This is a genomic window from Paracoccus caeni (assembly GCF_016629665.1).
Taxonomy (GTDB): domain Bacteria; phylum Pseudomonadota; class Alphaproteobacteria; order Rhodobacterales; family Rhodobacteraceae; genus Paracoccus; species Paracoccus caeni.
The window spans coordinates 1-56,393 of record NZ_JAEPRQ010000003.1; the positions used below are offsets into that span (position 1 = coordinate 1).

Sequence of the window (56,393 nt, forward strand, 5' to 3'; positions counted from 1 at the left end):
AAATTCCGCACCGCAATCCACGCGATGCATTGGCGCGGGGTAGAGCAGCCCGGTAGCTCGTCAGGCTCATAACCTGAAGGCCGCAGGTTCAAATCCTGCCCCCGCAACCATCGTTACTTGCGATCCACCTCGCTCTCCGGCGGGGTTTTTGCGTTGCGCGGAAATCATAAGGATTCCGTTTGTCAGTAAGCGTTGCATCTGACCCTTTATCGGCGTCCAATATTGACTCCCCTTATGCAGTTTGCGCCGGGGCCTGAGCAGACGGAACTGATCAGTGGTGGAGGCGGGTCATGCGCGGTTCTTGAAGCGCCAGGACTCATTGCCGGTCTCGATGATCTCGCAATGATGGGTCAGCCGATCGAGGAGCGCCGTTGTCATTTTTGCATCGCCGAAGACAGTCGGCCATTCCCCCGAAGGCGAGGTTCGTGGTGACGATGATCGAGGTGCGCTCGTAGAGGCGGCTGATGAGGTGGAACAGCAGATGACCGCCGGATTGAGCGAAGGACAGATAACCCAGTTCGTCCAGAATGGCGAAGTCGAGGCGCGTCAGATAGTCGACCATGCGACCCTGCTTGCCACTGCGCGTCTCGGTCTCCAGGCGGTTCACAAGGTCGACGACATTGAGGAAGCGTCCCCGGGTGCCGCCGTATCGATCGACGCCCGGCCCTCCATGCGCAGTCGGTTCATCTCACGGGCTTCCAGCCGGTCGCGGTGGATGTTCTGGCGGTTGTCGCAGGTGTCTTCTGGCCCGACGTGGTGAGCATCCCGGTGCAGGGCTCGCATTTCTGCTATCACTGGAACGGTGAGCAGGTGGATTTCGTCAAGCGCCACGACACCGGAGAGATTCTGGAAGTCAGCTGATGGGGTAAATGTTCTGCATTCCCCTTCTTGTTGAAATTCCCCCTCCGGCCGCTAGGGTCGTGTCTGCCGATATCAACGCGGCGAGGATCATGCGGATTATCAACAATACGGTCTTTCCCGCGATCGCCTTCGATCATTGGGACGGCGTGGGGCAGGAACAGACCGTCGTCGTTATCAAGGCAACATTCCGTCGCGACGGTGAGCTCTGGTCTTGGACAGGTGACCAGTCGGACTTTCTGTTCGAGGATCGGTTCGACGGCGATCCGGCGTTTGATCCGCTGCTTGCCGAGCAGGATATCGCCCCGGAAAAACCTGGGACCGACCTGATCCTGCATGCAGTTGCTTACGTGCCGGCTGATGGACCGAGGCCGGACTGGCCAGTGGAAGTCGTTGTTCCCGGTCGTCTGAAATACGGCTTTCACGTGCGTGGGCCCAGTTGTTGGTACAGATCTTTTTTTCGTGGCTGGCGATTGGCCGAGCCTGAGCCTGTACACCAGGTGGCCATCGACTATCGTCTCGCCTACGGAGGCAGTGCGACGCTGGCGGATGGTTCATCCATCCTGAACGAGTTCAATCCGGCAGGCTGCGGCTTCGTGTCCGAAGACCTTCGGCGTGACAAGGATCCGATAGCTGCGCCACAGATCGGCAAGCTCGAGGATTTCTGGCGCGGTGACGTTTATGCGCCGATGGAAGTCCACGGCTTCGGCCCTGTCGCCAGAACCTGGCTGCCGCGGCGTGGCCTGGCTGGAACCTATGACGACGATTGGCTGTCGAGACGCCATCCGCAGCTGCCCGAAGATTTCGATCAGAGATACTGGAATGCGGCACCGAAGCCATTGCAGATATCGCAATACCTTTCTGGGAACGAGGAGTTGCATCTGCGTAACCTGCACCCAACCAGACCTCTCTATCGCCTCGGTTTGCCGGGGGTGGTCCCGCATGGGACAGTTGGGCCATCAGGCATATCGGCCAACTTCAGACTGGATACGGTAATATTGGACATATCGTCGCCAGACGACGCTATGCATGTCCTCACATTGGTCTGGCGGGCTCGCTTTCCGTCTTCGGACTTGCACGATGCACTGGAGATCGGAATAATTGAATCGCCCGGGTAGATTTAAGGCAGATAGCAACATGGCGAAGAGTGCGGCGCGTCACAGCGGCAAGGAGGCAATGATCGTTTGCCTCGCTCCGGACGTTTGCCTCACTCCCATCGGATCGGCCATGGTTCCGGTTCCCTACATGATCGTCTCTCGGCTGGACTGGTCGCAGCGAACGGCGCCGCACACGACATTCGGAGGCCAGGAAGCCTTCACGATGGCCAGCCGAACCGACAAGGTAGTCGGAAACGAGCCGGGCACCGTAAGCGTTGCATCTGGCCCCCGCCAGACCATCTGAAACCTGCAGCCTAGGCATGATACGATCCCGTCAACCAACGAGGATCGCATGTCTGAAAAGAACAATCCGCCGCTTCAGGCCTTCGGCTTTTCCATTCCAGTGACCCCGGCCGGACGCCGAGTCTGGCCGCCGAAGTTCAAACGATTTGTTCTGGATAAGATGAGTTCGGGAGAACTGACACTTGATGAGATCGTGGAGACATGCGGAGTATCCAAGTCTTATGTCTATCAATGGCGCATGCAGGCTCAGGGCAAGCCGGTCACGGCGGCGGAATGGCGCGCAAAAGCTCAATTCGCGGAGATTGTCGTTCAACAGGACGAGGGGTCCGGCACCGAGCCTGTCTCGCTACCTGCCCGGATTATCCTCTCCGGCTTGGTTACCGAGATTACGTTGCCCCATGACTATCCTATTGACGATCTCGTTCGAATCATTCGGGCCATGGAGACCCCAGACAACGTCGGAGTTGGTCCGTGATTTCGCCGTCAGGAAACTTCAGGATTTATCTGGCGGCCCAACCCGTGGACTTTCGCAAAGGAATGGACGGCCTGGCAGCAATCGTACAGACGGAATTCGATCTCGATCCGTTTTCTGGTACCATCTTCGTGTTTCGCGCCAAACGAGCGGATCGGCTGAAGATCATCGTGTGGGACGGGACGGGGCTCGTGCTGGTTCACAAACGTATCGAGGGCGTTGGTTTCGTATGGCCTCGGACCCGTGATGGCGTAATCTCCCTCACCCGGTCACAATTCGAGGCGCTGTTCGATGGCCTAGACTGGACCAAGGTCAGAGCCCGCACGCAACGAAGACCTGTATGTGCGTAATCGCGGGGAGCTAAGGGCGGAAAGCGGAAGTTCGCTGCATAGCAACGGTAATCACAGGGGCGGTGCGGAAGCGGACCTTCGTAATAAGGCTCCATAGCGTCAGTGGTGAGCGCACTTAGATGCAAAGGCAGGACTTTGGAAGACAAGTTTGCAGTTCATTCTCGCCCGCAAGGGAGTGCTGCTTTTTCAGCTTCTGACCAACACGAATTCTGAAAAATACATGCCCGGCAGCATGTCCTCATATCGATAGGGGCTATCTTACAACGACGCTGCCTCCGATCTTGAACCGCTTGGTGCGCGCAATGATATATTTGTTCATCTGTGAAAAACGCTCTGGGTCCTTTTGTTACCCGAGAACTGATTGCTGTGTCGCCGATTTGGCAACCAGCATTTCGGCAGGTGGACCAGGAGTGAAAACTGCATTGTGTTGTCGGCCGATCAAATAAGAAGTGTGGATGGTCGCCGGTTACAACCTGCCATTGATCAGCTCTTGACCGTAGTGGCTTGATATAATCAGGTCCAACATCTTCAGAAAGTGGTGCTTTACCCTCGTTTGGCTTTGGAAAACCCGCAAAATCTTCAAGTGGAGCGGTGGCAAGCTCAGCACCAAGTTCATCTGAGCATCGGCGAAGCAGTTCAGAAGATACCATCTCAACATTCGAAATATGAAGATTAACTGTGTGTTCCCCCTGCCGATTCTCCTCCAAAGTGAGTTCGAGAGGGTCTTCGTTATCAATAACAGTTAAAATTGCACCATCACTCCTCAGGAGCACCAAGGCGGGGTAGACTTGGATGCGGGGACGTGGTGAAAAAACATCAATTCCAGACTCCTCGTAGTTCACAAAAACGGAATAATGCGCGGACGCAACATTTTCCGCCGTAACGTAATTGTTCAACTGTGTAGATCGGATCTTCAGTGGTGTACTCGCCCCAATCGATCTACGGGACAGCAGTCTGAAGATGTGATCCGCGTCTTCAACATATTCTTCTTGCTTGAATATACGGAAGCTCTGCTCATCGAAATTACCATCGCAGAAAATAGCAGTAGGGTCGATAAAAACAATCAGCCAATCTCCACTCGACAGAACAGCTCTCGTAACTCTATGACCATAGAGGTCAGTTGAAGTCTGAACGTAGCCCGCCAGCTGTTGCAGGTACTCGTGCCAATCCCCGATGACTGGAGCCTCTTCCTTCTTTCCGCCTTGGGTCACATGTTTGATAGCTTCGATTAGAAGGAAATGCGAGGACGTGTTTTTTCTTGCCGCACCCTTTCCTTTGATAAATGCCTTGCCCCAAGCTTTAGCCTCAAAAATCATAACAGGTGCGCCCGTTTCATCGTTGAGACCAAGATAATCGATGAATTTAGTAGTATCCGCCTTGATGCGAACTTCTTCTGTAACATCCCCGTTCGGGCCGAGCGACCAACCCAAAAGACTTAGGAAGCCGTCGAAGAAATAAGAGCGCGTATCGTGCTCATGCAATGTGTACTCGCCAACGCCCTGATAAGGGTTTGGCGCAATCTGCTCCTGAACTCTTCTACTCCCTTCAAGCAGCCGCTGAATGCCTCTCCGGAAATCATTTTCGTCAGCTGCTAAATTCATTGGAGCAGTTCGGGCAACCGATAGAGCAGTCGACGCGCTGCAGGCCAGCCTGCTTCCATGAAAATTTCCAAACAGTCAATAAGTGCCGACCGTCTGTCCTCAGCATCGAACAGCTCCTTATGATCCGCAAGAAAAATGCCAAGCAGCTTGACAAGAAGCTCCGCGCCCATGGACTCGTATTGGTAACCTGTGCGTCGGCCACCTTCCTTTAACGCAAGTGCCAGAAGGTCGAATGAACGAGGCGGATCAATCGGGAGCAGGAACTGTAGAAGCTGTGACAAATAGTAAATTGTGTGTGGTGTACCGCACTTCCCAATTGTTTCAAGCTGAGGCGTGATTTCTTCAAAAAACTTGCGCAAGTCTACTTCATTGAAGACACTATTCTCAGCTTTCTTGCAGTCCGAAGCCCCAACAGCGAAGTAGATTTGCATGCACGCAGTATCGACTAGCTTTGCATCATTACGGGCAGTCGAGAGTTGCTCTTCGTATGTCACGCCTTGTGCAAAGTGGGCCTCCAGCCCCCCACACGCTTTTGCTAAAATATGAGATGTGAGGTCGATAGCGCGGCGACGTGTATCATCGTCTCCCGGTCGAACGGAATCGCCAAATCCTAATACAAGGGCTCCCCTCATTGTCTGAAGCACGTCGATCAACTCATCAGTTCGACTTCTTCGGTTGTCGATCCAATCAGAAATGACCTCCCAAGCGGATTCTTTTTCATAGGTAATCCAAAGAACCGTTAGAACGCTTGCCAATGCTTCATCCAGCTTGGCCTGACGCTCTGGATCTTCCGAAAACCGCCTAGTTAGGCAAACAGCGAGCGTGCTTGCTCGATCGGGATCTGAGTGAATAAGGCGGCCAATTACGCTGCTTACGAGACTATTGAGGACACTCAGATTGCGCTCTTTCTGGAGCCGGTCTTCTAATCGGCTCCAGAAACCTGATCGATCCAAATCCCATAGACGCACGAGATGAAGCCCAGACTGCAATCTCACTGCAGGATGTGGGTCCGCGATTAATTCGTCTATGGCCGTTGTAACCTCCGGGTAAAGGTCCGGCCGCTGTAGCATCAGATCCAAAATGCCGCTGGCAATCTCTACACGAGCGGCAGGAGAACCCCACGAAGCAAAACGCTCAAAATCGGCTTCCGTTTCTTCCTCAACACTTGGACTGGCAGACCGCACTGTCGTTAAAACTAAATCGAGAAATCTCTCCGTATTAACAACATCATCCTTGCCAGGAACAGTCTTGCTTTTAATTAAGTTTCTTATTCCCAGACCGATAACACCCTCGGCATGGGAAACTAGTCCTTCATTTCGATCAGGTCCACCAACGACAGTTCTTAGTGCGACCAACGCATCAAGGCTGGTATCTAAACTAGGTGGATTTTCGCTTTCGTCGGAAGCCTCGAGACCAAGGGCCTCTTTGGCTGCGCTAATCTCCTGCATCAACTCTTGATCGCTTTCAGAATGACGATCGAGGTCTCCGATCCAATGATAGGGTTCTGCCTCCCCAGTACCAACAGTTACACTGAATAGGCGTCTATTGTTTCCCGTGTCGACATCATTATCAACAGACGCAATCCATCTTTTTGCAACTTCTGTAGCAAGCAGGTCGTCTCCTATTGCGGTATATAGTCTTTGAACGAAGTGCTCACGCGCTGCTGGAGGATCGAGGTATCGGCTGAAGTCCAACCGATCTACGCCTTTCTCGAATGAGATTTTGTCCTCGAGCTTCAATCGGGCATATCCAGCTGCCACCAAATCAATAGCATCTTTTCTTGTATCTGCAGCTAGCAGAAACGGCCCAGACATTGCTATTGGCATCAACAAATCTACCAGGCTGTCCTTCCGCTCACTCGCCGCAAGAAAGATACGTGACCACAGCAAAGCAATACGACTTTGATCAGCTACTAGCTCAACTATGTCGGTTGCCGTTTCTTGTGATGCACTGCGAAGAAGTTCCAGTAACTTGACAACCAGTGCATCAGCATCATGCCCATAGGCTGTTTCAGGATCGTACGCCCAAATGTGACTGTAGTCCTCCTGCAAAAAGATCTGGCGGCCATCAACATCCATTTGAAATGTTGAGAGATCCGAAGACGGTGGATGCTCACGTAAAATGAAGCCTTCCGTTGCTTTGACGATGGCCATTGTCGCTTCTCGTGGGAACCTCGCCAAGAATGTTGGCGCATATTCTGTGAGAGAGTATCTGGCCATGTCATAGTCTTGCCGGGCATTTGAAGTCAGTGACAATATTTTACTGTCACCCAAGCGGGTTTGGTGCTCTTCGGTCACCGAAAACCCATAGGTTCTCTCATAAATCGTGGTCGCAAATTCGGGATCGATTGGAGCGATTTTTTCAATCTTTCGACATACAGCGGGCACCTCCTCCCAGCCATGAGAGTCAAATCTGGCGGGTTCGAAGACTTTCAACAACAGACTGCGTGCAGTGCTGGGATCGGTTTCGAAAGTTGTGGCTACGAGATCGATTGCGGATATAACCAGATTGTTCGGTTCCGATAGTGCAAACGAGTGATGGAGTAGAGCGCGCGCGCAAGCCCCTATTTGAGTCAACTCAGCTTCGTTCAGCTCCAGCCTGAGAAGAGTGAATGCAAGGAAGCGAACAGAACCCGCGACCTGGCTGAGATCAATAGATACACCCTCTAGCAGAGCTGCCCAAGGAGCCACGGGAGCGTTAGGATCGTCCTCCAGACGCACTGCAACCGCGCCGCAAATATGAGATAACGATGCAGAAGCTTTCGTATCCGCGGCTGCAATGCGTTGGGCTAAAATACTGGTATCGTTCGATAATTCCGGGTACTCGGCAGCAATTCGACCGACTGCACTTCGAAGCACGGGATCCGCGTCATTGTCTGCCAATGTGTTGGTTGCCGCACTCCAAAAGCGGGCACGGCTATCGTCATTATCCCATATTTCCCTCAAAACAAACGAAAGAGCAGGCGCCAACATCAGGCCTTGGGTTTGTGCCTTTGGAAAGTGAAGGGTTCCGTCAATCAGATCTGAAGGATCGATCAGCACTTTCGCGGCGGAAAAATCAAAAAGCAGATGATGTCGGAACTGTATCCAGCGTCCGTTATCCACTGAAATGATAACACCTTCTCTCGCAAGAACATCTACTATTTCAGGGTCAGAGCCTGCCGCATCGTCGACACGTGCTCTTAGGGTGCGTGCAGAAACCATCGCGTTTGCAATGCGTGCGATACATGTGCGCCCTCTGATCCCATGGCGTTCAATACGGTGTTCCCAATAAAGCTGAAGCAGTTGTGCTTGTGAGGACACGTGGAAAAAGTCGTTGCCAACCAAGCCATCTTTGGTGAGTTCGCTTAGCAGGCGCGTGTTGAAGGGTACGACTGCTAGGTCTTTTAGTGTCTGGGATGCGTTGCGAAGTGCTGTTTCCAATGCAGGTGCGGCTTCCATGAGCTGTTGGAACTCTGCATCGGACCATTCAGGGACCCGAACATGTCGCACATTTGGAAAGCCGCTTTCTTTCAAGTCCTCTATGGGAGGGGACCCACGAAAGAGCGAACGAAACTGCTGTCCCATTCGCAGATCAAAGGTTCGTATTGATGCTACGACGCGCCATCTGCCATTTCGCTGCAAAACCCTCTCGATCAGATGTCTGAATACACTCTCACCCGCACCTCCTCTTGTGGCGTCTAGGGCGTCCACAATCAGCCATGCTGTTCCGCTGCCGTCCCAAGCATTGAGAACTTCTAATACCGAATGTTCTAAATCCAGCTCGCGACTCAGCCCTTCTAGGGACTCAACGGAAAATCGATCGACGGCGAGTTCCAAAACATCATGCCCATCTCCCCGCAACTTTCTGGCGAGAGCGTTGAGAACTCCACTTTTTCCAGAACCAGGCTCCCCCACGACCAACAAAGATCCATCTTTGGTGGCCGCTTCAATTAAAGGCTGACAATCGCGCTGTATGGTAACGCGGTTTCCATCCGTCGCTTCGATCACTTCGTAGCGATCGAGAGCTTTGGCGGTCTCGAGGCTATGCTTTTTTAACTTTTCGACGTCATGGATGTAGTTTGGAGGCGCGGCCAGCCTTGCTCCGTAGCCAATCAACTCTTTTCTGAGTTTTTTCGAGTCCGCGCCGCCTCGAGACATCATCAAATCCGCTATGAACGAGTCGAGGGAGTTCATAACCGTTTCGGCGCTGAAATCTTTTGCAGCGGCTTTCTGCAATCGATGAATTGCTAACTGCCGGTCCGTGCCCTCTGTATCAAAGACAGCTATCACGATGAACTGTGCAATCTTTTGCGGGAACGAGTCGTTAAACGGCTTTGTTGTAGACGCGATCCAAGCGCTCTTGACACATTCAAAGAAAATATCAAACGCTTCGGTCTGAGCTTGATTTAATTCGCCACCGCCAGGCTGTGATATGAGACGTAAGGCATTGGACAAGTCTATACGAATTCTAGCGGAACTTTCGGGACCTACGGCCAAGACGAGGCGGTCAAGTTCAGAAGAGAGAGATCGATTCCAGTACTTCGCGCCATCACCGTCTTCGCATGCCAACCAATGTCTGACGAACTGAGAAACCGATTTTCCAAATGGACTATTGAGACCTCTTGACAGCGATGCCGTAGTCTTAGCCTGGATCGCGACGAAACCTCCGAGATTGGTGGCAACTAGAATATCGTCAACTGGCGCTTCCGTCTCGAAACGGATCCAAGATGGTTTGGCCTCTCCAAGGTTGAATACCGGATCGAATGGATCATCGGACAGGATCTGAGTTGCAATAAATGATCCCAATCTTTGCTGGAAAATCACTCCTGCACTTGTGGCTGCGCCACCTCCGCCTACTCGAGAATTTTTTTGTGGATCTTGAGTCACGTGTTATTCGCTAATCCAATTGAATTCCATACCGAAGTGCCAGCTTAGGAAACATGCCAACAGCTTGCCCCGTCTTCCGTGCAGTCCGTAATCTAACCTCGTGATTTCTTTCCTTTAGCACAAGCCTTGAATGGCTAGAAACCCAAGCTTAGACACTAGCTTTGCTAGGTTGATGAACGTCGGCTTCGAGGAGGCCGCACTGCCGCAGCGAACGTTGTTGCAGAGGTCTGCTGCGGGCCGGCCTCGTCGGTCTGAGTGGGGGTCGGCCTGCAGCCGACGAAGGTGGCGGTTGCTGTGTCGCGGAACGCTGCTTCGAGGCCATACCGGACCTTCACACTGTGCCTGTGCGCAACCCGCAAAGCTCGGCGCCAGACCCCGTTGCCCACCCGCCCAAATGGGCCCAACTCAAATTCGGAATCTCGCTCACGCTGGATAAAAATTGGGGGCAATGGCACGCTTGCACGAGGATACCGTCACTAAGGGGAAAGATTTTCACACGCCCTGCCGTTTGTTTTGATTGTTTCAATCAGTGCCCGCAGTCCGGACGAGACGTGTCGGCGGCCCGGATAATAGAGGCACAGGCCGGGAAATTCCGGGCACCATTCGTCCAGAACCTGCTCAAGTTTACGTTCCTGTAGGGGCTCTGCGACGAGGAAGTCTGGAACAAAAGCGATTCCGATCCCGTCGATGGCGGCTTCAACCATCAGGACCTGGTCCGTCAGCGTGAGCGGCCCAGCGACGTTGATCGTCTCCGCGATGCCATGGCGCTCGAATTCCCAGCGATAAATCGCACCGCTCTCGAAGCGAAAGCGGATGCAATCATGCTGATAGAGGTCTTGGGGAACGATTGGCCGACCATGGGCCCCGAGATAGTCGGGTGAGGCAACTGCTGCAAACCGTACGTTATCAATAATGCGGACCGCGATCATGTCCTGCGGTACCGCTTCGGCAAGCCGGATGCCGGCATCGAAGCCTTCGGCGACGATGTCCCCTAGCCGCCCATCCGTTACGATATCGAGATGAACCTCGGGGTACGCCTTGTGAAACCGGGCGAGTAGTGGTCGCAAAACCATGCGGACCGCCACATCGCTGGCGTTGATCCGGACGGTGCCGCTCGGCGTGCCGCGAAAGTCATCAACCTCCTGCAACGCTTCCGTGATCGACGACATGGCCGGACGAAGCTTTCCCGCGAGCCGCTCTCCTGCCTCGGTCAACGAGACGCTACGCGTCGTTCGATTGAACAAGCGCACACCGAGACGCTGCTCAAGGCTCTTTATTGAGTGGCTGACTGCCGACCTAGTGACATTGAGTTCGACGGATGCCGCACGAAAGCTGCGATGGTTCGCAACGGCAAGGAACACGCTCAGTGTGAGCAGGTCGCCTGATCTAGACTGGTGAATTGTTTTCATCTCGCCATCAAGAATTGGCGAGATAGTTGCGACAGTCAAGCTGGCCTAGATTTGAACGACAGCAAAAAGGAGAAATGCACGATGGCCAAGCATGGCAACTACATCCCCGAGAAGGTTACGTTCCCCTCACATGGCGAAGACGTCGTCGGCGTCATCTATCGTCCCAAGGGAGACGGGCCGTTTCCCGCCGTCGTTCTGCTTGGACCCTATTCCTTCGAGAAGGAACAGGCCCCGACGCATTATGCAACGCGGATGGCCGACGAGGGCTTTCTGGCGCTGGTCTTCGATCCGCGCACGGTCGGCGAGAGCGGCGGGACGCCGCGACGGCTGGAAAATCCCAAGATGAAGAACGAGGACGCCGTATCGGCGCTTGACTATCTGCTTACCCGGCCGGATGTCGATTCCGGACGCATCTTCGGCCTAGGCATCTGCCAGGGCGGTCCCGAGATGCTCGACATCGCTTCCTACGACGATCGCATCAAGGCAGTCACCTCCATAACTGGCTACTATCGCGACCGCGAGACCGACCTGTTCATGATTGCGGCCGGCGTTACGGAAAATCCGTTCGACAAGGCGAACGCCCCCACAACCGAAGAATTGGAGGCTCTGCTTGCAGCGCGTCTCGAACGCGCACGCGACGCGAAGGCCCGCTACGAGGCAACGGGCGAAGTTGTTTATCGCCCGCTCGTCGCTCCGGAGCTCGGCGATCGCAAGACAGGCTCGGAAGCGGGATTGCCGGGACCACTGGTCTGGAGCTGGTACGGACCCTGGACGCTGAAGGGTTGGGAGAACCGTTACGCAGTCATGAGCGATCTCGACCATTTCGACTATACGACCGTGCCCAGTGTGGCGAAGCTCGACAAGCCCGCCCTCATCGTTCACTCCGACATGTGCATGAACCCGGCGGCGGCGCGTCGGCATTTCGAATCGATCCCAACGAAGGACAAGAGGCTGATCTGGGAGAACGGCACCGACCACTTCCAGTATTACGAGCAGCCCGACGTCGTCGATCGCACGGCCGGCCATGCCGCAGACTGGTTCCGCGAACACATGGCTTGAGGGCGCAGGTGGCAATAGGGCGCGGCGCGGGTAACCCGCCGCGCCAGGATGAATTCATGGGGGCAGCCGATCCCGGAGTGACGGCTGAATCCGCAATCACCACCATACCTGCCCGAGTTTTGCTGCGACAGTCGTCGAAGGGCGGCTTAGGAGGCGGCGACCGGGCAGAGGCTATAGTGGCTGAGCGGCCGCTATGGGCCGGTTTGTACAACTCTAGCTCGTTTCGTTTTGGCGCGTGGCGCCAAAATAACCCTTACGTTCCTCAGCGGAAGACAGATTCTGCGGGGTCGACCTGCAGCGCTTACGAAGTTTCAGCCCTGGGATGATGAGCCGGTGACCAAAAGACCGCCATGATCCGTCCTTGAACCGACGGTCGCGACGGGGCGGCCATCAACTCTGACGACAGATGTTCCCGAAATGATGGTTGCGCCACATCCCGTTCGGTCGCCTACCGTTGCAATTGGCCGGTTATCGCAGGTGGAGGCTGTGGCCACCTGCGTGATCTTGTTTTTCCCGTGTATCGGGCAGAGATGCGTGTCACCCAGCCTACTAATCTTCTTCACGACGATCCCCCGCTCAGCATCATTAAAGGCCGGTGTTAACGTCCGCGATATGCCATTCCCCGGATGCGTTCTGATAAAAAACTACTGGAAAGGAATCGGTCCCGTTCTCATCACCGTTTGGAGGTAATCCCCAGAAGATCGGATCGGGACGAAACCGTACCAGCCGGCCGCCTGCCATGAATTGAATCGACGCACTTTCAAGTGGACCAATTAAACTTAACGGCTGTAATTCGCTGCCGTCAGGCTGCGTCCTTTGAAAACGGTCTAGGCCAAGCTCTGTGTTTTCGACAAACTCTTCTGCATTTTTACTGCTCGATGTTAGCATATAGGCCGTCGTGTCCCAAATCGGTCGAGCCTCACGGAAGATCGCCGGGCCATCTCCGCGCGCGATTTGATCATGCAATCGCTGATAAGCCTGCATCAAGCCGCGCCGGGTTTCGGGGGTATCGGTCATCACAACAGCATCCCGGCTCCAGTGGAACGGGCGCAGATCATCATCATTCAGGACCAGATCGAAATCCAGTCGATAGCCACCGATTCTTTCGCCCGTATCAAACACGATCGACTGGGGCGGTAGGTCAGTGATGGTAAAGTTGCCGTCACTGGACATGTCCGGTTGCGCCATGACTCGATCAAGCCCGGCGGTGGTTTTGTCTTCATTCACGAAGGCGCCCTCTGCCGCATTATAGCGCAATTTGATCGGGTTGATCTCAAAGGAATCCTGCGTGCCAAAATTTCGTCTCTCGATGGAAATCGAGATCATCACCCCATCGCGCAGCTCAAACAGAAAGTCGCCATCAGGGGATTTCTCTCCGGTCAACGGTGAGAATAATAAGGATATCTGATTCTTGCCCGGCTGAAGACCCAATCCTATATTGCCGTTGGATGTGGCGTATCCCCTGTCGCCATTCTCACGCATGAACAGGTCGTTTACGTGCAATGCCCATGCCAAGCCTTCGGTTTGAATAATAGCATAGTAGCCATGATCGATATTGGAGCTTTGCGCCATGACCGGTCCTTTCAAAAAGCTGGTTGCAACAAGAAATACGGCCATCAGCCTTAGTATTTTTCCCATCCTGAATCCTCTGGTTGGAGAATGGTGTATGTGCTCCCGCGCGAAGCACCGGCAATGCCGGAGCGTGCAATTCGTTCGGCCTCGGACTTGGACTGTTCCAGATGCTGAAGGACAGCTTCTTGTGAACTGCTGAGGATAGGTTCATCTAATGTATCGCTGTCAAAGGCGGAACGGCTCCTATCGCTCGGTTGACGACGCCACCCCACTTCGGCATGAGCTTTCAACTCAATGACAACCCCCTCGAACTTATAGTTCTTCTGCCGTTCCTCTCCATGCTTACGTACCGCCCAAGCCCAGGACGTGTTGACTGTGCCGCTAGCCCCCGCCTTGCCGGCAAAGACCCAGACCTCGGCTTCGATCTGGATCCCGACGACAAGAATACCCCGGATCTTGATCTCACCCCTAAAAACCTCCGGGATGCTGGTAGATTCAGGAGCGGGAAGATTTGCGGGAATGGTCATCGTGACGCCGCTGGTTATGGCATGCGTCAGCGTTCCTTCAGCGCCAACCTCCAGATAGGCGTCTAACTTGCCCGCGAATGCCTTACCGGCGGCCATTTCAGCGCGAGCCTTGCGGATAGCGGCGGCGCCGGGACCTGTAAAATAGGTGGCGAGCGCGTCGATGACATCCAGCCGGCCGGTGACGCCGATCTTCAGCTCGAGCAACAGTTCACCAAGTTTCAATTCCAGATCCGGGCAACCGCCTTTTTCTTTGATCTCGAGGCCCTTCGGTTTCAGTGCCAGTGACTTACTCAAAGTGATCGAAGAGGCGTATTTCGATACATCGCGCGTACTGTTGGACGTGTTTCCCTTATGCACATACTCGTTCAAAGTGCCGATCATGCTGGCCATGGTGCCGATCATGCCGGGCGCTTTCGTCGAGTTGCTTCGCGCCAGCCCGTTTCCACTTACGCTTTTTGCCTCAGCGGTAGCACTGATCTCGTGATTTCCGAATACTCCATTGAGCGATCCGCTGGCTCCAGCGCTTCCGTTTACACCAGCTGTGCTAAATCTGAGCATCGTCGATAGCGTCGCGTCACCATCGATTTTAAGATAAGGAATTGGCGTTACTGTCAGCGTCGCGCCCATTGCCTCATCGCTCAGGCATTGCGATGGCGTGAAGCTTGCTCTGTTATCGCCATCCGCGCTGTTGGCAACGGTAAGCAGTGTATCTAGCACGATCAGGACGAGGATGATTTCGCGTGGGAAATACTGCTCCAACGCGACGGCAAAGCTCGGGAGGGTTGGTATGCCGACGGTCACTTCCTGCGACTTCTCCGAAATCATTTCCGGGCCAGAGCGCAGGTTTCTGGTTTGCAGATGCGGTGTTTCCGATCTGCCCGCGGGGCAGTTACGCCCCGACCAGCGGGTTTTCACCTTCGAGGTTAAGTGACTGCCCGACATTTCTCTGGCGATTACCAGCAGGTTCTTTTCGATTCGAAAAGGAATCGATGCCGTTGGCCAGACGATCTTGCGTGATTCATCCGTACTGTCGGCCACCTCTCCGTCCTCGAAGCAACAGGGTTCGCCGGGCGCGCAATCGCAAGCCGCCATTCCTATAATCGGATCTACCCCAGCATTCTCAAAGGCGCTTTCCTTTGCGAGAGCTTCTACTTTTCTGATCTCCTCATCAAGAATTTGTTGATGAGCTCGATAGGCCTCGCTGTGGGCAGGATATTCTTTTAAGGCTCTCTGCGAGGTCATAATGTTATTAAGGGATGTTCCGGCACTGCTATTGTTTGATAGCAAAAAATGCATTGCCTCGTCAGGGGACATCATGGTGTGTTTGTCCTTAGCTTAAGTGTGCGGTGGATTCGCGCTGCCAAGCGCTTATGAACCAATCAATAAGCTGATTCTTTTTTTGCCAAGGCAACAGTTTCGAATCATTCAATATCCGCGCGGCATCCTGATCGCGGGTTTCGAAGCCCTCGCCAAAAACAAGCATAGCTCGCGCGAAGATCGTAATTTGCTTAACAGTATTCATTCCATATTTTTTCGCTTCCGCCTGCGCTTTAATCGCGGTGGAAAGGCATAAATTCTGATCTGCCAGTGGACTATGCTCTTCGTGCAGCGTGCGCGCGAGTTTGATCGTGGCACGGCGCTGCATACGCTTTGTAAAATCCCTGAACTCTTGTGTTGAAACACTCAGATCGATCGAGCGGGACTCTTTGAACTCGGGCACCACCCAACTTAACAGCCGACCTTGGCAGGCCGAATTTTCGGCGAAGGCCGTAATCGGGTCGCCCATGAACTCAACGTTGGTAGGATTAAGACATAGCGGGCTTATGGGTGCAATCAGCATGCCAATCTGTTCGGTGAATCGGGCCAAGAAAGACGAACGCATCGCCTCCACCATATCAATCAGCACACGAGGATCATAAAACCGAAAGTAGACTGCAGCCTGCTCGTTTTCTGGCGTCCTCAGCATGGTGAACTTCCGCAGGTGCTTGCGAAGATCATCCATCTCTAAGTTGGTGCAGATCAAGATATAGGAATTGTCCGCGTGCGGACGCGACTGCAGGGCCTGCGCGAATTTCGATCCAGGCTCCACTAACGCTAACCAAGGTGCAAGGCTTCTACTTTCCGGATTCAACGTACTATAGAGGCATGCGTGGGTAGCGCCTGTGCTAAATAAGACTTTTTGCGCGTCTGGCCAGCTCACGCCGTCGATGATAGCCCAGACACCGTAACCGGACGTAAGTACCTCTTCCCAGTTTGTTTCGAGCCATGAATTTGTTCGATCAATTTGGTGAAAGCCTCCGAACGGAAGAGGCCTGTTTCGGCTTACTCGAGGGATCAGCTCTGCAAGACCATCTTTGTCATTTATTAGCTGCTTCGCATCTTCGACGGGGCTGGCTTGAAAGACCGATAGAAGATCATATCCAAGTCGTAAAAGCGTCGTACTAAGGCCGGCTTCATAATCCTCTCGTGAAGCTGCCGACAATAGCAACAGTCCGCGGGCCTCCTCATGACCGCCAATCCATCGTTGTCGCTCGGCGCTACGAGCGCGCAGATGGCAATCCCCGATCCAAGTGCGTATCATTGCTCCGCACCGGCAATGTTGGGACAATGGCTGACAAAAGGCGAGCCCTCGCCTGCGGCCGCCCGTAGCACGGCAGGAACCGCCGGAATTGCAGCCGCGCCCGGTGACGCGGAGCCCACATTCAGAACTGGCGCGACATCAACCCTGCCACCTTGCAGCACAACGGCTGCGCCCCCTGCGACAAGCGTGATCTTGGTTGCATCTATGACTAACTCACCCTCGGCCTTAAGCGTAAAGTTTCCGCCCGTTCGCGTAGCAAAGGTCCCAGCCACGTCAATACTGCGATCACCGCCAGTCTTCTCGCGGAACGCGCCTTCCACCGTCAGGTCTTGCATACCGTCAACGGTCTCGACGCGATCGGCCGCGATTGCAACCAGCGAGTTGTTCCCGATGCTGACGTTGTCATCATATTCGACCCGGAGCTGGCGCGAATTGCTAACGTGCAAATCAAAGTTCTTTTGGGCATGGAGGTAAATAAACTCCTCGCCGGACTTGTCTTCGAAGGTTAGCTCATTGAATCCCTGACCTTGATAGCTGTTCGTCTTGAAGACTGAGCGTGATTTGTTCGCAGGCAGCGCTGTTGGGGGTGGGTTCCGTCCATTATAGACACACCCCGTGACCAACGGCTTATCTGGATCGCCTTCCAGGAACTCGACCACGACCTCCATGCCGATCCTTGGGATGACCATGCCGCCCCAGCCTGCGCCGGCCCAGTTCTGGCTGACCCGGCAGCGCATTGAGTGGACGGCGTCAAGGTCCCAGTGGAATCGAACCAAAATCCGGCCATATTCGTCGCAGTCGATCTCAGCATCGCCGACGACCACCGCGGTCTGTGGCCCCTGTACTATCGGCACATGCGTCTTGCGGGGCGGCGCCATTGGCGTAGTGTCTGGCATCAACGTGTAACTGCTGGTGAAAGAATAGCCGTCGCTGCCTTGCCCGCCAGTGCCATAGGCCTCGCTGACGAAGTGCTGTCTGGCCGAGAGACACAGATAACTTTCGCCGGTGCCGGGGATCTTGTCGCCCGCTAGCGTGACCCGCTTGCCAGCCCGCAGGCTGAGGCAGTCGCCGACCGCGCGATTGCGTCGGTCTCCCCCGCGCTCCTGATGGGTGCGCAGCCCTGCCACAATCTTGCCCACGTCCTGCACCAGGTAATCGCCCGGATAATCGAAGCTCTCGATCTGGCCTTGCGCATAGGCCGCATCACCCAAACGATCAACTTCCATCGCCTGATTAGGCTTCTTGAAGTCATAGTCGGTGAGACGGATCGCCCCGGTGGTGATGTTGCGCTCTGGCGTCCAGTCCCAGAAATGCTCGCCTTCCGCCTGATGGTGCCCATCATAGCTTTTGTAGGGGCGCGTACCGATCGTCTCATGGGCGAGCACATCGTCGGTCAGCACCAGAGTGTGGCTTCCCATAGTGTGGCGAAAATGGAAGCTGACCCCGTGCCGCTCCAGCTGGCGACGAGCGAAGTCCAGATCGCTTTCGCGATACTGCACGGTGTATTCAATGACCGGATAGTCATGCGAAAGCTGCACATCCAATGCCGGATCACCGAGTTGGGCATAGTCCTTCAGCAGTTCCTCAAGGATCTGTACTACGGTTTTGTTGTGGAAAATGCGCTGATTGCGCCGCCGCCCCGCCAGCCAGAACCACGGACGCAGCACCAGATCGTAGCGGTGGCCGTTCTCACCAACACCGGCCCAACGGGCCTGTGTCACAATGCCGTCGAAATGCTGCGCACCCTCGCGGCCTTCGATCTCAACCGTCGCATGGGTGCCGATCAGCGCGTCGAAATCCAAGTCATCGCAGACTGCCAGTGCCTCGACCTGATATTCAAACAGATCGTTGAGGTGGTCCGTGCCGTCAAAGCGCAGCAGCGACAAAACGTTAGGCCCAAGCTCGGTAGTCAGGCGGCCAAGGCGTTCGGACTGGCGAAGGGGCGCATTCATAAAGGCAGCTCCAAGGAAATGTAGGTATACAATTGGTCAGTGAATAAACTCCGTCTGCAACTTGGTAAACCTTGACTTTCCGTAACCCTATCAAAAAATACGAACACAATTGTACATTTTTCGGTCGCGGCGTCGGTTAAGCTTGTCCATCGGTTCTATTGCGAACTTGAGCTGAATCAGCAGGTTGATGGCTTCACACAACAAGAAAATTTAAGAATCAAAGCGACCTCTGACCGCCCTCCTTTGCATCTGGATAGGGCGGCCCGTTTCTTCTTCCACTCGCAAAGTCAGCCGTGTAGATAATTTCACATTCAGCCGTTTACTGGTTGCAACTTTCATGGCGGAGGTATACTATCGCGCTGCAAGCGTGTGCGCGATTCGATCTTGACAGGCCGAATCGCTCCCGCCATGATTCGCGTGTGATATCGCAACATGGGAACACACGCGTGAAAACGAGCCCCCAGGTCGAATTCCTGAAAGCGAGCCTTCGTGTCTCAGGCTCTTCCTTTGCCGCCATTGCCAAAGAGGTCGGCCTATCTCGCTCAGGCGTCTCCCGTGCGGTTAGATCACGTTCTCACACATCCCGATGCAATATTGCGATCGCAGAGAAGCTAGGTGTCGATGTAGCTGACCTCTGGAGCTTTCACCAAGGAGGCGGCCATGACCTGAGCAAAAGGTAAGGGCTGAAAAGGTTGAAGCCTCAGGCTCCACACCCGAGGCTTCGTGAAAATCGTTTTACACCGCGATTTTCCTTATCATCCCATCGATCAAGCAAATTGTCAACGTCGGCGTGCTGCTGAAGTGCGCTGACCGATCTTGCATAAATTTCAATGGAATGAGGCGCACCGCGATCCGCGGGCGAACAATGATGCATGACGTAATAGATACAATGCGTGCCGACCTTGAAGCGGCACTGGGGCAGCCAGTGACCAAAGACCTGATTGATCAGGTGCTGGTGTTGGTAACGAAGCTTGGCGCGGAGATCAGGCGCCTCTCGGCGAGGGCGACACACCTTTCAGCCGAGTTGAAGGCAGCAAAGAAGGCTCTGGGCAAAGCAAAGCGCATGCTCTTCAGCCCTTCGGCTGATCGCGACCCCACAGATGACGAGCCTCCAAATCAGACTCCAGACGAGGGTGAGACAACGCCTGACACATCTGAAAAGCCTGTTCCAGGTGACAATCCGGCATCAGAGGTGCCCAAGCGCAAGCCCAGCTATACTGGAGGTCGAGGTAAAAAGAATTGGGGCGACGGCGTGGAGTATCGCGAGGTTCTCCATGAGACGCCAGACAAACGTTGCCCCTGTCGCTGCGGCGGTGACTTTCGCGGATACGATGATCACGAGGTGGCCGAAGTCGAGCCAGCGCGATACTATGTTGTGGTTCACAGGTATGCCAAATATCGGTGCAGATTACAGAACCGTATCGTTGGCACACCGTTCGAGCAAAAGATCATTCGGAACACGGGGATGAGCACGAGCTTTCTGGCACAGCTGATCACCCTGAGGTTCAGCTGGTACCTCCCCTGGCACCGCCAGCAGGAAATCATGCGTCAGCAAGGGATGCGGTTTCACAGATCGACGATGGCCCGCTGGACGGGACGCGTCGCTCACTCAAAGCTGCGTCCGATCTACGATCTGCTGATGGAAAACCTGCTTTCTGTCTCTCTGCGACTGTTCATGGATGAAACGCCCGTTGATCAGCTATCGCCGGGCTCAGGGAAGACCAAAAAGATCCAGATGTTTGCGCTGCATCGTGACGACAGGAGCTTCTCAGGAAATCTGCCGCCCGGCACCGCATATCTTTATCGGCAGACGCGCGAGATGACACATGTTCATGATGCCCTCAAAGACCGCCAACTCATTGTCCATCACGATGGCCATCGGATCTACGGCCACCTCGGGGAAGTTGGTACCCCATTCGAACAGATTGTCTCGGTCGATTGCTGGGCGCATGTCAGACGGCTCTTTATGGATGAGATCAAGGCGGAGAAGGCGCCGCATGCCAAGGAGATCGTCACACTGATCCGTGAGCTTTATGCAATCGAATCCGCCATCAATGGCAAAGCACCTTTGGTCCGGGCCTCAGTTCGGCGGAAAGAAAGTCGGCCTGTGCTCGATCGTATCCGCAACCGACTGATGGAACTTGAGAAACACTACCTCGGAAAAAGCGACATGCGGAAGGCAATCCGCTATACCCTCACCCGCTGGATTGGTCTGACCCGTTTCGTCGATCATGGCAGGATCGAGCTGGACAACAATCCAGTCGAGCGGCAGTTCAAGCATACCATTCTTCTGCGCAATAACGTGTTGTTCATCGGCAGCGAGGAGGGCGGCGAAGCATGGGCCATCCTCGCGAGCCTCGCCCAGACCTGCAACCTCAACAATATCGACTTCTACCGCTACCTGATGTGGGTCTTCGACGAAATCATCGAGAAAGGCGAGGCTGTTGACTATGAGGCGCTCCTTCCCTGGAACGCCCCGAACAGTTGCCGCAACGACCTGCCCAAAGGCACATAGCGGCCAGCCAGACGTGCAGAATATATGTTCACCCCGCGCCCACGGGAAGGGCGCGGGGCACGAACGGCTGCGCGGTTCTCAGAATATGTTTCTGCCGGATGCGGCGATGAGCTAAGTTGCCCTCCGATCCAGCCGCCAAGGTGCTCGATGCAGACTTCGAGACCGGCGGTGCCGCTTGCTGTCGCATGGCCGTGAATCTGCAATTGCGCTAGTCGTGCGCGCCAATTTGTGGCAGAAAACAGTACTATCGGAAGGAGAAGCAGCTTCCCGAAAACCCTGTCGCCTGACCTTGGAATCGCCTTGATGAACCTACATCTGCATGGTTGCGTCGATGTAGGTTCGGCCAACGAGCTCTGCGATCTGGGCGTGACCACGCCGTTTACATTACGCGTAAGCGCCTCCGACGATGCCGAGTTGCAGTTTGATGCGCTCATGCTGGAGCTTTCAGGTCATATCGAGATCGGCCGCATGACATATGGTGCAGCAATCAAACATCGATTTGTACAGGACGCATTTGAGCGGATGCGAACCGATCAGTATCGAGATCAGAGCAAGGTCGTTTTTGAACAGACCTATCTCGAAAATTGTTCCCAGGCCGTGCTGCTAAGCAATTACTCACGTGCAGCTGTTTCCTGGCGACAGTCATCGAAGTCAATGTAGGTGCCGCGAATGGGCTGGATGCCGTGCGGCGTATGATCTCGTTGCGAAGTGGCGCCGTGCCATCGCCTGGCGCGGGGTTTTTCCTTCCTGATATCGGTTCACTGCTGGCATTCTGGTTGAGCTTGGACGTAAATTATCAGTCATGATGGAATTTCGTGTCCTGCCGGATGATCACGCTGATCTCAGCCTCTCTCCCCTCTTGCGCGCGGCGCGACTGACCATTGGCTATGCCGATGCGCATGGCGGCATTGGGCTTACAGCAACAAAGGCGTTCAGGCGTGACTTCGTGCATTGGGCTGTCGAGCATTTTGACTGGCCAGGCCAATCGGCGGCTGAGGTCTTTCGGTACCGGAGATTGATAAACGAGGCGGATTTCCAGCCGCTGGAACTCCTGCATTTCTTATTGATCCGCCTGCGGCTCGGACGCCACCACAAAGGCAGCTTCAAGGTGAACAATGATGGTCGCATGTTCGCCGCACAACCGGGCGCGTTGTTTGACCGGCTGATCCCGTCTTTCCTTCTTGCGATGGACCATGCTGCTTATTCCCGGATCGGAGAGCCCGCTCCGGGCAATTGGAACACTTGGCTGAACGTTATGAACGTCGAAATTGAGAGCGGGATCAGCGAGCGACAGCTTTACGGGGTGTTTTACGGAGACGGTCCAGATTGGGATAACGACGGTTGGCGCCAGATTGCCGCGTTCAGCGCATGTGTCCTGAAACCCCTCGAATGGTCTGGACTGATCGCCATGCAGGAAGCGCGTGAGCCGAACGGGCGGCCCGCCCATATGATCTTCAAGACCCCGCTTTGGCAATCCGTGCTCAGGCTTGACACCGATGACATGGTTCGGCCCGCAATACGTCATTAACCGTGAGCGTGCGTATGTGGTGGCCGTGGGGGGCCATCTGCGACCATTGAAGCTAAATGCGGCATGGACATTCGCTATGTGTGGCAGCAATCAGGAGATTGGTTATAGGCTGGGTCAACAAGCTGGACGGCGCAATTTACGGGCTCCTGGTCGCGCCCAATACAGCATAAGCGAAGAGGCCTTAGCGGACGGTCGGGCACCGCCTAAAGTGGAATAAGCGAGACGCAAGGATCGAGCGTCAGCCTGTGGAAAAGTCCGGCAGGCGACACCGGGGCCTCCGAACGCACTGTTCCGATTGGGTATTTGGACTTGCACCCAACACACCCCTGTCAGAAAACCGATTTAGATTATCCAGAGGTGACATATGAACAAATCCATTTCAGCCGCACTCATAATTTCGTCCTTGCTGCTTTCCGGCTGCAAGTCTGCTCTCTCCGAGACAACTGACGCGCAGCTTCTACAACTGGTTGGGATGACGAGATCGGAGGGGCAACCAGCCCAGATCACACCACGCATGATCGAATGCGTCGAGCTTCTCTCGAACGCGAGGGCAGAGGTATACAAGGACATGCCGGAAGAGATTTCAGGAGTGATCAAGACCGAATGCCGCAAAGACCTCCAAGCGCGCCTCGACGATACTTCCCTGAATCCGACCGGCCTATCCCTGTCTGATTTTGAGAGCGAAGAAATGCTCCAGCGAGTCGAAGCTCTGCGCGATACGCAAGCCAATGCTTTAGAAACCTATCGCGAGGAACGGGAGGCCGCACGTAGAGAAGCCGAAGAGCAGGAGCGGAAGGCGCGACAGGATCTGGTTACAGCTCAGATTGCTGAGGCCAAGCAGGCTATTCCTGTTCTAAAGGCTGGCCTGCAGGAACGAATTGATCGCCTTGCACCTGCCTGCGCCTTATTGCTTAAAACGCGGGGCGAGCTCGAGATGCAAAATTGGGAACACAGGCTTCTTCTGGATCAACCGCACTGGTTCTGTTTCCAAGATCCAGTTCTGGGGTCGGAATCCTATGAGATCGCTAATTTTGCAGACCATCTAGCACAAGTCGAGGAGATGATCGCGCAGGATCAGGTGCAGCGTGCGTCGATCTGGGAAATACCGAGCTTCGACTTTGATACGATAGATGAACAGATTGACGTCATCATAGCTGATGAAAAGAAAATCAGGGCGGCACTATCCGCAGAATAGCCATCGTGCGAAGAAAAGATGGGATGATCGGGGGGCGCCCCGCTGCTTCTGCGGTGGGTCACAGGTCGGCGGTTATCCCGTTATTTGCATCGAGACGCGGCATATGAAGGTAGCGCTCTCCGCACATGGGCAGGCAATTCCGAGGCGGGCTTGAACGCGCCTCTCGACGCAGTTCGCAAAAAAGATTGGGATGCCTCTCCTTCCGAACCCATCATGAAGCGGCCTGAGGCCGACTTCGAAGAGAAGCAAGACACCTGCCGTGATTGACCGCGAGGCGCGGGAGATAGTCATCGATCAAAAAAACCAACCCGCGAACCGGGCTGATGCTTGATGTGAGCCCATAGCTGCCACTCAGCCATGTGTGCTATTACGTTGCCATGAAGAAATATGGCCGCACCTTTCATCTGCCAATCTCACCCGGTGCTACCAGCGACGACAAGATCATGCCTTCGCTGGACGGGCTGATGGTGGAAGACCTCATTGTCACCGAGAAGATGGACGGTGAGAATACGACCATTCACGCTGGCGGTTCTCATGCGCGCAGCCCAGACAGCCGTTACCATCCTTCCCGAGACTGGCTCAAAGCGTTCGCGGCAGGGATTTCACCCTATCTGACAGAGGGCGAACGCATTGTTGGTGAGAACCTTTATGCTCGTCATTCAGTCGCCTATGAGGCGCTGCCCTCATATTTTCTCGGCTTCGCCTGGATCGTCGGCGATGAAATCCAGTCGTGGGATCTAACGCAGGCTCGTTTCGAGGAACTGGGTATCCAACCTGTTCCAACGCTCTATCGAGGCCCTTATCGCCAAAGTTTGTTCGATGACTTGGCGCAAGCGCTCGACCTGACGAAGCAAGAAGGTTTTGTAGCAAGGATCGCTGCCTCGTTCGTTGAAAGCGACATGCCGAGACGGGTGGGGAAATACGTCAGAGAAGGGCACGTTCAGTCAGAAACCCATTGGATGAAGGCTGAACTCATCCCCAATCGCCTCGACGAAGCTTAACGTCCGCTCCGTCCGCATAGCGGGCGTGCTGGTCATGACCAGTTTCATATACTGCTGGTCAGCCTTCTGACTATCGCCGGCCATATGCTTGTCCTGAAATAAAAAAGGCGACCGGTATCGGGGAGTTCCATCGCGTTTCAATCAGTCCAGACAACAAGGAGGGAGTGATTCGATTTTTCTTTTCGGTGGCGCGTAGCGCCACTCTATCGCTTAGCGGATGTTCAAAATAGTGGTCAATTTGGGGGCCTCTTGCAGCGCTTACCGGGCACCGGCGGTGGCGTCAAGTCCGGCGTCAACAGGGGCTGGTGTCGGCCAATTTCGAACAAGTCATCCTTCACCGTGGGTGGGGACAAGGTTCTTCAGCATGGCTGCGTTTACGACATGAACTGTAATGGCCCCGAGGGGCCGGGAAACACTGTCGGCAAGCTCAGATTTGTCGAATGAGCCTATAGGGGAAGAAGTTTGCTGAAATCCACCTCTACCTCCCTGATAACAGGCTTTACCAGTCGAACACCGGTCTTGTAGTTCGTGCTTGCCGCCAGCGTCTCGTAACGCACCTTGATCTGGCGCATACCTTGCCTTGGAACATCATCCAGCGAGACAAGGGCCAAAGCCCCTTCATCGTCAACGAAATTCAGCATTATCTGGTTGGAGTCGTATTCCGAATCCCTCTCTATGCTTGATTCGTCGGAAAACACACTTTCGGAATAGACGGCAAAGAATACGCTGCGGACCTCGATGTCTGGGACGCCTTCGATTATTTTCTTCAGCGCTGGAGGCAGGATGTTGCGGGCATCATACATGAAGAACAGCCGTTTCTCCGACCAACCTACCAATGGAGAAGAGACCTCGCCATCGCGGTCGGAAGCCGGATGGCTAAACGAAACGCCGACAATGTGCTCGACAAGCGGGGAGAAATCTTCGACGCTATATTTCGATAGTATGATGCGCTGATACATCTTTCAGGCACGCTCCAGAAATCTGACTGATACCGGGCAACGTTCGCCGGTGTCCGTGACATCGAAGACCGCCTCATAGTTCTCGTCCAGCGCTCTCAATACGTCGCTCGCAAACCTGGCGGCAGCATCCTTGTGCTCATAGTAGAGCTCAAGCCGAAATTCATAGAGATCATCGACACGTGCCTCCAGAAAAGCGAGGCGATCCAGAAACGTCTCGCCCCCCAGCTCTTCCATCGGGTCGGTTTGATAGTCTCTCTTCAATCCGTGAAACATCAGCATATGCTGGTCCGAGCTGCTCACGACATGAAAATCTCCCATGTAGTGATCGCTGGCATATTCATAGCAATCGGTGAAGCCAAGGAGATGGCAGAATATTGCGCCATCGTAAGATACGCCGCCGGCAGATTTTTTTGGCAACACAAAGCCGCTTATCGAAGCTGTTCCTGACATATTGCTCCTAGAATCCTGGTGGCAGAACCCAGTGGGATAGGGTTCCGGACGGGCTGACGACGATATAGGCTTCCCGATTGAAGCTGTTGACCAGGTTGGTCAAGACGCTTTCGCGACGCACCATCACACGGACGTCCCGTCCCAGGGTCTGTTGAGAAGATTGCGCCCATTGTGCGATGGCCGGATAGGTTCCTGGTGTTGCCATCTCGTTGTTGCCGCGCCCCATGCGAAGATTCTGCCCGGCGGGCAGGATGATGAAGATGTCGAGGTCGCTTCTCTGGTTGAACGGCCCGTGTTCCCGGAAGGTGGTTCCTCGTTGCGCGGACTGACCGGTCAGTGCCGAACCGCGGACACCGACGAAGCCTTGCGAGCCAAGATGGGACATCGTCTGCTGATTGCCGGACTGTCCCGGCAGGAACCCCCCCTGCCCGTAAAGGTTTAACCCGTCCCGTCGCGCGGCTGCGATCAGCCCTTGCATGTTTTCCCTGAACTGCGCTTCGTTTCGATATCCCCTTATATATCCCTGAATGATTGTCTGTTCGCGATTCGCTTGTGCACGCTGGGTCGCCGAGGGATGAGGACGGATGAATTGATACGAAGATGGCGTCGAACCCTGACGGCCGATGAAAGACTGCGTCGAGACGACATACTGGTCATAGTTCAGGCGAGGATGAAGTTGATTGTGCTGTGACACACGATATTGCGAGTAGTACTGCGAAAACGCCGCATTCACTTCTGCCGGCGAGACGATCTGCCCGTTTCTCCATCCGGTGATCTGATTGGAAGGTACGACGAAAGTAGTGAAGCTGCTGTTGACAGATGCACCGGGAACCGCTTCCCGCATCGGGCCGCCGGAAGTAAGGGGCGGCAAGACGTTGCGCAACATGAAATCGCGCTGAAGTGTCGTCCTGTGCGTTGATCGTTGCTGAGGCCCGATTCCCATCGGTCAATTGATCTTTACGTCTTTTCCGAGGATGATGAAGTCATCGTAGGAAGAGAAGTAGAAGTTGTTTCCCAGTATCTTTACGGTTCCATCTTCCAGCATGACAAACCTGCTTTTGCCGCAAACGATCTCGAACTCTTTCCCGGCGACAATCTGGAACTTTTGGCCGGTCGAAAGGTGAGTGTTCTTCCCGGCGCTCGTTCCAAAGTCGACCCCTGTTACGATTGATTTATTGGTGCCGACTGTCTCTAGGCTGGTGAAGCCCACGGTTTCCACTTTTGCCTTATCGACAAATACGGACATATTCCCCAATCCTGGAACAATCTGCCCCAGGAGGCCGAGCCCTGTGGTCGCCTGTTTTATGCCTTCGGAGTTTTCCAGAAGACTCAGGCTCACAAGTGTCCCAATGGAACTTGGGCCAACCGACAGGAAGTAATCTCCGCCTATGGCTTCGTTCTGGTTGTTCTTCACCTCAAGGACCTTGTTGTGCCCCACCGATTGGAGCCAGTTGTTGTCGATTCGCTCTGCGTGGTTGTTCAGGGTCTTCTCGTTGCGGTCTTTCTGTGCATGCACATATATTTCTTCGTCGCCCTCCTGATCCTCGAACCTCAGTTCGTTGAACCCCCGCCCGGATTTTTTTCCGTTATGCGTGTTGGTTCGGAAGGTGGATCGCGTCTTGTGCTTGGGGAGCTCATAGGGAGCATCGTTTTTCCCGTTGAAGACATTTCCCGTGACCAGAGGCTTGTCGGGATCGCCCTCTAGGAATTCGACGACGACCTCCATACCGATGCGCGGGATGACCATGCCGCCCCAGCCGGCGCCGGCCCAGTTCTGCGAAACTCGGCATCGCATCGAATGGGCACCTGCGAGATCCCAGTGGAAGCGCACCAGAATACGGCCGTATTCGTCGCAGTCGATCTCGCCTTCGCCGACGACGACCGCGGTCTGCGGTCCATGCACCACCGGCACCGCCGTGCGCCGCGGCGGCACCATCGGCGCGGTGTCCGGCATCAGGGCATAGCTGCCGGTGAACGAATACCCGTCACCGTCCTGACCGCCCGAGCCGTAGGCTTCGCTGACAAAATGGTGGCTGGCGGAAAGACAGAGATACGTCTCGCCCACACCCGGCACAGGGTCGCCGGACAGCCTCACCCGCCGCCCCGCCCGCAGGCTGGCGCAGTCCCCAACCGCGCGGTTGCGGCGATCTGCCCCACGTTCCAGGCCCGCGCGCAGCCCCGCCACGATCTTGCCCACGTCTTGCGCCAGATAGTCGCCCGGATAGTCGAAGCTCTCGATCTGGCCTTGCGCATGGGCGGCATCGCCCAGCCGGTCGGCCTCCATCGCTTGGTCGGGCTTCTTGAAGTTGTAGTCGGTCAGCCGGATCGCGCCGGTAGTGATGTTTCGTTCCGGCGCCCAGTCCCAGAAATGCTCCTGCTCGTATTGATGGTGGCCATCATAGCTCTTGTAGGGCCGCGCACCGATCGTCTCATGCGCCAGTACGTCGTCGGTCAGCACCAGCGTGTGGCTGCCCATGGCGTGGCGGAAATGGAAGCTGATGCCGAAGCGCTCCATCTGCCGGCGGGCGAAGTCCAGGTCGGATTCTCGATATTGCACGGTATACTCCAGCTCCGGATAATCCTGCGACAGTTCCACCTTCAGTGCTGGATCGCCCAGCTGGGCATAGTCCGCCAGCAGTTCCTGCAGGATCTGCACCACGGTCCTGTTGTGGAAGATGCGCTGGTTGCGGCGGCGCGAGGCCAGCCAGAACCAGGGCCGGAGCGTCAGGTCATAACGATGCCCGTTCTCGCCGACACCGGCCCATCGCGCTTGGGTCACGATGCCGTCGAAATACTGGATACCCTCGCGGCCCTCGATTTCGACAGTGGCATGGGTGCCGATCAGCGAATCGAAATCCAGGTCGTCGCGACTGGCCAGGGCCTCGACGCGGTATTCGAACAGATCGTTCAGATGGTCGGAACCATCGAAGCGAAGGAGAGCCAGAATATCGGGTCCGAGTTCCGTCGTCAGGCGACCGAGGCGTTCAGCTTGACGCAAGTGAGCGTTCATCGCGAGGGCTCCGTAAGTGAGTATGAATCAATCAAAATTCCACGAATGATGCCACTCAAAGCTCGCGTCGCCAAGCCTGGATGAAGATCGCCCACAATTTGGTCGACCCGCCGGCAATACCGGCAAGCTCACCTGCGCCGCCTGATGGCACGGTGATGATCAGTCTTTTACATGATCGTGGCCCGGTCGCCGACAGTCATTTCACGATGCGAGGCGAAACGGGGAAAGTGCTGGTGCCAGGGCTGTCTCCGGGGAAGCTGACCTTCTCGATCAGTTCGATGATCTCGCCCGCCACCCCTTCGAAGATCGCGTTGTGTACGGTGACTGCAGGTAGCCCCAGGTGCAGCGTTTCGGGACCGGACAGCTGCCGCGCTCCGGCGGCGATTATGCTGTCGGTAGCCGCTTCCAGATCGGACACCATCAGGCAAAGATGTGCCAGAGCCCATGTTGCAACCGCCTGACCTTCTCCGGCTGCTTTGCCCTGCATGGGGATTTGTGCATCGAGATCGAACAGCTCGATACAGCTGTTGCTATTCAATTGCCTCAAGCCAACTGTCCTCTGACAGCACCCTTCCGGTCAAGGTTTGTTCAGCCGCCCAGCACCTCTGCCTCCCATGGCCGTGGCCTCGGGTCGAGGCTCAATATGCGGGGTGCCAACTCGACTATTCACTACACAAGGTTGACGGTCTTCATGTCATCGCCATCGGCGGATTGGCGCTGTCACGCGGGCTGACACTCGAAGGCCTCACGGTCTCTTATCTCCTGCGCAATGTGACTGCGAGCGACACGCTGATGCAGATGGCGCGCTGGTTCGGCTACGCATTATTATTGTGATTGATCGGAGTGGTCGCTCCGGGGTAATGTCCCCGGGAGAGCTGAGCACTTTCTTCTGAGTTTTACCCCGGTTTCGGTTGCCGCCAAGCCAGTTTTTTGGCTTCGCCCATCGCTGTCCGTCATCCGCTTCTGTACGGGATTTGTACCGGTGCTGCCGGTCGGTTCCGCGAGAGCACGCGCGAAATCCCGCAAGAAGCCGCATGACTTTGCACGGATTCGAGCGTATGCTTCTGTTTTTAATTAAAAAATGGTGACCCCGACAGGACTTGAACCTGTAACCTGCCCCTTAGGAGGGGGCTGCTCTATCCAGTTGAGCCACGGGGCCGCCATGCCGCTTTTTACTGCGTTGCAGCGATTTGGCAAGGTTGTCGCCGCCACCGTCCTCCGCTAACATCCTCGTATATTCATGCTTGATGGCCGATTTATGACAACGCAACGCCCTCGTCGTCCCCTGACCCTTCGCGATGTATCCGAGGCGTCCGGCGTGTCGGAAATGACCGTCAGCCGTGTGCTGCGAAACCGCGGAGATGTCTCGGCGGTGACCCGCGAGAAGGTGCTTACCGCCGCGAAGACACTGGGCTATGTCCCGAACAAGATCGCCGGGGGCCTGGCAAGCCAGCGCGTGAATCTGGTCGCTGTGGTAATTCCGTCCTTGTCGAACCTTGTCTTCCCGGATGTGCTGGGCGGCGTTTCGGCGGAACTGGATGATACTGGCCTGCAGCCGGTGATCGGTGTCACCAATTATTCCCCCGCGCGTGAGGAAATGGTGCTTTACGACATGCTGTCGTGGCGTCCCTCTGGCGTGATTTTGGCAGGTCTGGAGCACAGCAGCGCCTCGCGCGCGATGTTGCAGAACTCTGGCATCCCGGTGGTCGAGATCATGGATATCGATGGTGAGGGGATCGATACCATCGTCGGCATCTCTCACATGCGTGCGGGCCGCGAGATGGCAGCGCGGATCATCGCGGCAGGCTATCGCCGGATCGGTTTTGTCGGCACCCACATGCCAGAGGATCACCGTGCCCGCAAAAGGCTGGTCGGGTTCGAGGAAGGGTTGGCCGAACAGGGCGTGACGCTGGAGACGCGGGAATATTATCAGGGCGGCTCGTCGCTGCTGAAGGGTCGCGAACTGACCGAGCGGATACTGACCCGCGCGCCGGATCTGGATTTCATCTATTTCTCGAACGACATGATCGGTGCGGGCGGCTTGCTCTACTGCCTCGACAAGGGCATCGACATTCCGGGACAGATCGGACTGGCGGGCTTCAACGGGGTCGATCTTCTTGACGGGCTGCCAATGCGTCTGGCCACGACCGATGCCCGTCGCGTCGATATCGGGCGCCGCGCTGCACGGCTTGTGGCGGGCAAGGATACCTTGCCGGAAGATCGGATCGTCGCGCTGAACCCGACCTTCCTGCCAGGCGATACGATCAGATAAAGCCTCTTTTGCCTGACTTGTGGCGGGGCATGCTTACGCTTATCTGTGACGGCATGCGTATTCCATTTCTCGACCGGCTGACGAACAAGCATCCTCAGATTTCCGTTGTGCGATTGCATGGCGCTATTGGTATGGCGGGCCGCGGTCGCGGGCTGAGCGATGCCGTCCTTGCCCCGGTGATTGAGCGGGCTTTCCGCAAGGGCAAACCGCTGGCAGTGGCATTGTCGATCAATTCGCCGGGCGGCTCGCCAGTGCAATCCTCGCTGATCGCTGCGCGGATTCGGCGGCTGGCGGATGAACATGATATCCCCGTCCATGCCTTCGTCGAAGATGTCGCGGCCTCGGGTGGCTATTGGCTGGCCTGCGCGGCGGATCAGATCTGGGCTGACGACAGCTCGATCCTTGGCTCCATCGGCGTGATCTCGGCCGGGTTCGGCTTTCAGGAGTTGATCGGCAAATGGGGGATCGAACGGCGCGTGCATACGGCAGGCCGGTCGAAATCGACGCTGGACCCATTCCGCCCCGAAAGACCCGAAGATGTCGAGCGGTTGCGCAATGTGCTGGAGCCGATCCATGTGGCGTTCAAAGAGCATGTGACTGCTCGCCGTGGTGATCGGCTGACCTCTGACGAAGATCTCTTCACCGGTCAGTTCTGGGCGGGACGAGAGTCTGTCCGTCTGGGTCTTGCCGATGGCATCGCCCATCTGGTGCCGAAGATGAAACAGCTTTACGGCGACAAGGTCCGCTTTGCCGTTCACAGCCCCCGCCAGTCGCTGTTCCGCCGCCTTGGCCTTTCTGCCGAAACGGTGCTCGACGCCGCCGAAGAGCGTGTGGCCTTCGCCCGTTTCGGGGCGAACGGATGAGCATCAAGGCGGTTCTGGTCTTTCTGGTCTTCATCGCCATTCTGGCATTGGTCAGCGGTCCGGGTTTTCGCCGGTTTCTGGCCTGGCTGTTGGGCATCAAGCCCCGGGGCCGATAGGGGATGAGTGTTGCATTGGTGACCGGCGCCGCGCGCCGCGTGGGTCGCGAGATGGCGCTGTATCTTGGCAGGCGCGGTTACGATGTTGCCGTTCACTATGCCAATTCGCGTGCCGAGGCCGAGGCGACCGCCGCTGATATCCGTGCATCGGGCGTCAATGCCCGCGCCTTTTCGGCCGACCTTCTGGACCCCGAGCAGACGGCAGCGTTGATCCCCGGCGTGACCGATGCAATGGGGTCCGTCACGGTTCTGGTTAACAACGCCTCGATCTTCGAGCCTGACGATATTCATAGCGCGACGATGGAAAGCTGGGACCGGCATCTGGGATCGAACCTGCGTGCGCCTTTTCAACTGATGCAGGCTTTCGCGGCGCAGGCCCCAAAGGCGCGGGCTGATGAGATGGGCGAGCCTGTCGCCTCGGGCCTTGTGGTTAATATCGTCGATCAGAGGGTGCTGAAACCCACGCCGGATTTCATGACCTACTCGCTGGCCAAGGCGGGGCTTTGGGCGCTGACCCGGACGGCGGCTCAGGCGCTGGCGCCTGATATTCGCGTCAACGCCATCGGCCCCGGCCCGACACTGGCTGGAAGCCGTCAGACAGAGGCGAATTTCGCCCGACAGCGCGCTGCGACCGTGCTTGGGCGCGGTTCGAACACTTCGGATATCTCTGCGGCTCTTGGATATTTTCTGGATGCAAAAGCCGTCACCGGGCAACTTTTGTGCGTGGACGGTGGTCAGCATCTGGTGTGGCAGACGGCCGATCTTCTTGGCGATGAATAACGCCCGGCATCGTCTCATCGCTGCAACTGTCCACGATGATGAGTTTTTCGTTACAGGCACATGAAATATGGCTGTTTTTTCGCTCTCGTTCCGCGCGGAAATAATTTAGTTCAATGAAAACAATGGCATGAGTTGATGCCTAAATATTAGGCAAAGTCACGAAAATGTAATGATTGTTGGTCCGAGGCCCTATGCTGCGACATTCTCCCACAGCTTTATCCACAGGAGTCGTGGACAGGTTCGGCCTTGCACTTCGTGAAAGAAACTTGCAGCCGTTGAGGGGAATCACTTTCTTAGCACCATGACCCAGAAGACCGGCCACGCCGTAATCCAGGATTACCTTCGCACGCTTGACGGCAGCCCCGGCGTCTATCGGATGCTGGATGCTCAGGGCGCGGTTCTTTATGTCGGCAAGGCGCGCGATCTGAAGGCGCGGGTGTCGAACTACGCGCGCCCCTCGGGCCATTCCGGGCGGATTGCGCGGATGATCCGCGACACCGCCTCGATGATGTTCCTGACCACCCGGACCGAGACCGAGGCGCTGCTGCTTGAGCAGAACCTGATCAAGCAATTGAAGCCGCGCTACAACGTGCTTCTGCGCGACGACAAATCCTTCCCGAACATTCTTGTCGCCAAGGCGCATCCCTATCCGCAGATCAAGAAACATCGCGGCGCGAAATCCGAGAAGGGCGATTATTACGGCCCCTTCGCCAGCGCCGGTGCCGTAAACCGGACGCTGACTCAGTTGCAGCGGGTGTTCCTGCTGCGCAATTGCACGGATTCGGTTTTCGAAAGCCGCACCCGCCCGTGTCTGCTGTTTCAGATCAAGCGCTGCAGTGCGCCTTGCGTCGGCAAGATCTCGGAACAGGATTATAGCGATCTGGTGGCCGATGCCGAAATGTTCCTCAAGGGCAAGACCACGGCCATTCAGGCGCAGCTTGCGCAGGATATGGCAGAGGCGGCGGAAGCGATGGAATACGAGCGCGCGGCAGCCCTGCGTGATCGGATCAAGGCGCTGACGGCAGTGCAATCGGTGCAGGCGATCAATCCGAAAAGGGTCGCGGAAGCGGATATCGTAGCGCTGCATATGGAAAGTGGGCAGGCCTGCGTGCAGGTCTTCTTCATTCGCGGCAACCAAAGCTGGGGCAACCGTGACTTCTATCCCCGGCTGGGTGGCGCTGAATCGCCTGACGAGGTGATGCAGGCCTTTCTGCTGCAGTTCTACGACGACAAGCCACCGCCGCGGATGATCCTGCTGTCGCATGGGCCCGAAGATCCTGAACTGACCGCAGAGGTGCTGTCAACACGTGCCGGTCGCAGGACCGTCGTCGGCGTCCCGCAGCGCGGCGAGAAGTTTGAGCTGGTGACGAACGCTCTAAGGAATGCGCGCGAAAGCCTTGCCCGGCGGATGTCGGAAAGCGCCGCGCAGATCCGCTTGCTGGAAGGGTTGGGCGAGGCATTCGATCTACCCGCGCCGCCGCGCCGGATCGAGGTTTATGACAACAGCCATATCCAGGGCACCAATGCCGTCGGCGGGATGATCGTCGCCGGGGCCGAGGGTTTCATCAAAAGCCAGTATCGAAAATTCAACATCAAGGGCACGGAGATCACGCCGGGCGACGATTTCGGCATGATGCGAGAGATGCTGACCCGCCGGTTCGCCCGGCTGCTCAAGGAAGACCCGGATCGGCAGACCGAAGCCTGGCCCGACCTTTTGCTGATTGACGGCGGCGCCGGGCAGGTCTCGGCGGTGGACGGTATCCTTGCCGATCTGGGGGTCGAGGATATCCCGATTGTCGGTGTGGCGAAGGGCGTGGACCGCGACCACGGCAAGGAAGAGTTTCACCGACCGGGGCAACGGCCCTTTGCGCTGCGCATGAACGACCCGGTGCTGTATTTCGTCCAGCGACTGCGCGATGAGGCGCATCGTTGGGCGATTGGGACCCACCGGGCAAAGCGCGCAAAATCGGTTATGGCCAATCCGTTGGACGAGATCGCGGGCATCGGCGCGTCGCGCAAACGCGCGCTGTTGACGCATTTCGGAAGCGCCAAGGCAGTCAGTCGCGCGGGGCTTGCCGACCTGCAAGCGGTCGAGGGGATCTCGGCGGCGATGGCGCAAAAGGTCTATGACCATTTCAACATCCGCAACTGATTCTCTCGCCGCGCCAGACAGGCGCTGAAACCTTGCGCTGCAATGCGCGAAGGACGTGACGTGAGGGAAACGGGCCTCGCTGGCGCAATCGATAGCAGCGACGCAAATATTTCATTCGGTAACATATCGGCAATTATTCGCCGATGACGCGGCTGGCGAATTTTTTGTTTATGCTAAAGCGGGTTGGGGAATTTTCCTTGTCGAAACAAAGGGCAAACTTCTGCACTGCAGCGAAGCTTCGGTAATATCCTGCCTGTCTAGGCTGGGTTTGTCGCGCTATAGTTGTGGCAGGTCGAAACAATTCTGTGATCGATTTTTGCTGAAAGGAGGCCCCTCATGACCCGTGCGACAGAACTTGCCCGCGCCGAGACACGGACCCCCGCTTTCCAACTTAACGACGGGTTTGAAGACGATCTCTGGTCGGATTTCCAACCCCGGCTGACCGAAATGGATGCGGTCGTTACTGATAATTACATCAGTGGTTGCTATCCCGTTTTGTATGTTCGTTGCCGCGATGGGCGGAACTGGACCATCGAGCTTGCCAATCGCGTTCGTAATGACGCGGTGGGCCTGACCGAACACGCCGTGTTGCCCGGCGACAAGGTTCAGATCATTGGCCGCCGGACTCGCCATTTTGGCGAATACCGGATCAAGGCCCTGCATTTGACCGTCGGCGAAAAGGCGTATGACCTCTATCCAGAGGCGCTGGTCTGACTGTCATGGACGCGGCGCACCCCGATGCGCCGCGTTCGTTTGCCGCAATCGCACTGCGGCCTCTTCCCAAGCCCTGCGGCAATGGCTAGCTTGCCGGTATGCGCTGGAACCTGCCCAATATCCTGACCCTGCTTCGGCTGATCGCGGCGCCTGCCGTGCCGCTGATGTTTCTGTATTTCAGCCGCCCCTTCGCGGATTGGGCGGCGCTGACGCTGTTCATGGTGGCGGCGATCACCGACTGGATCGACGGCTATCTGGCCCGCGCCTGGCAACAGGAAAGCCGCTTCGGCGCGGCGATGGACCCGATCGCCGACAAGGCGATGGTGATCATCGCGATCGTCGTCATCACGGGCTATTCCGGCATGAATCCTTGGCTGATTCTGCCCGCAACCGTGATCCTGTTCCGCGAGGTTTTCGTCTCGGGCCTGCGCGAATTTCTGGGACCGAACGCGAAACTGCTGAAGGTCACCAAGCTGGCCAAGTGGAAAACCACCTGCCAGATGGTTGCGATCTCGGTGCTGTTTTTGGGTACGGGCCTGACCTTCCTTGAACATGGCGAGCCGCCGATGGTGGGTGAGGTGAGCTTGCCGTGGTCAACAAGCTGGGCCGATCTGGCAACGCATCTGGGCCTGCTTCTGATCTGGATCGCGGCGGCTTTGACCGCATGGACCGGCTGGGATTATTTCGTGAAGTCGCTGCCCTATCTGCGAGAGCCGGGTCATGAAGCTTGATGTCCTTTATTTCGCGTGGTTGCGCGAAAGGATCGGACAGCCGCGCGAACGGATCGAGACTGATGCCGAAACCGTCCGCGATCTGGTCGCGCAGCTTATCGCCCGCGATGACTGGCACGCGGCGGCCTTTGCCGACATGGCGGCGGTGCGTTGTGCGGTGGACCAGCAGCTTGCCGATCTTGACGCATCTCTGACCGGCGCGCGGGAGGTTGCGTTCTTCCCGCCGATGACAGGGGGCTAGGTCATGCCCGCCCGCATCCAGCCCCAACCTTTCGATCTCGCCGCCGAGCTTCGTGGCTTTGGTCAGGGTGCTGGTGCGGTCGTCACCTTTTCAGGTCTGGTCCGCGACGATACCGGCCAGATGACCGCGCTTGAAATCGAACATTACCCCGGCATGACCGAGCGCGCGCTTGCCGATTTCGGCGCCGGTGCCGCCCTGCGGTTCGGTCTTGCCGACTGGTTGATCATTCACCGCTACGGGCGGCTGAGCGTGGGTGAGCCGATCATGATGGTCGCGACCGCCGCCCGCCACCGCCGCGCGGCCTTCGATGCCGCCGACTATCTCATGGATTGGCTCAAATCCCGCGCACCGTTCTGGAAGCGCGAGATCGGCCCTGATGGCGAGGGGGAATGGGTAGCCGCCAAAGACAGCGACGAGGCGGCGCTGGACCGATGGTAGGTCCCCTGACAGCACGGCACCGGGCATGATCCCGGTTGGCGCCGACGAGTTGTCGCGGGCTGCGGCCGCGCTGGAGCATTGCTCGGAAGGGCCGATCTTTCTGCAATCGAACATTCACAACCATGGCCTTGCCCGTGAAGGAAGTGACCACCGCGCGGTTCATCTCTGGCGGACACCGGACTGGACCGGGTTCACCGGCCTGACTGCGGGCGGCGTCCTGATGCCGCAGATGCGCGACGCGGGCCAGGGGTGGTCCGGCCTGCGGCCCGCGCTGCAAGGGCGGCGGATTGTCGGCGCGAATGGCGAAAGCGGTCAGGTGGTCCGCGCGATAGAGATGCTGGGACTGACCGACGCGCCGACCGCATTGAATCGCGAAGAACCTGGCTTTGAACTTGATCTGAAGGATATGATCGTCCCGGACGTGGGGGGCCTTTGGAGCCAACCCTTACGCGATGTCGACCGAGATTTGCTGCTGGGCTGGCGCGCGGCTTACCGGGTCGAGATTCTTGGCGATACGCCTGCCGAGGCCGCCCGGACCGCGCCCGCTGAAATCGATGACTGGATGCGCGACGGCAGCCACCGGCTGATCTGGCAGGATGATCGCCCGGTCTCGCTCGCCGGAGTCAATGCGCGGCTTCCGGGGCTGGTTCAGATCGGCGGTGTCTATACGCCGCCCGAGCTACGTCGCCGTGGCCTTGCCCGACGGGCGGTCGCGATGTTGCTGGCAGAAATGCGCGGGCGAGGCGCGACCCGAGCCTGTCTGTTCGCAGCATCGGCGCAAGCCGCGCGGGCCTATATCGCCATCGGGTTCCGGCATAGCGGGACAATCCGCATGGTGTTTTTCAGCCAGCCGGTCGAGGTGACACCATGATCCGGCCTGAAATCCGCGACTGGTTGAAGCGCTGGTCGGAAACGCTAATTGCAGGCGGCGTCCTTGTGTTTGGACTATGGCTTGCGACCTGGGGCGGCTGGTTTTTCGCGGCGATTGGCCTCTTGGTTGCTTTGGTTGGCGTTTCCCTTTCCATCGGCGCGTGGCGACGCATGCCCTTTCGTCGTCAGATCGATGCCCCCGGCGTGGTCGAGGTCGAGGAAGGCGCCATCCGCTATTTCGGCGCAGCCGCGCTTGGGGGTGAGATCGCCCTGCGCGATCTGACCGAGATCCGGCTGCTGCGATTGCAGGGACGCGGCCATTGGCGCCTGCGCAATCAACAGGGCGAGGCATTGCTGATTCCCGTCGATGCGGCGGGTGCCGCGTCGCTGGCAGATGCCTTTACGTCGCTGCCCGGCTTGAAGATGGGCGCGGTTTCGAATGCACTGGCGCATGTCGCGGAACAAAGGGATGCGGTGTCCGTCCTTTGGCGGAGAAGCGATCAAGGCAGCTTGACTTGATCCTGTCCGCTTGCCACCTGTGACGGACGACAACGCAGAAAGGCCTCTAGTTCATGTCGATTCCTCAGCAGGGCGGAGGCCCGATCGAAAGCCGCGATCAACTGGTTGCCTATATCGCATCAGGTGAAAAACCGCGCGATGCATGGCGCATCGGCACCGAACACGAGAAGTTCGGTTACGACACGGCCAACAAGCTGCCTTTGCCCTACGAGGGGGAGGTCTCGATCAAGGCGATGCTGACCGGCTTGCAGGAACGCTTTGGCTGGACCCCGGTTTACGAACAGGACAACATCATCGGCCTTGAACGGAACGGGGCCAATGTCAGCCTTGAGCCGGGCGGCCAGTTGGAACTGTCGGGCGCGCCGCTGGAGACGATCCACCAGACCTGCGACGAGGTGAACCACCATCTGGCCGAGGTGAAAGAGATCGCCGACAAGCTGGGGGCGGGCTTCATCGGCCTTGGCGCGGCACCGATTTGGTCGCAGGACCAGATGCCGATGATGCCCAAGGGCCGTTACCGGCTGATGACCGATTACATGGATCGCGTCGGCACGATGGGCAAGCAGATGATGTATCGCACCTGCACGGTGCAGGTGAATCTGGACTTCGCCTCTGAACCCGACATGGTGCAAAAGCTGCGGGTGGCGCTGGCGCTGCAACCTGTCGCAACGGCGCTGTTCGCCAATTCGCCCTTCCTTGATGGCAAGCCGAACGGCATGAAAAGCTGGCGGGCGCATATCTGGCAGAATCTGGACGAGGCGCGGACGGGGATGTTGCCCTTCGCCTTCGAGGACGGCTTTGGCTATGACCGTTGGGTCGATTACGTTCTCGATGTGCCGATGTATTTCGTCTATCGCGACGGCAAATATATCGACGCCTTGGGGCAATCCTTCCGCGATTTCCTGCAAGGCAAGCTGCCCGCATTGCCGGGCGAGATCCCAACGCTTTCGGACTGGGCGGATCACCTGACCACGGTTTTCCCGGAAGCGCGGGTGAAGAAGTTTATCGAGATGCGTGGCGCCGATGGCGGCCCGTGGCGGCGGCTTTGTGCGCTGCCCGCGCTGTGGGTCGGCCTGACCTATGACCAAACCGCGCTGGATGCCGCATGGGATCTGGTCAAGGGGTGGGATCATGAGACGCGCGAGGGCCTGCGTCGCGCCGCGTCGCGCGATGCGCTTCAGGGTGAGGCGAACGGGGTCAAGATGCTTGATCTGGCGCGTGAGGTTCTGGAGATCGCTGAAACGGGTCTTAGAAACCGCGCCAAGACCGGCGCAGGCGGTCTGATCTCGGACGAGACGCATTTCCTGAACGCACTGAAGGAAAGTGTCGATTCAGGCAAAGTCCCCGCCGACGAGCTGCTGGAAAAATACCACGGCGAATGGCAGGGCGATCTGTCACAGATCTACGCGGAATATTCCTATTGATTGCGTCAGGGATACTGACATGCCAGTATTCCGGCAGTTAAATCCTATAGGAGCCAATATCTTGCGCGATTTCTTCATTCTCTGGATGGAACGTATCATCAATGTCGTGATCGTCATCGGCGCGGTCAGCGTCTTCATTGGCGGGCTGGTCGTGATGTTCTCGGCCCAGGGCGGATTTTTTCAGGGTCTCTTGGCCTGGGTGTTTGGTTCGATCTATCTGATCGTTCTGGGCGGCATGATCTATCTGGGCCTTGGCATCTACAACAACACCAAACGCACGGCGGAAGCGGTCGAGCGTCTGTCGCAGCGCTGACAGCCTCATAGCGCACGACAAGGTGAGCGTCTGCGGCGTAGCTGATGCTTGAAATATGATCTGACTGACGGCAAACCGGCGAAAAAGCCGGTGAAAAGGGGCAGATCATGCGGGCAGATGTGATGACGTGGTTGCAACGTCTGGTGGCGGCGGTGTTCGTCCTTGGCGTGTTGGCACTTCTTGGGGTGGTGGTGCTTCTGGTCCGGCAATCGACCGGCCTGCCACCCCTGCCGATCTTTGCGGGCCTTGCCGCATTGGTCGCGCTGATCCTTCTGGCGGGGGCGTGCCTTGCGCTTTTGTCGATTGCGGTTTCCGCCAGCCGTGGTGTCGAGGCGCTCAACCGCCTTGCCGATCAACCGGCACAAAGCGTTTCGTCGCCGAAACCCGTCATCGCGCGTCCGTTCGAAGGCCCGTCGCTGCGCGAGATCGCCCAGAGCGTCGAGCCCGAGCCTCAGCCCGCAATGACCGCACCAACCAGACCGTTGCGCCCGGCAGGCCGGACGCTGGTTGCTGAACGCTAGGATTTACGTCCGATACGCGGCTCTGACCCGTCCAGCAGGCGGGTGATGTTGGCGTGGTGGCGGATGAAGATCAGCACCGCAATGAACAGGCAGACAAGGATCAGGTCGCTGCGTCCCAATGCCCATGCAAAGACCGGGGCCAAAGCCGCCGCCATCAGGGCTGAAAGGCTGCTGATCCGGCTGACCAGCGCTGTTGCCAGCCATGTCGCGCAGGCGATCAGGCCCAGCGGCCAATAGAGCGCGATCAGCGTGCCAAGGAAGGTGGCGACCCCCTTGCCGCCCTTGAAGCCCAGCCAGACCGGAAAACAATGGCCCAGAAAGGCCGCGCCGCCCGCGAGGATCGCCGCCGTCTCGCCGCCGAAATGGCGGGCCAGAAGCACGGCGATGGCGCCCTTGCCGCTGTCCAGCAGCAACGTTGCCAGCGCGGCGGGCTTGTTGCCGGTGCGCAGCACATTGGTTGCACCGATATTGCCGGACCCGATCTGGCGCAGATCGCCAAGGCCAAGCGCGCGGGTGATGACCAACCCGAAGGGGATCGAACCGATCAGGTAGCCAAGTGCGGCCCAGATGACCAAAATCATGCTTCACCTCCGAAAACGCGTTGGCCCGCGACCCATGTGCCGGTGACACGACCCTCCATCCGCGCGCCGTCGAAGGGGGTATTCTTCGATTTCGACAGCAGCGTGAAACGGTCCAGCACGAAAGGTGCATCGGGATCGAACAGGATCAGATCGGCAGGCGCACCCTTCGACAACCGACCGGCAGGCAAGCCCAGCCGTTTCGCCGGGTTCAGCGACATGGCCCGCCAAAGCTGCGGCAGGGTCAGCCCGCCTTGGTGATAGAGGCGCAACGCGGCGGGCAGCAGGGTTTGCAGGCCGACCGCGCCGGGGGCCGCTGCCTCAAAGGGCAGGCGCTTTGATTCCTCGTCCTGCGGGGTGTGGAAGCTCGCAATCACGTCGATCAGCCCGTCCGCGACCGCCTGCACCATCGCGATCCGGTCATCCTCGGGGCGCAGCGGCGGGGTGAAACGAAAGAAGGTGCGGTAATCGCCCACATCGAATTCGTTCAGCGTCAGATGGTGGATCGAGATCCCCGCCGTCACGTTCAGCCCCTTGTCGCGGGCACGTCGAAGCGCGGGCAGCGCGGCCTCGGTGGTGATCTGGTCGGCATGCCAACGGGCGCCGGTCATCTCGACCAGCGCAAGATCGCGGTCCAGACCCATCACCTCGGCCATCGGCGACACGGCGGGAATCCCGTAGAGCGAGGCGAACTTGCCGCTGGTCGCCGCCGCGCCTTTCGACAGGCTGGCATCCTGCGGATGGCCCACGATCAGCGCGTCCAGACCGCGCGCATAGGTCATGCAGCGCGACAGCAGTTTCGCGTCCTGAACCGGGCGGACACCGTCGGTGAAGGCCACGGCCCCGGCATCGGTCAGAAAGCCGATCTCGACCATCTCGCGGCCATCGCGGTTCTTGGTCAGCGCGGCCATGTGGCGAATGTTGACCGGGGCGTCGGCGCCGCGACGGGTCACGAATTCCAGCGATTCCGGGGTGTCGATCGGGGGCAGGGTGTCGGGGCGCACGATCATCGTGGTCACACCGCCCGCCGCCGCTGCCCGGCCGGCGCTGCGGAAGCTTTCCTTGTGCCGCTCGCCCGGTTCGCCGATCTTGACGCCCCAGTCGATCAGACCGGGAGCCAGCGCGCGACCATTGCAATCGACGATGTCCGCACCTTCGGGTGCGGCCTCATCGGGGCTGCCGATGCTTTCGATCACGCCGTCACGGACCAGAAGACTGCCGGGTGCGTCGGTCTGCGCCTCGGGGTCGATCAGGCGGGCATTCTGGAAAACGAGGGTGGTCACGGCGCGGTCTCCGTTCTGCCTGCTTGGCGCGATTGGATGTCTTTGATCATGTCGGCCACCTGCCGGGGCTCGGCAATGGCGATAAAGCCGGTCTCGCGGTAGGGGCGGTTGGGCAGGCGCGGATCCTCGGGCGGGGCGACCAGAACCGAGTCGCGCAGCACCTCCAGCTCCAGCTTCGGCGTGATCGGCCAGTCCCGCAGCTTCGCACCGTCATGGGCCAGCATACGACGATCAGTCAGGGCATAGCGGCTGCGGCGCAGGCGGGCGATCTGCAAGCGGCGGGGCAGGAAGCGGCAGGTCAGGCCGACGATCAGCGCCACCGCACCAATGCCGCCGAAGCCCGCAACGAAATCGGGCTGCGACCGGCCAAGGAAGGCGATCAGAATGAACAGCAGACTGCCCAGCGACAGGATCGTGCCCAGAAGGCTGAAAAAGCGCACCGGCAGATCGGGGCGACCGGGGCCAATGGGCGCGCCTTGCCACAAGACCTGCTCGCCCGGATGAAGGCTTTCGGCCCAGTTGATGCCGGTTGCGGCTTGCGACATCAGACGATCATCCTGCGGCTTCGGTATTGGAAAGCTGTCGCGACTGGATATCGCGGATCATCTTGCCGACTTCGATGACATCCGGGATCATGATGAAGCCGATATCGCGATAGGCTGGAGCGCCGTTGATTTCGATGGCAAGCTCTTCCTGCCCGAAAATCAGCGAGCCGGGAGTGCCCGGATGAACCTCGACCTGCATCGTCGGGGTAATGTTCCACGATTTGATCGCCTGCCCTTCATAAACCAGGGCGTGACGGTCTGTCAGCGCATAGCGGGTCTTGGCAAGGCGGGCCTTGGTGAAGCGTGCGGGTAAAATGAGCACGGAAAGCCCGATGACCAAGGCGCTTGCGCCAAGCCCGGCAAAGATCAGGTTGAACATCGGGTCCCCGGCATCCACCAGCAGACCGATCCCAAGAAAGGGTAACCCGCCCAAGGCGAAGATCGCGCCGAACAAACGGAAGAAACTGGTCGCCCGATCGGCTTTTGCTGGCCCGACGGGCTGACCCATCCACAGGATCCGCTCACCCGGCTCCAGCGCTATCGCCCAATCTGCGGCGTTCGGACCGTCGCTCACACCATCACCCCGCCCGCCGCAGCGCGTCCCCGGTCGGCGCGCAGGTTCCGGGCCAGCAGATCCAGCGCGGCCATACGGACGGCGACGCCCATTTCAACCTGATCCTGAATGACGCTGCGATTGATGTCGTCGGCGATGGTGCCGTCGATCTCGACACCCCGGTTCATCGGGCCGGGATGCATGACGATGGCGTCGGGCGCGGCCAGTGCCAGCTTTTCGGCATCTAGCCCCCAACGGTGGAAATATTCCCGCTCGGACGGGATGAAACCGCCATCCATCCGCTCTCGCTGAAGCCGCAGCATCATTACCACGTCGGCGCCTTTCAGCCCCTCGCGCATATCCTCGTAAATCTCGCAGCCGAAATCGGCCACGCCCGAGGGCATTAGCGTCCGCGGACCGATCAGCCGGATGCGGTTCTCCATCTTGCCCAGCAGGATCAGGTTGGACCGCGCCACACGGCTATGGGCAATGTCGCCGCAGATCGCCACGGTCAGGCGCTGCAACCGTCCTTTGGCGCGGCGGATGGTCAGCGCGTCCAGCAAAGCCTGTGTCGGATGCTCGTGCCGCCCGTCGCCCGCATTGATGACCGCGCATTTCACCTTCTCGGCCAGCAGGTTCACCGCACCGCTGTTCGGATGCCGCACCACCAGCAGGTCTGGCTGCATCGCGTTCAGGGTCAGCGCCGTGTCGATCAGCGTCTCGCCCTTTTTGACCGAGCTGTTCTGCATCGACATATTCATGACATCGGCGCCCAGCCGCTTTCCCGCCAGCTCGAAGCTGGACTGGGTGCGGGTCGAATTCTCGAAGAACATATTGATCTGGGTCAGTCCCTCCAGCACGTCGGAATGCTTGACCGTGCGGCGGTTGAGGGCGACGTATTCCTCGGCCAGATCGAGAAGCGTCACGATCTCGGAAGGGGCAAGGTGGTCGATACCCAGAAGATGGCGGGCGCGAAAACTCATGTTCCTCCTCCGGCGGCTGGAAACGGTTTCTCTATTGCAGAAGGCGGGCGGTCGGGCAAGCGCGCAGGCGGCGCTTTCATGCAACGGCGAAACTGTCTTCATGCACATCGTGCAAATCAAGATTGCCCGGCCTCCTGCACAAGGATAAGGCATTTTGATGTTTGGAAAGTATTCACCCCACATTTTAGCGACATTATCGCTGGGCCTGCCGCTGATCGGCAGCCATCTGGCGCGCATGGCAATTCATGTCAGCGATACGGTGCTGCTTGGCTGGTACAGCGTCGATGCGCTGGCGGCGCTGGTCATTGCCACATCGATGATCAACATCTTCTTCTTTCTTGGCATGGGCTACGGCATTGGCGTGATGGGCGTGATCGCGACCGCCATCGCGCGCGGCGACGAGACCGAGGTGCGACGCTCGGCCCGTATGGCGCTGTGGCTGTCCGTCGGCCATTCGCTGTTGTGTATGCCGTTCTTCTGGTTTTCCGGCCCGATCCTGCTGGCGCTTGGCCAGACCCAGACGACCGCGACGATGGCGCAGGATTTCCTACGGATTGCCGGTTGGGGCTTGCTGCCGATGCTGGGATCGCTGACGCTGAACGCCTATCTTGCCGCGCAAGAGCGGCCCGGCGTCGCCATGTGGGTCACATTGGCGGGGCTGCCGCTGAATGTGGCGCTGATCTGGGTGCTGACCTTTGGCAATCTGGGCATGCCGGAACTGGGCGTGCGCGGCGCGGCCATTGCCAGCGTGACCGTGCAGATGCTGGGTCTGGCGGCGCTGGCGCTTTATGCGCATTGGCTGCCGCAGGCGCGGAAATATAACCTGTTCCAGCGGTTCTGGCGTCCCGATACGCAGGCGATGCGCGATGTGTTTCGCATTGGCTGGCCAATCGGGCTGACCATGGTGGCCGAGGGCGGGCTGTTCGTCGCCTCGAACGTGATGATGGGCTGGATCGGCACGCAAGAGCTGGCCGCGCATGGGATTGCCCTGCAAATCACCTCGATTGCCTTCATGGTGCATCTGGGCCTGTCGAATGCCGCGACGGTGCGGGTCGGGCAGGCCAAGGGGCGCGGCGATAATGTCTGGATGCGCGATGCGGCGGTGACGGTGATCGGGCTGTCGCTGGTCTTTGCCGCGCTGACCATCGCGGCCTTTCTGATCTTTGCCCGGCCCTTGGTCGGGCTGTATCTGGATGCGGCCGATCCCTTGGCTCCGGTCATCATCGCGATTGGGGCAGGGCTGCTGGTCTATGCGGCGCTGTTCCAGTTGACCGATGCCTTGCAGGTGATCGCGCTGGGCTTTCTGCGCGGGGTTCACGATACGCGCGTGCCGATGTGGATCGCGGCCTTCAGCTATTGGGTGATCGGCATGCCGGTCGCATGGGCGCTGGCCTTCCCGCTTGGCTTTGGTCCTGCGGGTCTGTGGCTGGGCCTCTGCGTCGGGCTGACACTGGCGGCGGCGCTGCTGATGCGGCGCTTCTGGCGGGGGTGGTCGCGCGGGGACTGGACCCCGCCATCGCCCGCAGTCTAACCTGTCGTCGAACCATCAGCAGGAGGCCATGATGCGACCCGTCTTCGTCCAGTTCCGCTGCGAGCCCGGCAAGACCTATCAGGTTGCCGAGGCCATCTATGACCGCGAAATCGTCAGCGAGCTTTACTCGACCTCGGGCGATTACGACCTGATGGCCAAGGTCTATATCCCCGAGGATGAGGATGTCGGGCGATTCCTGTCGGAAAAGCTGTTCGACATCCCTCATATCAGCCGGACGCTGACAACGATGACCTTCCGGGCGTTCTGAGGGGCTTGCCTTTGGCTAGAGCTTTGACAGGAAGGTCTTGATCAACGGCAGCACCAGTTCCGGTTGATCCTGATGGGGGACGTGGCTGCCGAAGGCGATAAGCCCCAGCTTCGCCCCCGCAATCGCATTTGCCAGCGCCACGGTTTCATCACGCAGGACCAGATGATCCTCGTCCCCGCCAATAATCAGCGCCGGGCAGCGGATGGTCTGGGCGATGCGGCCGGGGTAATTGCCGGTCGCGGTGTTGCGCCACATCGACAGCAATGCCTTGAAGAATTTTTCGAAATCCGGTTCGGGGTTGAGGCTTTGATAATGCTCGACCGTCTCGGGAAAGCGGCCGCGCCACTTCTCTGGCGTCAGCAGATCATAGATGTTGCGCATCACGGTCGTGGCTGGTGCATCGCCATTCGCGCCGATGGTCACCAGACCGGACAGGCGGCGATTGCCGCGCGCGGCGACGTGTAGGCCGGTGATGCCGCCGTCGCTATGACCGATGATGACCGGCGATGTCATCTGTCGTTCGGCAATGACCGTCTCGGCGTCGGCAGCCAGCAGCCGATAGGAGAGCGGGTCGGTCCCCAGTGTCGAGGCGCCATGGCCGCGGCTGTCGATCAGCACGCAGCGGCAATCCTCGAAAGCATCGATCACGCCGTCCCAATCGTCCAGACTGCCGCCGCCGCCATGCAGGAACAAAAGCTCGCGCCCATGCGGGTTTCCCGTTTCCTCCACATGAATTGACGCGCCGTTTGCCTCGATCTTGCTGCCGTTCTTGCGCATGTCCTGCCCCCCTGCCGTTCTATGACGCCTTGAGGCAAGGCTAGCAGCGCGGGCAGGCGGCCACAATTGTAGGATCGCTTGCGCAATGCCGTGAAATCGGCAAAGTCCACGAATATGAAGATACCCGAATTCGCCCCTATTCCTGCCTCGCTTCCCGCCACCGTTCCCTTTGTCGGGCCCGAGACGCTGCAACGCCAACTGGGCTTCGATTTCGTGGCCCGGATCGGCGCGAATGAGAATGGCTTCGGGCCGTCGCCAAAGGCGGTGCAGGCGATGCGGGACGAGGCGCAGCAGGTCTGGCAATATGCCGACCCGACCAGCCACGATCTGCGGCAGGCTTTGGCCCGGCATTTGCAGATATCCAGCGAAAACATCGTGGTAGGCGAAGGGATCGACGGCCTTCTGGGGCTGCTGGTGCGGTTGATGATCGCGCCGGGCGATGCGGTGGTGACCTCGGATGGCGCCTATCCGACCTTCAATTATCACGTCGCGGGCTTTGCCGGGGTGCTGCATAAGGTGCCTTATCGCGATGACCGCGAAGACCCGGATGCGCTGATTGCAAAGGCGCGGGAGACCGGGGCGCGGCTGGTCTATCTGGCCAACCCGGACAACCCGATGGGAAGCTGGCATGCGGGCGCGGTGATCGAGGCTATGCTGGATGGTTTGCCCGGCAACTGTCTGCTGGTGCTGGATGAGGCTTATGTGGAATTTGCGCCGGATGAGGCCGTTCCGCAGATCGCGGTGGATGATCCCCGTGTCATTCGGATGCGCACCTTTTCAAAGGCTTACGGAATGGCCGGGGCGCGGGTTGGTTATGCCTATGGGCATCCGCAACTGATCGCCGGGTTCGAGCGGGTCCGCAATCACTTCGGGATGAGCCGGATCGGTCAGGTCGGGGCGCTTGCCGCCTTGGCGGATCAGGAATGGCTGGCGCATGTGCGGGGTCAGGTGATCTCTGCCCGGGCGAAGGTCGCTGAAATTGCTACGGAAAATGGCATGTTCGCGCTGCCTTCGGCGACGAATTTCGTCGCGGTCGATACCGGGCGGGACGGTGATTTCGCGCGGCGGCTGGTGAAAGGGCTGGAGGCGAAAGGCGTGTTCGTGCGGATGCCCGGCGTCGCGCCGCTGGATCGTTGCATCAGGATCAGTTGCGCGCCACAGACAGAGATGTCGGTGCTTGCCGAGACATTGCCGCAGGTGCTGACAGCGCTTTAACCTTTTCGCGCAACAGCTGCGTTCGTTGGGCTGCGCAACAGCGATCCGGCGCGATAAGAAAAACCCAGCAAATGCTGGGTTTTTTGCTGCACAGAGTGTGCACAGGTTGTGCACAGCCCAGACACAGGCGATGCACAGCAGATGCGGACTGCCGGGGGTAGAGGCCTAGCGCCGAAGCGCCTTGGCCTCTTTCCGCCGGGCATGCAGCGCCGGTTCGGTATAGCCCGAGGGTTGCTTGGTGCCGGTCAGGATCAGATCGCGCGCGGCCTCGAAAGCCGGGCCGTCGAAGCCGGGGGCCATCGGGATATAGGCCGGATCGCCCGCGTTCTGGCCGTCCACCTTCACCGCCATCCGGCGCAAAGCATCCTCGACCTCGGCTTCCGAGATCAGGCCCTGTTCAAGCCAGTTCGCCATGTATTGCGCGCTGATGCGGCAGGTGGCGCGGTCCTCCATCAGTTGCACATCGTCGATATCCGGCACCTTCGAACAACCGATGCCCTGATCCACCCAACGCACCACATAGCCAAGGATACCCTGACAGCTATTGTCCACCTCGCGCAGAACCTCTTCACGCGAAAGGGGGGTGTCGCCGACCAAAGCCGGGGTCAGCAGCAGGTCCAGATCCGGGACGGGACGGCCCATCAGCCCCTCTTGCACCTCGGCTACGTTGACCTTGTGATAGTGCAGCGCGTGCAGCGTCGCGGCGGTCGGGCTGGGCACCCATGCGGTGTTTGCCCCGGCCTTCGGATGCCCGATCTTCACCTCCAGCATTTCGGCCAGCGCGTCGGGCTTGGCCCACATACCCTTGCCGATCTGTGCCTTGCCGCGCAGGCCGCAGTTCAGGCCGATGATGACATTGCGATCCTCATAGGCCGACAACCAGCCCGCCGCGCGCATGCCTGCGCGGCCGACGAAAGCGCCCGCCTGCATCGAGGTGTGGATCTCGTCCCCGGTGCGGTCGAGGAAGCCGGTATTGATGAACACGACCCGATTGCGGATCGCACCGATCGAGGCGGCAAGGTTGGCGCTGGTCCGGCGTTCCTCATCCATCAGGCCCAGCTTGACGGTGTTGGCGGGCAGGCTCAGCACTTGTTCGACCTTGGTAAAGACGCGGTCGGCAAAGGCGGCCTCGTCGGGGCCGTGCATCTTGGGTTTCACGACATAGACCGAACCGGCGCGGCTGTTGCCCAAGCCCTCGCTGCGCTTCAGGTCGTGCAGGGCGGCGGCGGTGGTGACCATGGCATCCATCAGCCCCTCGGGCGTTTCCTGACCGTTCAGCTTGACCGCGTCGGTGGTCATCAGATGGCCGACATTGCGGACCAGCAGCAGGGCGCGGCCCGGCAGTGTTTCGGTATTGCCATCGGGGCGGGTATAGCTGCGATCATCGGCCAGTTTACGGGTCAGGGTCTTGCCGCCCTTGTCGAAACTTTCGACCAGATCGCCTTTCATCAGGCCAAGCCAGTTGGTGTAAACGGCCACCTTATCCTCGGCATCGACGGCGGCGACGCTGTCTTCGCAATCCTGAATCGCGGTCAGGGCGGCTTCCACGATCACATCGCGCAGCCCGGAGGCAGAGGCTGCGCCAATCGGATGATCCGGGTTCACGATCAGTTCGACATGCAGCCCGTGATGGCGCAACAGATAGCCGGTATCCTTGCCCTCGTTGCGGGTGCCGATAAAGGCCGACGGATCGGCGAGGCGGGTTTCGGTGTCGCCGATGCTGGCGGTCAGGCCGTCGGCATCCGCGCCATAGGCGGTGACATCGGCATGGCTGCCGCTGGCCAGCGGGAAGGTCTCATCAAGGAAGCGGGCGACATAGGCGACCACGGCGTCACGGCGCGCTGGGTCGATGCCGCCGCCAGCCGGAGGAGCGCCGAGAACGTCCGAGCCGTAAAGCGCATCGTAAAGTGAGCCCCACCGCGCATTGGCGGCGTTCAGGGCGAAGCGGGCATTGCTGACCGGGACGACAAGCTGCGGCCCGGCAAGCGTGGCGATTTCGGGATCAACCTTGCCGTTCTCGATGGCGAAGGGCGCGGGTTCGGCGACCAGATAGCCGATCTCGGTCAGGAAGGCGCGATAGGCGGCGGCGTCCCAGGGCTGGTTGCCGCGCGCCTTGTGCCATGCGTCGATCTGCGATTGCAGCTCTTCGCGACGGTCAAGCAAGGCGCGGTTCTCGCCCGCGAAATCGTTCAGCAGTTCCGCATAGCCCGACCAGAAGCGATCCGCATCCACGCCGGTGCCGGGCAGCAGACGGGTTTCGACGAAGCTGGCCAGTTCCTCGGCGACCTCAAGGCCATGACGTTCGGTATATGCGGTCTTGCTCATCCTGGATTCTCCTTCTCGCGGCATCATGGCGGTGTGGCGGAATGCGAGTCACGCACGAATCTTGGTATACCATCGCGCACCATGCATCATCTGCATTAAGGCAACCAAGGTGATTATCCAAGATGCAATGGAAGGTTTTTCCATTTTCGTCGCGGCACGCGAAATCGTGTCCGCTACTCGCTCAACAGCCTGTGGGGTGTGGTTGTCAGCCGAGTTTCGCTGACACAGATCGGTCCGAACCGAGGGCACCGGCAGAAAGCCGCTGAAATCCAAGAAAAAATCCCGGCCCCCCTGAACCTCGCCCGCATTCTGACGTTAGCTATGCACACGCGCCGCAACTGGCGCGTTTTTATGACGAACAAGGAGCTCATAATGTTTCGCCATATCGCACTTGCCGCTACCCTGAGCCTCGTCGCCGCACCGGTGGCCTTTGCGCAGGACACCGCGCCCGCCCCTGATGCGGCACCGTCGCCCGAAGCGGCGGGGATCGATCCGGCGCAGGCTTATCTGGCTGCCCGCAATCAGCTTGGCATCCTGAAGCACTGCCAAGAGCAAGGTTTCAGCGGCGCTGAAGCGGTAGCCGCGCAGGAAAAAATGATCGGTATGCTGCCGGCGGGTGATGCCGCTGCGGGCGACGAAGCCGAACAGAAAGGTGCCGCAGGCACCGTGTCCATCGGCGGCACCGAGGTCAATCTCGAGGAAGCCGCAACTGGTCAGGGCACCACGGTCGAGGCGCAATGCCAGCAGATCGAAGCTGCCGTGAACCAAGTCGCGGCGCAGTTGCCGCAATAAGGTTTCGACCTTTGGAAATGCGAACGGGCCGGCGATTGCCGGCCCGTTTTGCATTCGGTCACGCAGGTCTTAGATCGGGTGATCGCCGGTGGCGTCGATGACGCGGGTCGGCAGGCCCAGATCGCCCAGAAGTTCAAGGAAGGGCCGCGCGGGCAGATCCTCGACATTGACCATCTTCTTCACGTCCCAGACGCCGCGCGCGATCAGCACCGCCGCCGCGACAGGGGGCACACCCGCCGTATAGCTGATGCCCTGGCTGCCGACCTCGTTGAAGGCGTCCTTGTGGTCGGCGACGTTATAGATGAACACCTCGCCCGGCTTGCCGTCGCGGGTGCCTTTGACCAGATCGCCGATGCAGGTCTTGCCTTCGTAATCGGGCGCAAGGCTGGCCGGATCGGGCAACACGGCCTTGACCACTTTAAGCGGGACGACTTCTTGCCCCTCGGCGGTCTTGACGGGCTGTTCCGACAGCAGGCCAAGGTTCTGCAGCACGGTGAAGACGTTGATATAGTGATCGCCAAAGCCCATCCAGAAGCGCACATCGGCATCCTTGTAACGGGCCGAGAGGCTGTGAACCTCGTCATGGCCCGAAAGGTAAGCCTTGCGCTTGCCGACGACGGGCAGATCCCATTCGCGACCGACCTCGAACATCTTGTTCGATTTCCACTCGCCACCTTGCCACGAATAGACGGTGCCGGTGAATTCGCGGAAATTGATCTCGGGGTCGAAATTGGTGGCGAACCAGCGGCCATGCGAACCGGCATTGATATCGACGATGTCGATCTCGTCGATCTTGTCGAAATATTCATCCTCGGCCAGACGCGCATAGGCGTTGACCACGCCCGGATCGAAGCCCGCGCCCAGAATGGCGGTGACGCCTGCTTCCGCAGCATCGTCGCGGCGCTTCCATTCGTAATTCGCATACCATGGCGGCGTTTCGCAAACCTTGGCCGGGTCTTCATGGATGGCTGTGTCGATATAGGCCGATCCCGCCGCAATGCAGCCATCAAGAACCGTCATGTTGATAAAGGCCGAGCCGACATTGATGACGATGCCGATGTTCAGCTTGCGCAGCAATTCCTCGACCGCTTCACTGTCCATCGCGTCAAGCTGATGGCTGATGAAGGGCATGTCGTGTCCCTTTAAGCGCAGGCTGTCGATGATCGCATCCGCCTTGGACTGCGTGCGGTTCGCGATATGCAGATCGCCGAATTCGGCGGCCTGCTGCGCGACCTTATGGGCGACAACTTGCGCGACGCCACCCGCGCCAATGATCAGGACGTTCTTCTTGGCCAATTCCGACTCCTTTCAGGGGGTGCAGAGTTTGGGGCGCCTCAGGACAGGCTGCCTTTGTAGTCATCATAGGAAAAGCGGCGGACCGGACGGATCGTTCCGTCCTCTTCACGGATCGCGATCGAGGGCATGGCGACACCGTTGAACCAGTTCTTCTTCACCATCGTATAGCCCGCCGCATCGGCGATGCTGATGCGGTCGCCGATCTTCAGCGGCTGGGCAAAGCGCGCCTCGCCGAAAATATCGCCCGCCAGACAGGTCTTGCCCGCGATCTGATAGGCGTGATCACCTTGCTGCGGCAGCTTGGCCGTTTCGCGATAGATCAGCAGATCCAGCATATGCGCCTCGATACTGCTATCGACGATGGCGACATCCTTGCCGTTATTGATGATGTCCAGAACGCTGACCTCCAGCGAGGTGGTCTTGGTGATGCTGGCCTCGCCCGGTTCCAGATAGGCCTGCACACCGAAACGATCCTGAAACGCCTTCAGCCGGTCGGCCAGTTTCTCCAGCGGATAACCTTCGCCGGTGAAATGGATGCCGCCGCCAAGGCTGACCCAGTCCAGCTTTTGCAGGATATCGCCAAATTCGGTCTCGATCCGCGAAAGCTGGTGGTCGAACAGGTCGAAATCGCCGTTCTCGCAATTATAATGGATCATGACGCCGCTGATCCGGTCCATCGCCGCTTCCAGCCGCGCAATGTCCCATTCGCCAAGGCGCGAGAACGGCCGCGCCGGATCGGCAAGATCAAAGCCCGAGGTCGAGAAGCGCGGGTTCAGCCGCAACCCGGTGGTGATGTCCTTGGCCTTTTCGCCGAAACGGTCAAGCTGGCTCAGGCTGTTGAAGATGATCTTGTCGGCATAGGTGATCGCCTCGTCGATCTCGTGATCGGCCCAGGCGACGGAATAGGCATGGGTTTCCTTGCCGAATTCCTCATGGCCCAGCCGCAATTCGAACAGCGAGGACGAGGTGGTCCCGTCCATATAGTCGCGCATGAAATCAAAGGCCGACCAAGTGGCAAAGCATTTCAGCGCCAGCAGCGCCTTGGCCCCTGACAACTCGCGCAGTCGCGCGACCTTTTCCATGTTGGCGCGCAACAGGGATTTGTCGATCAGGTAGAAGGGCGTCTGAAGCTCGGTCATGCTGGTCCTTCGCGCGGAAAGCCGGGGGCGGGAAAGGGGAAGGGCCGATATAGAGGCCCGGTCTGCTTTTCGCAAGGAATGGCAACGTGCGCGTGACAGTCGTGCGACGGGCTTAATCGCCTGCGGCGAAATGCCTGAATTCACGCTTCAGAAGCTCAAGCTCGTCCCGCAGAAGTGCGATTTCGGCCTCAACATCACGGTTGAGCGGCGTGCCCGCCAGCAGGGCCAGACGCCCCAGATGCAGCGCGTCGGCCTGCACCGGCGCATCGGTATCGGCATCATCTGCGACAAGGACCAGCGAATGCACCCCGTCCGAGATGACCTGTCCCGGCAGCGCAACCTGCACCTGCCAGCTTTCCTTCTTCGGCCCATCGGACAGGATCGCCTTGGCCACGATCTCGCCGCGAAGGGTGACATAAAGCCGGGCAGGGGCGCGATCTGCCTCCAGAAGCCCGGACCAGATGCCGTCATGAACGCCGTGATCGAAGAATTGCATCCGGTTCCCTTTCAGACCGCGGCCCGAGGATGGCGCGACAGGATCAGATCGTGAATCGTGACGGCGTTCATATTCGGTTTCTCGAAAATCAGGTCCAGCCAGACCTTGCTGACCGGCTGTTCGGCCAGATCGGCATAGGCCAGATCAAATTCCACGTTCCGTTGTGCATTGGGGCCGTCAATCGGGTGGCCCATCTGGCGCAGGATGGTTTCGGTATTCGGTCCCTGCACAAGATTCAGCCTCGCATAGACAGTAATCGCGCGTTCCGCCTGCATGATCGTGTCCAGCCGCAGCACCTGACGCCGATCCAGCCCGGTCAGGATTTCGTCGGGCAGATCCAGCGACAGCGATAGATAGCTGCCGCTGAAGCCAAGGATTTCCAGTTGAAGGCCAAAGGCGGGATGGACCGGGCGGGTCCGGTTGGGCAATTGGCGCAGGATCAGCGCATGGCGGGCGCAATCGTGCCACAGGGCAAGCTCGCTGCCGAAACGGCGACCGGATTGCGGGCCGATGACGGCGGCGGGCGAAATGCCGCCGCGCATCGACAAAAGCTGCCATTTCCAGTCGGTCCCCGGCGGCAGATCGGGCAGGGTCTGCCCCTTCCGGCCTTCCTGCAGCGCATCGGCGCGTTGCAGGAAGCGGGTCAGGTCGGCATGCAGCAGCCGCGCCTCATCACACAGATGAATATCCGGGCTGCGGCGGGATCTCAGCGCCCGCTGCGCGAGATTGGCCCATTGCCGCCCCGCCGATTCGCGCATCTTGCGGCCCAGCCAGCCGCCGGGCTTCTCGGTCGCGCCAAAGCTCGTCCGGTCATCCTGACGATCAGGCATCGCAAGGCTCGTCATCGCGCCAAAGCGCAGGATTGCGCGCTTTGATGAACGCGATTGAAAGATAAAACGAATCGTCGAATCGTGCAGCCGACATATCGACCCAAGGTTGTATGAACCGGACGCCTCAGGGATAGCGCGGGAAGTGCTTTCCGACAAGTTTCAGGCGACCAGGTGATCCAGTTTTGCCGCACAAATGAAGTCATTCCGGGTCAATCCCCCGGCGGAGTGGGTGGTGAACGTGACCTGACAGTAGCCCCAGCCGAATCCGATATCGGGGTGATGCCCCTGTTTGTTGCCCAACCACGCTGCCAGATTCGCCATCTCGACCGCCTTGGCGAAGCCCTTGAACTCGAAACGGCGGCTGATCGAGGTGCCGTCCTCGGACAGCTTCCAGCTATCCAATTCCCCCATCATCTGCCGCGCTTCATCCGCCGGCATCGCGGGCATGCCGCCTTCGCAGGGAACACAGGTCTGGTTCGAGAGATCGTTCTGCGACATGGGAAGCTCCGTCATCTCTGGCT

55 protein-coding genes, 2 tRNA genes and 1 pseudogene are annotated in these 56,393 nt (G+C 58.4%); 31 read left to right on the forward strand and 27 right to left on the reverse strand.

What is annotated here, in order from left to right; genetic code table 11:
- Positions 1-33 precede the first annotated feature (33 nt).
- Positions 34-110: transfer RNA gene (locus JJJ17_RS09480), tRNA-Met, on the forward strand.
- A gap of 178 nt (positions 111-288) precedes the next feature.
- On the opposite strand, the pseudogene JJJ17_RS09485 reads toward JJJ17_RS09480, so the two are convergent.
- Positions 289-643: pseudogene (locus JJJ17_RS09485) on the reverse strand (ATP-binding protein); the annotation flags it as partial.
- Between the two features lie 68 nt (positions 644-711).
- Between JJJ17_RS09485 and JJJ17_RS09490 the strand changes: the two are divergent.
- From JJJ17_RS09490 to tnpB, 5 genes are all read left to right on the forward strand, one after another.
- A complete protein-coding gene (locus JJJ17_RS09490; RefSeq protein WP_200685822.1) occupies positions 712-861 on the forward strand; it encodes a hypothetical protein in 150 nt (49 codons plus the stop codon).
- A gap of 89 nt (positions 862-950) precedes the next feature.
- Positions 951-1,976, forward strand: coding sequence for a DUF2169 family type VI secretion system accessory protein (locus JJJ17_RS09495; protein ID WP_200685824.1), 1,026 nt, complete (start codon positions 951-953; stop codon positions 1,974-1,976).
- Between the two features lie 58 nt (positions 1,977-2,034).
- The gene (locus tag JJJ17_RS20685; RefSeq protein WP_407673356.1) at positions 2,035-2,259 is read left to right on the forward strand and encodes a PAAR-like domain-containing protein; all 225 of its coding nucleotides are present in this window, start codon (positions 2,035-2,037) and stop codon (positions 2,257-2,259) included.
- Between the two features lie 48 nt (positions 2,260-2,307).
- On the forward strand, positions 2,308-2,733 hold the full coding sequence (locus tag JJJ17_RS09505) for a helix-turn-helix domain-containing protein (protein ID WP_200685826.1): 426 nt from the start codon (positions 2,308-2,310) through the stop codon (positions 2,731-2,733).
- Positions 2,730-3,080, forward strand: a complete 351-nt coding sequence (tnpB, locus tag JJJ17_RS09510) for an IS66 family insertion sequence element accessory protein TnpB (RefSeq protein ID WP_200685827.1) — start codon at positions 2,730-2,732, stop codon at positions 3,078-3,080. Before JJJ17_RS09505 ends, tnpB begins: the two co-directional genes overlap by 4 nt.
- A 155-nt stretch (positions 3,081-3,235) precedes the next feature.
- Here the strand turns inward: tnpB and JJJ17_RS09515 are convergent, their stop codons facing one another.
- The 3 genes from JJJ17_RS09515 to JJJ17_RS09525 form a co-directional block, all read right to left on the reverse strand.
- Complete coding sequence (locus tag JJJ17_RS09515; RefSeq protein WP_200685828.1) at positions 3,236-4,681, reverse strand: hypothetical protein; 1,446 nt, start codon at positions 4,679-4,681, stop codon at positions 3,236-3,238.
- On the reverse strand, positions 4,678-9,549 hold the full coding sequence (locus JJJ17_RS09520) for an NACHT domain-containing protein (protein WP_200685829.1): 4,872 nt from the start codon (positions 9,547-9,549) through the stop codon (positions 4,678-4,680). The genes JJJ17_RS09515 and JJJ17_RS09520 overlap by 4 nt, the downstream gene beginning before the upstream one ends.
- Before the next feature lie 476 nt (positions 9,550-10,025).
- Complete coding sequence (locus tag JJJ17_RS09525) at positions 10,026-10,958, reverse strand: LysR family transcriptional regulator (RefSeq protein ID WP_200685830.1); 933 nt, start codon at positions 10,956-10,958, stop codon at positions 10,026-10,028.
- 81 nt (positions 10,959-11,039) lie between these two features.
- Here JJJ17_RS09525 and JJJ17_RS09530 point away from each other — a divergent pair, with 81 nt between their 5' ends.
- Positions 11,040-12,017, forward strand: coding sequence for an alpha/beta hydrolase (locus JJJ17_RS09530; RefSeq protein WP_200685831.1), 978 nt, complete (start codon positions 11,040-11,042; stop codon positions 12,015-12,017).
- 311 nt (positions 12,018-12,328) lie between these two features.
- Here the strand turns inward: JJJ17_RS09530 and JJJ17_RS20690 are convergent, their stop codons facing one another.
- Genes JJJ17_RS20690 through JJJ17_RS09555 form a run of 5 tightly spaced genes read right to left on the reverse strand, consistent with a single transcriptional unit; the run spans position 12,329 to position 18,649 of the window.
- Positions 12,329-12,580, reverse strand: coding sequence for a PAAR domain-containing protein (locus tag JJJ17_RS20690; protein WP_200685833.1), 252 nt, complete (start codon positions 12,578-12,580; stop codon positions 12,329-12,331).
- 22 nt (positions 12,581-12,602) lie between these two features.
- Entirely contained in the window at positions 12,603-13,655 is a 1,053-nt protein-coding gene (locus tag JJJ17_RS09540) for a hypothetical protein (protein WP_200685835.1), read from the reverse strand.
- Positions 13,640-15,433 carry a hypothetical protein gene (locus tag JJJ17_RS09545; protein WP_200685837.1) on the reverse strand — a complete coding sequence of 598 codons (1,794 nt, stop codon included), beginning with the start codon at positions 15,431-15,433 and terminating at the stop codon, positions 13,640-13,642. The genes JJJ17_RS09540 and JJJ17_RS09545 overlap by 16 nt, the downstream gene beginning before the upstream one ends.
- A 13-nt stretch (positions 15,434-15,446) precedes the next feature.
- Positions 15,447-16,697, reverse strand: a complete 1,251-nt coding sequence (locus tag JJJ17_RS09550) for a DUF4123 domain-containing protein (protein ID WP_200685839.1) — start codon at positions 16,695-16,697, stop codon at positions 15,447-15,449.
- On the reverse strand, positions 16,694-18,649 hold the full coding sequence (locus tag JJJ17_RS09555) for a type VI secretion system Vgr family protein (RefSeq protein ID WP_200685841.1): 1,956 nt from the start codon (positions 18,647-18,649) through the stop codon (positions 16,694-16,696). The genes JJJ17_RS09550 and JJJ17_RS09555 overlap by 4 nt, the downstream gene beginning before the upstream one ends.
- A 446-nt stretch (positions 18,650-19,095) precedes the next feature.
- Between JJJ17_RS09555 and JJJ17_RS20695 the strand changes: the two genes are divergently transcribed.
- From JJJ17_RS20695 to JJJ17_RS09585, 6 genes are all read left to right on the forward strand, one after another.
- On the forward strand, positions 19,096-19,329 hold the full coding sequence (locus JJJ17_RS20695) for a helix-turn-helix domain-containing protein (protein WP_200685843.1): 234 nt from the start codon (positions 19,096-19,098) through the stop codon (positions 19,327-19,329).
- Positions 19,330-19,538: 209 nt separating this feature from the next.
- Positions 19,539-21,164 (forward strand): IS66 family transposase, encoded by a 1,626-nt coding sequence (gene tnpC, locus JJJ17_RS09565; protein ID WP_200685845.1) that lies wholly within the window; start codon positions 19,539-19,541, stop codon positions 21,162-21,164.
- A gap of 303 nt (positions 21,165-21,467) precedes the next feature.
- Positions 21,468-21,824 carry a hypothetical protein gene (locus tag JJJ17_RS09570; protein WP_200685847.1) on the forward strand — a complete coding sequence of 119 codons (357 nt, stop codon included), beginning with the start codon at positions 21,468-21,470 and terminating at the stop codon, positions 21,822-21,824.
- 142 nt (positions 21,825-21,966) lie between these two features.
- A complete protein-coding gene (locus JJJ17_RS09575; RefSeq protein WP_200685849.1) occupies positions 21,967-22,692 on the forward strand; it encodes a hypothetical protein in 726 nt (241 codons plus the stop codon).
- A 364-nt stretch (positions 22,693-23,056) separates the two neighbouring features.
- On the forward strand, positions 23,057-23,887 hold the full coding sequence (locus JJJ17_RS09580) for a hypothetical protein (protein WP_200685851.1): 831 nt from the start codon (positions 23,057-23,059) through the stop codon (positions 23,885-23,887).
- 377 nt (positions 23,888-24,264) lie between these two features.
- A complete protein-coding gene (locus JJJ17_RS09585; RefSeq protein WP_200685853.1) occupies positions 24,265-24,888 on the forward strand; it encodes an RNA ligase family protein in 624 nt (207 codons plus the stop codon).
- A gap of 446 nt (positions 24,889-25,334) precedes the next feature.
- Here the strand turns inward: JJJ17_RS09585 and JJJ17_RS09590 are convergent, their stop codons facing one another.
- The 5 genes from JJJ17_RS09590 to JJJ17_RS09610 form a co-directional block, all read right to left on the reverse strand.
- A complete protein-coding gene (locus tag JJJ17_RS09590) occupies positions 25,335-25,847 on the reverse strand; it encodes a hypothetical protein (protein ID WP_200685855.1) in 513 nt (170 codons plus the stop codon).
- 3 nt (positions 25,848-25,850) lie between these two features.
- The gene (locus JJJ17_RS09595; protein WP_200685856.1) at positions 25,851-26,297 is read right to left on the reverse strand and encodes a hypothetical protein; all 447 of its coding nucleotides are present in this window, start codon (positions 26,295-26,297) and stop codon (positions 25,851-25,853) included.
- A 7-nt stretch (positions 26,298-26,304) separates the two neighbouring features.
- Positions 26,305-27,183 carry a hypothetical protein gene (locus tag JJJ17_RS09600; RefSeq protein WP_200685857.1) on the reverse strand — a complete coding sequence of 293 codons (879 nt, stop codon included), beginning with the start codon at positions 27,181-27,183 and terminating at the stop codon, positions 26,305-26,307.
- A 60-nt stretch (positions 27,184-27,243) separates the two neighbouring features.
- Positions 27,244-29,307, reverse strand: coding sequence for a type VI secretion system Vgr family protein (locus JJJ17_RS09605; protein WP_200685858.1), 2,064 nt, complete (start codon positions 29,305-29,307; stop codon positions 27,244-27,246).
- A 196-nt stretch (positions 29,308-29,503) separates the two neighbouring features.
- Positions 29,504-29,854, reverse strand: coding sequence for a VOC family protein (locus JJJ17_RS09610; RefSeq protein WP_200686795.1), 351 nt, complete (start codon positions 29,852-29,854; stop codon positions 29,504-29,506).
- Between JJJ17_RS09610 and JJJ17_RS09615 the strand changes: the two genes are divergently transcribed.
- On the forward strand, positions 29,752-30,141 hold the full coding sequence (locus tag JJJ17_RS09615; protein WP_200685859.1) for a Z1 domain-containing protein: 390 nt from the start codon (positions 29,752-29,754) through the stop codon (positions 30,139-30,141). The genes JJJ17_RS09610 and JJJ17_RS09615 overlap by 103 nt on opposite strands.
- 248 nt (positions 30,142-30,389) lie before the next feature.
- On the opposite strand, the gene JJJ17_RS09620 is transcribed toward JJJ17_RS09615, so the two are convergent.
- Positions 30,390-30,466, reverse strand: a tRNA-Arg gene (locus JJJ17_RS09620).
- A gap of 99 nt (positions 30,467-30,565) precedes the next feature.
- Here JJJ17_RS09620 and JJJ17_RS09625 point away from each other — a divergent pair.
- From JJJ17_RS09625 to JJJ17_RS09685, 13 genes are all read left to right on the forward strand, one after another.
- Positions 30,566-31,579 (forward strand): LacI family DNA-binding transcriptional regulator, encoded by a 1,014-nt coding sequence (locus JJJ17_RS09625; protein ID WP_200685860.1) that lies wholly within the window; start codon positions 30,566-30,568, stop codon positions 31,577-31,579.
- A gap of 53 nt (positions 31,580-31,632) precedes the next feature.
- Positions 31,633-32,442 (forward strand): S49 family peptidase, encoded by an 810-nt coding sequence (locus JJJ17_RS09630; RefSeq protein ID WP_200686718.1) that lies wholly within the window; start codon positions 31,633-31,635, stop codon positions 32,440-32,442.
- A 119-nt stretch (positions 32,443-32,561) separates the two neighbouring features.
- Entirely contained in the window at positions 32,562-33,338 is a 777-nt protein-coding gene (locus JJJ17_RS09635) for an SDR family oxidoreductase (RefSeq protein ID WP_200685861.1), read from the forward strand.
- Between the two features lie 301 nt (positions 33,339-33,639).
- On the forward strand, positions 33,640-35,490 hold the full coding sequence (gene uvrC, locus JJJ17_RS09640; RefSeq protein WP_200685862.1) for an excinuclease ABC subunit UvrC: 1,851 nt from the start codon (positions 33,640-33,642) through the stop codon (positions 35,488-35,490).
- Positions 35,491-35,826: 336 nt separating this feature from the next.
- On the forward strand, positions 35,827-36,204 hold the full coding sequence (locus JJJ17_RS09645; protein ID WP_200685864.1) for a hypothetical protein: 378 nt from the start codon (positions 35,827-35,829) through the stop codon (positions 36,202-36,204).
- 98 nt (positions 36,205-36,302) lie between these two features.
- Entirely contained in the window at positions 36,303-36,935 is a 633-nt protein-coding gene (pgsA, locus tag JJJ17_RS09650; protein ID WP_200685866.1) for a CDP-diacylglycerol--glycerol-3-phosphate 3-phosphatidyltransferase, read from the forward strand.
- Complete coding sequence (moaD, locus tag JJJ17_RS09655) at positions 36,925-37,176, forward strand: molybdopterin converting factor subunit 1 (protein ID WP_200685868.1); 252 nt, start codon at positions 36,925-36,927, stop codon at positions 37,174-37,176. Before pgsA ends, moaD begins: the two co-directional genes overlap by 11 nt.
- Before the next feature lie 3 nt (positions 37,177-37,179).
- On the forward strand, positions 37,180-37,614 hold the full coding sequence (locus JJJ17_RS09660; RefSeq protein ID WP_200685870.1) for a molybdenum cofactor biosynthesis protein MoaE: 435 nt from the start codon (positions 37,180-37,182) through the stop codon (positions 37,612-37,614).
- A gap of 25 nt (positions 37,615-37,639) precedes the next feature.
- A complete protein-coding gene (locus JJJ17_RS09665) occupies positions 37,640-38,485 on the forward strand; it encodes a GNAT family N-acetyltransferase (protein WP_200685872.1) in 846 nt (281 codons plus the stop codon).
- Entirely contained in the window at positions 38,482-39,003 is a 522-nt protein-coding gene (locus JJJ17_RS09670; protein WP_200685874.1) for a hypothetical protein, read from the forward strand. The genes JJJ17_RS09665 and JJJ17_RS09670 overlap by 4 nt, the downstream gene beginning before the upstream one ends.
- Before the next feature lie 53 nt (positions 39,004-39,056).
- Positions 39,057-40,427, forward strand: coding sequence for a glutamate--cysteine ligase (locus JJJ17_RS09675; protein WP_200685876.1), 1,371 nt, complete (start codon positions 39,057-39,059; stop codon positions 40,425-40,427).
- 61 nt (positions 40,428-40,488) lie between these two features.
- A complete protein-coding gene (locus tag JJJ17_RS09680) occupies positions 40,489-40,740 on the forward strand; it encodes a hypothetical protein (protein ID WP_200685878.1) in 252 nt (83 codons plus the stop codon).
- Between the two features lie 107 nt (positions 40,741-40,847).
- Positions 40,848-41,261, forward strand: coding sequence for a hypothetical protein (locus tag JJJ17_RS09685; protein ID WP_200685880.1), 414 nt, complete (start codon positions 40,848-40,850; stop codon positions 41,259-41,261).
- Here the strand turns inward: JJJ17_RS09685 and plsY are convergent.
- The 5 genes from plsY to JJJ17_RS09710 are packed head-to-tail and all read right to left on the reverse strand — an operon-like array spanning position 41,258 to position 45,203.
- Positions 41,258-41,842 (reverse strand): glycerol-3-phosphate 1-O-acyltransferase PlsY, encoded by a 585-nt coding sequence (plsY, locus tag JJJ17_RS09690; RefSeq protein ID WP_200685882.1) that lies wholly within the window; start codon positions 41,840-41,842, stop codon positions 41,258-41,260. The genes JJJ17_RS09685 and plsY overlap by 4 nt on opposite strands.
- On the reverse strand, positions 41,839-43,122 hold the full coding sequence (pyrC, locus tag JJJ17_RS09695) for a dihydroorotase (protein WP_200685883.1): 1,284 nt from the start codon (positions 43,120-43,122) through the stop codon (positions 41,839-41,841). The genes plsY and pyrC overlap by 4 nt, the downstream gene beginning before the upstream one ends.
- Complete coding sequence (locus JJJ17_RS09700; protein WP_200685885.1) at positions 43,119-43,667, reverse strand: hypothetical protein; 549 nt, start codon at positions 43,665-43,667, stop codon at positions 43,119-43,121. Before JJJ17_RS09700 ends, pyrC begins: the two co-directional genes overlap by 4 nt.
- A gap of 7 nt (positions 43,668-43,674) precedes the next feature.
- The gene (locus tag JJJ17_RS09705) at positions 43,675-44,241 is read right to left on the reverse strand and encodes a hypothetical protein (RefSeq protein ID WP_200685887.1); all 567 of its coding nucleotides are present in this window, start codon (positions 44,239-44,241) and stop codon (positions 43,675-43,677) included.
- Positions 44,238-45,203: an aspartate carbamoyltransferase catalytic subunit gene (locus JJJ17_RS09710; protein WP_200685890.1), complete on the reverse strand. Its 966-nt coding sequence runs from the start codon at positions 45,201-45,203 to the stop codon at positions 44,238-44,240. Before JJJ17_RS09710 ends, JJJ17_RS09705 begins: the two co-directional genes overlap by 4 nt.
- A gap of 157 nt (positions 45,204-45,360) precedes the next feature.
- Here JJJ17_RS09710 and JJJ17_RS09715 point away from each other — a divergent pair, with 157 nt between their 5' ends.
- Together JJJ17_RS09715 and JJJ17_RS09720 are read left to right on the forward strand one after the other, a co-directional pair.
- A complete protein-coding gene (locus JJJ17_RS09715) occupies positions 45,361-46,734 on the forward strand; it encodes an MATE family efflux transporter (RefSeq protein ID WP_200685892.1) in 1,374 nt (457 codons plus the stop codon).
- A gap of 31 nt (positions 46,735-46,765) precedes the next feature.
- Positions 46,766-47,002, forward strand: a complete 237-nt coding sequence (locus JJJ17_RS09720; RefSeq protein ID WP_200686720.1) for an Lrp/AsnC ligand binding domain-containing protein — start codon at positions 46,766-46,768, stop codon at positions 47,000-47,002.
- 15 nt (positions 47,003-47,017) lie between these two features.
- Here JJJ17_RS09720 and JJJ17_RS09725 read toward each other — a convergent pair whose 3' ends face one another.
- A complete protein-coding gene (locus JJJ17_RS09725) occupies positions 47,018-47,779 on the reverse strand; it encodes an alpha/beta fold hydrolase (protein WP_200685893.1) in 762 nt (253 codons plus the stop codon).
- Between the two features lie 114 nt (positions 47,780-47,893).
- On the opposite strand from JJJ17_RS09725, the gene JJJ17_RS09730 reads away from it, so the two are divergent.
- Positions 47,894-48,994, forward strand: coding sequence for a pyridoxal phosphate-dependent aminotransferase (locus JJJ17_RS09730; RefSeq protein ID WP_200685895.1), 1,101 nt, complete (start codon positions 47,894-47,896; stop codon positions 48,992-48,994).
- Positions 48,995-49,159: 165 nt separating this feature from the next.
- Here the strand turns inward: JJJ17_RS09730 and JJJ17_RS09735 are convergent, their stop codons facing one another.
- Positions 49,160-51,319: a malate synthase G gene (locus JJJ17_RS09735; protein WP_200685897.1), complete on the reverse strand. Its 2,160-nt coding sequence runs from the start codon at positions 51,317-51,319 to the stop codon at positions 49,160-49,162.
- 372 nt (positions 51,320-51,691) lie between these two features.
- Here JJJ17_RS09735 and JJJ17_RS09740 point away from each other — a divergent pair, with 372 nt between their 5' ends.
- Positions 51,692-52,111, forward strand: a complete 420-nt coding sequence (locus JJJ17_RS09740) for a pore-forming ESAT-6 family protein (protein ID WP_200685899.1) — start codon at positions 51,692-51,694, stop codon at positions 52,109-52,111.
- 69 nt (positions 52,112-52,180) lie between these two features.
- On the opposite strand, the gene JJJ17_RS09745 is transcribed toward JJJ17_RS09740, so the two are convergent.
- From JJJ17_RS09745 to JJJ17_RS09765, 5 genes are all read right to left on the reverse strand, one after another.
- Entirely contained in the window at positions 52,181-53,407 is a 1,227-nt protein-coding gene (locus JJJ17_RS09745; protein ID WP_200685901.1) for a saccharopine dehydrogenase family protein, read from the reverse strand.
- Positions 53,408-53,445: 38 nt separating this feature from the next.
- Entirely contained in the window at positions 53,446-54,546 is a 1,101-nt protein-coding gene (gene nspC / locus JJJ17_RS09750; protein WP_200685903.1) for a carboxynorspermidine decarboxylase, read from the reverse strand.
- 112 nt (positions 54,547-54,658) lie between these two features.
- Positions 54,659-55,042 carry a hypothetical protein gene (locus JJJ17_RS09755; protein WP_200685904.1) on the reverse strand — a complete coding sequence of 128 codons (384 nt, stop codon included), beginning with the start codon at positions 55,040-55,042 and terminating at the stop codon, positions 54,659-54,661.
- An 11-nt stretch (positions 55,043-55,053) separates the two neighbouring features.
- Entirely contained in the window at positions 55,054-55,872 is an 819-nt protein-coding gene (locus tag JJJ17_RS09760) for a DUF6478 family protein (RefSeq protein ID WP_200685906.1), read from the reverse strand.
- A 159-nt stretch (positions 55,873-56,031) separates the two neighbouring features.
- Positions 56,032-56,370 (reverse strand): 4a-hydroxytetrahydrobiopterin dehydratase, encoded by a 339-nt coding sequence (locus tag JJJ17_RS09765; RefSeq protein WP_200685908.1) that lies wholly within the window; start codon positions 56,368-56,370, stop codon positions 56,032-56,034.
- Between the last annotated feature and the right edge of the window lie 23 nt (positions 56,371-56,393).

Bases quoted from the DNA above. Each gene is read 5' to 3' on its own strand.
- JJJ17_RS09495 (WP_200685824.1), top strand. From the start codon at position 951: ATGCGGATTATCAACAATACGGTCTTTCCCGCGATCGCCTTCGATCAT.
- JJJ17_RS20685 (WP_407673356.1), top strand. From the start codon at position 2,035: ATGATCGTTTGCCTCGCTCCGGACGTTTGCCTCACTCCCATCGGATCG.
- JJJ17_RS09505 (WP_200685826.1), top strand. From the start codon at position 2,308: ATGTCTGAAAAGAACAATCCGCCGCTTCAGGCCTTCGGCTTTTCCATT.
- JJJ17_RS09515 (WP_200685828.1), bottom strand. From the start codon at position 4,681: ATGAATTTAGCAGCTGACGAAAATGATTTCCGGAGAGGCATTCAGCGG.
- JJJ17_RS09525 (WP_200685830.1), bottom strand. From the start codon at position 10,958: ATGAAAACAATTCACCAGTCTAGATCAGGCGACCTGCTCACACTGAGC.
- JJJ17_RS09530 (WP_200685831.1), top strand. From the start codon at position 11,040: ATGGCCAAGCATGGCAACTACATCCCCGAGAAGGTTACGTTCCCCTCA.
- JJJ17_RS09540 (WP_200685835.1), bottom strand. From the start codon at position 13,655: ATGGGAAAAATACTAAGGCTGATGGCCGTATTTCTTGTTGCAACCAGC.
- JJJ17_RS09545 (WP_200685837.1), bottom strand. From the start codon at position 15,433: ATGATGTCCCCTGACGAGGCAATGCATTTTTTGCTATCAAACAATAGC.
- JJJ17_RS09550 (WP_200685839.1), bottom strand. From the start codon at position 16,697: ATGATACGCACTTGGATCGGGGATTGCCATCTGCGCGCTCGTAGCGCC.
- JJJ17_RS09555 (WP_200685841.1), bottom strand. From the start codon at position 18,649: ATGAATGCGCCCCTTCGCCAGTCCGAACGCCTTGGCCGCCTGACTACC.
- tnpC (WP_200685845.1), top strand. From the start codon at position 19,539: ATGCGTGCCGACCTTGAAGCGGCACTGGGGCAGCCAGTGACCAAAGAC.
- JJJ17_RS09570 (WP_200685847.1), top strand. From the start codon at position 21,468: ATGAACCTACATCTGCATGGTTGCGTCGATGTAGGTTCGGCCAACGAG.
- JJJ17_RS09575 (WP_200685849.1), top strand. From the start codon at position 21,967: ATGATGGAATTTCGTGTCCTGCCGGATGATCACGCTGATCTCAGCCTC.
- JJJ17_RS09580 (WP_200685851.1), top strand. From the start codon at position 23,057: ATGAACAAATCCATTTCAGCCGCACTCATAATTTCGTCCTTGCTGCTT.
- JJJ17_RS09585 (WP_200685853.1), top strand. From the start codon at position 24,265: ATGAAGAAATATGGCCGCACCTTTCATCTGCCAATCTCACCCGGTGCT.
- JJJ17_RS09590 (WP_200685855.1), bottom strand. From the start codon at position 25,847: ATGTATCAGCGCATCATACTATCGAAATATAGCGTCGAAGATTTCTCC.
- JJJ17_RS09595 (WP_200685856.1), bottom strand. From the start codon at position 26,297: ATGTCAGGAACAGCTTCGATAAGCGGCTTTGTGTTGCCAAAAAAATCT.
- JJJ17_RS09600 (WP_200685857.1), bottom strand. From the start codon at position 27,183: ATGTTGCGCAACGTCTTGCCGCCCCTTACTTCCGGCGGCCCGATGCGG.
- JJJ17_RS09605 (WP_200685858.1), bottom strand. From the start codon at position 29,307: ATGAACGCTCACTTGCGTCAAGCTGAACGCCTCGGTCGCCTGACGACG.
- JJJ17_RS09615 (WP_200685859.1), top strand. From the start codon at position 29,752: ATGTTGCAACCGCCTGACCTTCTCCGGCTGCTTTGCCCTGCATGGGGA.
- JJJ17_RS09625 (WP_200685860.1), top strand. From the start codon at position 30,566: ATGACAACGCAACGCCCTCGTCGTCCCCTGACCCTTCGCGATGTATCC.
- JJJ17_RS09630 (WP_200686718.1), top strand. From the start codon at position 31,633: ATGCGTATTCCATTTCTCGACCGGCTGACGAACAAGCATCCTCAGATT.
- JJJ17_RS09635 (WP_200685861.1), top strand. From the start codon at position 32,562: ATGAGTGTTGCATTGGTGACCGGCGCCGCGCGCCGCGTGGGTCGCGAG.
- uvrC (WP_200685862.1), top strand. From the start codon at position 33,640: ATGACCCAGAAGACCGGCCACGCCGTAATCCAGGATTACCTTCGCACG.
- JJJ17_RS09645 (WP_200685864.1), top strand. From the start codon at position 35,827: ATGACCCGTGCGACAGAACTTGCCCGCGCCGAGACACGGACCCCCGCT.
- pgsA (WP_200685866.1), top strand. From the start codon at position 36,303: ATGCGCTGGAACCTGCCCAATATCCTGACCCTGCTTCGGCTGATCGCG.
- moaD (WP_200685868.1), top strand. From the start codon at position 36,925: ATGAAGCTTGATGTCCTTTATTTCGCGTGGTTGCGCGAAAGGATCGGA.
- JJJ17_RS09660 (WP_200685870.1), top strand. From the start codon at position 37,180: ATGCCCGCCCGCATCCAGCCCCAACCTTTCGATCTCGCCGCCGAGCTT.
- JJJ17_RS09665 (WP_200685872.1), top strand. From the start codon at position 37,640: ATGATCCCGGTTGGCGCCGACGAGTTGTCGCGGGCTGCGGCCGCGCTG.
- JJJ17_RS09670 (WP_200685874.1), top strand. From the start codon at position 38,482: ATGATCCGGCCTGAAATCCGCGACTGGTTGAAGCGCTGGTCGGAAACG.
- JJJ17_RS09675 (WP_200685876.1), top strand. From the start codon at position 39,057: ATGTCGATTCCTCAGCAGGGCGGAGGCCCGATCGAAAGCCGCGATCAA.
- JJJ17_RS09685 (WP_200685880.1), top strand. From the start codon at position 40,848: ATGCGGGCAGATGTGATGACGTGGTTGCAACGTCTGGTGGCGGCGGTG.
- plsY (WP_200685882.1), bottom strand. From the start codon at position 41,842: ATGATTTTGGTCATCTGGGCCGCACTTGGCTACCTGATCGGTTCGATC.
- JJJ17_RS09700 (WP_200685885.1), bottom strand. From the start codon at position 43,667: ATGTCGCAAGCCGCAACCGGCATCAACTGGGCCGAAAGCCTTCATCCG.
- JJJ17_RS09710 (WP_200685890.1), bottom strand. From the start codon at position 45,203: ATGAGTTTTCGCGCCCGCCATCTTCTGGGTATCGACCACCTTGCCCCT.
- JJJ17_RS09715 (WP_200685892.1), top strand. From the start codon at position 45,361: ATGTTTGGAAAGTATTCACCCCACATTTTAGCGACATTATCGCTGGGC.
- JJJ17_RS09720 (WP_200686720.1), top strand. From the start codon at position 46,766: ATGCGACCCGTCTTCGTCCAGTTCCGCTGCGAGCCCGGCAAGACCTAT.
- JJJ17_RS09725 (WP_200685893.1), bottom strand. From the start codon at position 47,779: ATGCGCAAGAACGGCAGCAAGATCGAGGCAAACGGCGCGTCAATTCAT.
- JJJ17_RS09730 (WP_200685895.1), top strand. From the start codon at position 47,894: ATGAAGATACCCGAATTCGCCCCTATTCCTGCCTCGCTTCCCGCCACC.
- JJJ17_RS09735 (WP_200685897.1), bottom strand. From the start codon at position 51,319: ATGAGCAAGACCGCATATACCGAACGTCATGGCCTTGAGGTCGCCGAG.
- JJJ17_RS09740 (WP_200685899.1), top strand. From the start codon at position 51,692: ATGTTTCGCCATATCGCACTTGCCGCTACCCTGAGCCTCGTCGCCGCA.
- nspC (WP_200685903.1), bottom strand. From the start codon at position 54,546: ATGACCGAGCTTCAGACGCCCTTCTACCTGATCGACAAATCCCTGTTG.
- JJJ17_RS09755 (WP_200685904.1), bottom strand. From the start codon at position 55,042: ATGCAATTCTTCGATCACGGCGTTCATGACGGCATCTGGTCCGGGCTT.
- JJJ17_RS09760 (WP_200685906.1), bottom strand. From the start codon at position 55,872: ATGCCTGATCGTCAGGATGACCGGACGAGCTTTGGCGCGACCGAGAAG.
- JJJ17_RS09765 (WP_200685908.1), bottom strand. From the start codon at position 56,370: ATGTCGCAGAACGATCTCTCGAACCAGACCTGTGTTCCCTGCGAAGGC.